This window comes from Pseudomonas sp. HMSC076A11 (genome assembly GCF_001810205.1).
Classification (GTDB): domain Bacteria; phylum Pseudomonadota; class Gammaproteobacteria; order Pseudomonadales; family Pseudomonadaceae; genus Pseudomonas; species Pseudomonas aeruginosa.
In genome coordinates, this window is record NZ_KV800314.1 from 58241 (window position 1) to 104457 (window position 46217).

31 protein-coding genes and 1 pseudogene are annotated in these 46217 nt (G+C 67.6%); 20 read left to right on the top strand and 12 right to left on the bottom strand.

Going from position 1 to position 46217, the window contains the following annotated elements:
• Positions 1–319: 319 nt before the first annotated feature.
• Both HMPREF2716_RS18650 and HMPREF2716_RS18655 read right to left on the bottom strand, forming a co-directional pair.
• Positions 320–1357, bottom strand: a complete 1038-nt coding sequence (locus HMPREF2716_RS18650) for an AraC family transcriptional regulator (protein WP_012613883.1) — start codon at positions 1355–1357, stop codon at positions 320–322.
• Positions 1354–2472, bottom strand: a complete 1119-nt coding sequence (locus HMPREF2716_RS18655; RefSeq protein ID WP_003113936.1) for a carbon-nitrogen hydrolase family protein — start codon at positions 2470–2472, stop codon at positions 1354–1356. Before HMPREF2716_RS18655 ends, HMPREF2716_RS18650 begins: the two co-directional genes overlap by 4 nt.
• A gap of 214 nt (positions 2473–2686) precedes the next feature.
• Between HMPREF2716_RS18655 and HMPREF2716_RS18660 the strand changes: the two genes are divergently transcribed.
• The 3 genes from HMPREF2716_RS18660 (at position 2687) to HMPREF2716_RS18670 (ending at position 7439) form a co-directional block, all read left to right on the top strand.
• Positions 2687–4726 (top strand): NADPH-dependent 2,4-dienoyl-CoA reductase, encoded by a 2040-nt coding sequence (locus HMPREF2716_RS18660; RefSeq protein ID WP_003103513.1) that lies wholly within the window; start codon positions 2687–2689, stop codon positions 4724–4726.
• 336 nt (positions 4727–5062) lie between these two features.
• Complete coding sequence (locus tag HMPREF2716_RS18665) at positions 5063–6502, top strand: hypothetical protein (RefSeq protein WP_016852652.1); 1440 nt, start codon at positions 5063–5065, stop codon at positions 6500–6502.
• Between the two features lie 37 nt (positions 6503–6539).
• Complete coding sequence (locus HMPREF2716_RS18670; RefSeq protein ID WP_012613884.1) at positions 6540–7439, top strand: 1-aminocyclopropane-1-carboxylate deaminase/D-cysteine desulfhydrase; 900 nt, start codon at positions 6540–6542, stop codon at positions 7437–7439.
• Here HMPREF2716_RS18670 and HMPREF2716_RS18675 read toward each other — a convergent pair whose 3' ends face one another.
• Positions 7440–8405, bottom strand: a complete 966-nt coding sequence (locus HMPREF2716_RS18675) for a DUF1853 family protein (RefSeq protein WP_003116454.1) — start codon at positions 8403–8405, stop codon at positions 7440–7442.
• A 124-nt stretch (positions 8406–8529) separates the two neighbouring features.
• On the opposite strand from HMPREF2716_RS18675, the gene HMPREF2716_RS18680 reads away from it, so the two are divergent.
• The 10 genes and pseudogenes from HMPREF2716_RS18680 to HMPREF2716_RS18725 all read left to right on the top strand — a co-directional run bounded on the left by HMPREF2716_RS18680 (position 8530) and on the right by HMPREF2716_RS18725 (position 22618).
• Positions 8530–9417 (top strand): NAD(+) kinase, encoded by an 888-nt coding sequence (locus tag HMPREF2716_RS18680; protein WP_003091343.1) that lies wholly within the window; start codon positions 8530–8532, stop codon positions 9415–9417.
• On the top strand, positions 9417–10397 hold the full coding sequence (locus HMPREF2716_RS18685; RefSeq protein ID WP_003091336.1) for a metallophosphoesterase: 981 nt from the start codon (positions 9417–9419) through the stop codon (positions 10395–10397). Before HMPREF2716_RS18680 ends, HMPREF2716_RS18685 begins: the two co-directional genes overlap by 1 nt.
• Entirely contained in the window at positions 10394–11254 is an 861-nt protein-coding gene (locus HMPREF2716_RS18690; RefSeq protein WP_003104987.1) for a rhomboid family intramembrane serine protease, read from the top strand. Before HMPREF2716_RS18685 ends, HMPREF2716_RS18690 begins: the two co-directional genes overlap by 4 nt.
• A gap of 83 nt (positions 11255–11337) precedes the next feature.
• Positions 11338–11601: a YeaC family protein gene (locus HMPREF2716_RS18695; RefSeq protein WP_003104989.1), complete on the top strand. Its 264-nt coding sequence runs from the start codon at positions 11338–11340 to the stop codon at positions 11599–11601.
• Positions 11601–12434, top strand: a complete 834-nt coding sequence (locus tag HMPREF2716_RS18700; protein WP_003091329.1) for a DUF2797 domain-containing protein — start codon at positions 11601–11603, stop codon at positions 12432–12434. The genes HMPREF2716_RS18695 and HMPREF2716_RS18700 overlap by 1 nt, the downstream gene beginning before the upstream one ends.
• A gap of 18 nt (positions 12435–12452) precedes the next feature.
• Positions 12453–15110 (top strand): aminopeptidase N, encoded by a 2658-nt coding sequence (pepN, locus tag HMPREF2716_RS18705; RefSeq protein ID WP_003116455.1) that lies wholly within the window; start codon positions 12453–12455, stop codon positions 15108–15110.
• Between the two features lie 446 nt (positions 15111–15556).
• Positions 15557–17521, top strand: a complete 1965-nt coding sequence (locus HMPREF2716_RS18710) for a DUF1302 domain-containing protein (protein WP_023096543.1) — start codon at positions 15557–15559, stop codon at positions 17519–17521.
• A 58-nt stretch (positions 17522–17579) separates the two neighbouring features.
• A complete protein-coding gene (locus HMPREF2716_RS18715; protein ID WP_003091320.1) occupies positions 17580–18947 on the top strand; it encodes a DUF1329 domain-containing protein in 1368 nt (455 codons plus the stop codon).
• Between the two features lie 179 nt (positions 18948–19126).
• Positions 19127–20224: pseudogene (locus HMPREF2716_RS18720) on the top strand (WD40/YVTN/BNR-like repeat-containing protein).
• A 12-nt stretch (positions 20225–20236) separates the two neighbouring features.
• A complete protein-coding gene (locus tag HMPREF2716_RS18725; RefSeq protein ID WP_003104998.1) occupies positions 20237–22618 on the top strand; it encodes an efflux RND transporter permease subunit in 2382 nt (793 codons plus the stop codon).
• Positions 22619–22688: 70 nt separating this feature from the next.
• Here HMPREF2716_RS18725 and cprS read toward each other — a convergent pair whose 3' ends face one another.
• Together cprS and cprR are read right to left on the bottom strand one after the other, a co-directional pair.
• Positions 22689–23984, bottom strand: a complete 1296-nt coding sequence (gene cprS / locus HMPREF2716_RS18730) for a cationic peptide sensor histidine kinase CprS (protein ID WP_003105000.1) — start codon at positions 23982–23984, stop codon at positions 22689–22691.
• The gene (gene cprR, locus HMPREF2716_RS18735; protein WP_070621979.1) at positions 23981–24652 is read right to left on the bottom strand and encodes a cationic peptide response regulator transcription factor CprR; all 672 of its coding nucleotides are present in this window, start codon (positions 24650–24652) and stop codon (positions 23981–23983) included. The genes cprS and cprR overlap by 4 nt, the downstream gene beginning before the upstream one ends.
• Positions 24653–25029: 377 nt before the next feature.
• Between cprR and HMPREF2716_RS18740 the strand changes: the two genes are divergently transcribed.
• On the top strand, positions 25030–27900 hold the full coding sequence (locus tag HMPREF2716_RS18740; RefSeq protein ID WP_223699681.1) for a S8 family serine peptidase: 2871 nt from the start codon (positions 25030–25032) through the stop codon (positions 27898–27900).
• A 6-nt stretch (positions 27901–27906) separates the two neighbouring features.
• Here HMPREF2716_RS18740 and HMPREF2716_RS18745 read toward each other — a convergent pair whose 3' ends face one another.
• From HMPREF2716_RS18745 to HMPREF2716_RS18775, 7 genes are read right to left on the bottom strand one after another with little or no spacing between them, the layout of a single operon-like run.
• A complete protein-coding gene (locus HMPREF2716_RS18745) occupies positions 27907–28986 on the bottom strand; it encodes an alpha/beta hydrolase fold domain-containing protein (RefSeq protein ID WP_003112115.1) in 1080 nt (359 codons plus the stop codon).
• Positions 28987–29039: 53 nt separating this feature from the next.
• A complete protein-coding gene (locus HMPREF2716_RS18750) occupies positions 29040–30671 on the bottom strand; it encodes a BatD family protein (protein WP_003113945.1) in 1632 nt (543 codons plus the stop codon).
• Positions 30668–32428 (bottom strand): VWA domain-containing protein, encoded by a 1761-nt coding sequence (locus HMPREF2716_RS18755; RefSeq protein WP_003119769.1) that lies wholly within the window; start codon positions 32426–32428, stop codon positions 30668–30670. The genes HMPREF2716_RS18750 and HMPREF2716_RS18755 overlap by 4 nt, the downstream gene beginning before the upstream one ends.
• Positions 32425–33447, bottom strand: coding sequence for a vWA domain-containing protein (locus HMPREF2716_RS18760; protein WP_003107433.1), 1023 nt, complete (start codon positions 33445–33447; stop codon positions 32425–32427). Before HMPREF2716_RS18760 ends, HMPREF2716_RS18755 begins: the two co-directional genes overlap by 4 nt.
• Complete coding sequence (locus HMPREF2716_RS18765; RefSeq protein ID WP_003113947.1) at positions 33440–33934, bottom strand: DUF4381 domain-containing protein; 495 nt, start codon at positions 33932–33934, stop codon at positions 33440–33442. The genes HMPREF2716_RS18760 and HMPREF2716_RS18765 overlap by 8 nt, the downstream gene beginning before the upstream one ends.
• A complete protein-coding gene (locus HMPREF2716_RS18770; protein WP_003091295.1) occupies positions 33931–34869 on the bottom strand; it encodes a DUF58 domain-containing protein in 939 nt (312 codons plus the stop codon). The genes HMPREF2716_RS18765 and HMPREF2716_RS18770 overlap by 4 nt, the downstream gene beginning before the upstream one ends.
• Before the next feature lie 10 nt (positions 34870–34879).
• Complete coding sequence (locus HMPREF2716_RS18775; protein ID WP_003091294.1) at positions 34880–35860, bottom strand: AAA family ATPase; 981 nt, start codon at positions 35858–35860, stop codon at positions 34880–34882.
• A 340-nt stretch (positions 35861–36200) separates the two neighbouring features.
• Here HMPREF2716_RS18775 and HMPREF2716_RS18780 point away from each other — a divergent pair, with 340 nt between their 5' ends.
• The 6 genes from HMPREF2716_RS18780 to HMPREF2716_RS18805 all read left to right on the top strand — a co-directional run.
• Entirely contained in the window at positions 36201–36971 is a 771-nt protein-coding gene (locus tag HMPREF2716_RS18780) for a hypothetical protein (RefSeq protein ID WP_003091293.1), read from the top strand.
• Positions 36972–37243: 272 nt separating this feature from the next.
• Positions 37244–42106, top strand: a complete 4863-nt coding sequence (gene gdhB, locus HMPREF2716_RS18785) for an NAD-glutamate dehydrogenase GdhB (RefSeq protein WP_023115168.1) — start codon at positions 37244–37246, stop codon at positions 42104–42106.
• A gap of 147 nt (positions 42107–42253) precedes the next feature.
• A complete protein-coding gene (locus HMPREF2716_RS18790) occupies positions 42254–42697 on the top strand; it encodes a MarR family winged helix-turn-helix transcriptional regulator (RefSeq protein WP_003109601.1) in 444 nt (147 codons plus the stop codon).
• A gap of 42 nt (positions 42698–42739) precedes the next feature.
• Positions 42740–43312: a cysteine hydrolase family protein gene (locus HMPREF2716_RS18795; protein WP_023087159.1), complete on the top strand. Its 573-nt coding sequence runs from the start codon at positions 42740–42742 to the stop codon at positions 43310–43312.
• A gap of 12 nt (positions 43313–43324) precedes the next feature.
• Entirely contained in the window at positions 43325–44311 is a 987-nt protein-coding gene (locus HMPREF2716_RS18800) for an FUSC family protein (RefSeq protein WP_003113949.1), read from the top strand.
• Positions 44312–44792: 481 nt separating this feature from the next.
• Positions 44793–46217, top strand: a 1425-nt coding sequence (locus tag HMPREF2716_RS18805; RefSeq protein ID WP_177343804.1) for an endo alpha-1,4 polygalactosaminidase, incomplete at its 3' end; no start/stop codon positions are given.

The window sequence follows — 46217 nt, forward strand, 5'->3', positions numbered from 1 at the left end:
GGGTCGCGGGTTCGAGTCCCGTCCGCTGCGCCATACATCTTCACCACGCCGAGGCGGGGTGAGCCACGAAGAAAGCGGCCAATGGCCGCTTTTTTCGTTTCCGTCGTCCCCTGCGTCTTCCGCTTTCTCCTTGTTTGCCGGATTTCCTGCTCCGTCGGTCCGCGCGCGGTAATCCCGCTGTCATCTTCCTCGTCTACAGCTGAAAGACACAGACGAACGAAGGTGATCCGCGATGGACGACTACCAGGAAGAACTGCTGGAGCAGCATGCCGCCGAATGCGATCTGCCAGAGCCGGCGGACGACGCCACCGAGATGTGATCAGGCGCTCTGTCGCTGGGCGCGGCGGAATTCGCCGGGCGTCTGCCCGCTCCAGCGCTTGAAGGCGCGCTGGAAGGCTTCCGCCGAGGCGAAGCCGAGCAGGTAGGCGATTTCGCCGAAAGCCAGGTCGGTCTCGCGGATGTAGACCATCGCCAGGTCGCGGCGGGTGTCGTTGAGGATGCTGCGGAACTGGGTGCCTTCCTCGGCCAGCTTGCGCCGCAGGGTCCAGGTCGGCAACTTGAGGCGCGCGGCGATTTCCTCGAGGTCCGGTTCGCGACCATTGAGCATCGGCCCCAGCAGGCGGCTGACGCGCTCGCGCCAACTGCGGGTGCGGGTCAACTGCTCCAGTTCGCGGTTGCAGAGTTCCAGCATCTGGTTCCAGGTGCTCGGACAGTGCTCGGCATTCGCCAGGGCCAGGCTGGCCTGGCTCAGGCGCAACTGGTTGGTCGGCGCGCCGAATTCCACCGGGCAGCCGAAGAATGCCTCGTAGCGCTCGGCCCAAGGCGGCGCTGGATATTCGATCTCCACCCGCTCCGCTTTCAACGGCTGCCTTGCCAGGGCGCCGAGATGGCTGATCCAGCCTGCCAGCACCGAATCGACGACGAAGCGGTTATAGGCGTTATAAGGGCTGATCGAATAGAAGCGCAGCCAGGCGCCGCCGGCGTCTTCCACCAGGCTCGACTGGCCCCGGTAGTTCTGCGCGTAAAGCGGTTCCAGGTGGATCATTGCCCGCGCGGCGGCGCGCAGGTTGGGCGCCTGGGCGACGCTGACGCCGGCCAGGCCCATCTGTCCGAGACGGCTCAGGCGGCCCATCTGCAGGCCAAGGGCGGGGTCGCCGCTGAGCTGTATGGCGGCATGGCCGAGGCGCATGTAGCGAGGGATCGACAGGCGCGCCCCGGGTTCGGCCAGGCGCCGCTGGTCGAGGCCGTACTGCTCGAGCAGTGGTGCGGGCTCGACGCCGGCGGCGAGCAGGGCGTCGGCCAGCGCCTGGACGAAGCCGACCGAGAGGTCGCCGAGGCGAACCCGGGGCGCGCTCATAGCCAGAGATTGACCAGTTGCGCACCGCCGCCGGGATTGGCCTGGCGCATGCCCTGCGACGAACCGAGCAGGCTCTGGCCGTCTTCGGTGACGTTCCACAGGCGGCTATGGGCGAAGGCCACGGCGGCGCCGCGCGCACCGCTGGCCAGCAGGCGCTCGCCGACCGCCAGGCGCTGCCAGGCCTCGGCGTTGCTCAGGCTGTTCGGCGCCAGGCGCACGTCGCCGGGAACCAGCTCCGCATCGAAGCCGGGCCAGGGCTGCTGCCAGCGACCGCTCTGGTTCAGGGCGGCGGGGATCGCCAGCAGTTCGACGCCCTGTTCGACCAGGGTGGCGTAGGTGTCCGGGTACCAGCTGTCGGTGCCGATCAGCACGCCCAGGCGTCCTGCCGGCGTATCCAGCACCTGCAGGCGCTCGCCGCGACCGTTGTTGAGGTAGCTCAGTTCGTGGCGGGTCGGGAACACCTTGCGTTGCGGCTGGCCGAGCGGCCGGCCATCGGGACCGAAGGTCAGGCTGACGTTGTACAGCTGGCCGGTGCCGGGACGCAGCTCGCCGTCCTCGACCTCGGGGTCGGGCAGGACGATGGAGCCGGCGACCACCGTCACCTTGAAATCATGGGCGAGCCCGCCGAACAGGGTCTGGTAGTCGTGGGCCATGTCCACCGCCTTCATCCGGAACAGGGTGTCGGTGAGACGCTGATCGCCGCGCGCGGTGATCCAGCCGCGCGCCACCTTCAGTGGGTTGCTCGCGGCCATCCAGTCCATCGCCGTGGGCCAGTCGGCAGCGGCGTAGACCTCGGGCTTCTCGCCGCTGGCCACCAGCCAGGTGCCGACATGCTCGGGGAACACCACCACCGTGCGCTCGTTGAGCAGGCCCTGGCGGCGGGCATTTTCCAGGTAGGCGTGGAATTTCAGTTGCAACCGTTCGGCGCTCTGGTAGTCCGGCGTGAACAGTTCCGGCTGGACCGCCAGCAGATTGCCGCGCTCGCCGGGCTGGCCCTGGACCACGCTGACCTGGCTGCGCAGGTCGGACAGGTAGTGGCCTACCGGGCGGCGTTCGGCCCAGCCGGCGTAGGCGGCGAAGAGGGTGATGAGGATCAGGAAGATCAGCTTGCGCATGCGGGTCTCCAAGGCAGCCCACAGGGTAGGGGAGTGGCGTCGGCTTGCCAAGCATCCCTGTGCATTCCGATCAGTAACTTGTCATTTAGGATCATTGAGCGCTCCGGTGGCGCTCCTTAGAGTCGTCGCCATACCGACCGCTGCCCGTCCCGCGCATTGCGCCCGAGGCCGCGGCATATCCGTGAACGCGTTTCGCCCGATGTGGAGACCCCCGATGACCGCCGCCGTTCCCTATCCGCACCTGCTCGCCCCGTTGGACCTCGGCTTCACCACCCTGCGCAACCGCACCCTGATGGGGTCCATGCACACTGGCCTGGAAGAGAAGCCGCAGGGCTTCGAGCGCATGGCGGCGTACTTCGCCGAACGCGCCCGCGGTGGCGTCGGCCTGATGGTCACCGGCGGCATCGGCCCGAACGAGGAGGGCGGCGTGTATTCCGGCGCGGCCAAGCTGAGCACGCCGGAAGAGGCGGAGAAGCACAGGATCGTGACCCAGGCGGTGCATGAGGCGGGTGGCAAGATCTGCATGCAGATCCTGCATGCCGGCCGCTACGCCTACAGTCCGAAGCAGGTGGCGCCGAGCGCGATCCAGGCGCCGATCAATCCGTTCAAGCCCAAGGAACTCGACGAGGAAGGCATCGAGAAGCAGATCGCCGACTTCGTCAACTGCGCCAGCCTGGCCCAGGTCGCCGGCTACGACGGCGTCGAGATCATGGGATCGGAAGGCTACTTCATCAACCAGTTCCTCGTGCAGCACACCAACCAGCGCACCGACCGCTGGGGCGGCAGCTACGAGAACCGCATGCGCCTGCCGGTGGAGATCGTCCGCCGGGTGCGCGAGGCGGTGGGGCCGAACTTCATCATCATCTATCGCCTGTCGATGCTCGACCTGGTCGAGGGCGGCAGCAGCTGGGACGAGATCGTGCTGCTGGCGAAGGCCGTCGAGAAGGCCGGCGCGACCCTGATCAATACCGGCATCGGCTGGCACGAGGCGCGCATCCCGACCATCGCCACCAAGGTACCGCGCGCGGCCTTCACCAAGGTCACCGCCAAGCTGCGCGGCGAGGTCGGCATCCCGCTGATCACCACCAACCGCATCAACACTCCCGAGGTGGCGGAGAAGGTCCTGGCCGAGGGCGATGCCGACATGGTCTCCATGGCCCGGCCGTTCCTCGCCGACCCGGATTTCGTCAACAAGGCCGCCGCCGGCCACGCCGAACGGATCAACACCTGTATCGGCTGCAACCAGGCCTGCCTCGACCACACCTTCGGCGGCAAGCTGACCAGTTGCCTGGTCAACCCGCGCGCCTGCCACGAAACCGAGCTGAACTACATCCCCACCACCAGGCCGAAGAAGATCGCCGTGGTCGGCGCCGGCCCGGCCGGCCTGGCCGCCGCCACCGTGGCCGCCGAGCGTGGGCACCGGGTCAGCCTGTTCGACGCCGCCGGCGAGATCGGCGGGCAGTTCAACGTGGCCAAGCGGGTTCCCGGCAAGGAAGAGTTCCACGAGACCCTGCGCTACTTCCGCAACAAGCTGGAGAGCACCGGTGTCGAACTGCACCTGAACCGCCGGGTCGACGTGGACGACCTGGTCGCGGGCGGCTACGACGAGATCGTCCTCGCCACCGGCATCGTTCCGCGCACACCGGCGATCCCCGGCATCGAGCATCCGAAGGTGATCAGCTACCTGGATGCGATCCTCGAGCGCAAGCCGGTGGGTGGCAAGGTGGCGGTGATCGGCGCCGGCGGCATCGGCTTCGACGTCTCCGAATTCATCACCCATGCCGGTCCGTCCACCAGCCTGGAGCGCGAGGCGTTCTGGAAGGAGTGGGGGATCGATACTCGCCTGGAAGCCCGCGGCGGCATCGCCGGGGTCAAGGCCGAGGTGCATCCGGCGGCGCGCCAGGTGTTCCTCCTGCAACGCAAGAAGAGCAAGGTCGGCGACGGCCTCGGCAAGACCACCGGCTGGATCCATCGCGCCGGCCTGAAGAACAAGCAGGTGCAGATGGTGAATGCCGTGGAGTATCTCGGGATCGACGACGCCGGCCTGCATATCCGCGTTGCCGAGGGCGAGCCGCAGGTGCTGCCGGTGGATACCGTGATCGTCTGCGCCGGCCAGGACCCGCTGCGCGAGTTGCAGGACGGCCTGCTGGCGGCCGGCCAGAGCGTGCACCTGATCGGTGGCGCCGACGTCGCCGCCGAGCTGGATGCCAAGCGCGCCATCAACCAGGGTTCGCGCCTGGCCGCCGAACTCTGAGAGCCTTTCCGCGATCTGTTGCGTAGCGGAGAAACTGCGTTGAAAACGGCTTTTCTCCAGCTCGCACAGGTTCTGCGTATCGCCCCTGTCCGCCCTCGTCGGCGCGGCGGGGCGCTGTGCACCGGTTCGGTGAACGGTGGCGCTCTGCCACGGTGATCTCCGTCCGCTCAAAACCCGACCGCTTCACAATTTCCCCTACCGCTCGGCGGGCCGTCCGGCATCGCCCGGGTGTCTGCCAACCCAGTCACATTGCCCGCGACATTTTTTCCCCTAGACTTGCCCGAACAACGAGATAGCGCCTGTTTTTCAGGTGACATGCCAGATGGGTACTGCCGGATGCGGGCCGCCTCGCCAGGCGTTCGAGGGTTAGCGATGAGCATGCAGAAAAAGCCACAGATGGCGGAGGCCGTGCTGTTCTTCAACGACAGCGGCGTCTGCAAGGAAATGCTGTATCCCGAATTCGAGGCGCTGCTCGATGGCCTGGTGCGCATGCCGGAATACGCCGACCGGCAGATGCACCTGGCCTATGTGTTGATCAATCCGCGCCTGCAGGCGCGGGCGGCGGTGTTCTTCTATCTCGATTTCGACGAGCAGGGCGGCGCCGACACCGGCTGGAACCTGCCTCTGCGCAACCTCGCCGAACGCGCCGGACGCGGCCCCGACATGGGCGGCGGGCCGATCCGCCTGGCCTGTCGCAGCCAGTGCCCGGTGTCCTGGCACCAGATGCACCTCTGGGACCCGGAGAGCAGCGCCGGACGCAACCATTTCGTGCTCATCCGCGACGCGCTCAGGCGCAACCAGCTGGGCCTGCTGGTGGACGAAGAGCCTGCCGCGGTGGAGCCGCAGCGGCTGCAGATGGCCGCCGAAGAGCAATGGTACGCCGCCGGTCCCGCCGCCCCGAAGGCACCGCCCGCGGAGCCTCCGCGCAAGCAGGAGGACGAGCAGACGGCGCGCCTGGCGCAACTGGTCAAGCAGCAGCGACAACAGCTCGCCGCCCTGGCCCGGCAGCAGGAGCAGCGCCTGGCCGGGCTCGCCCGGCAGCACGAAGAGGAACTGGCCAGGCGCGAACAGGACGCCCGCGGGCAACTGGACATCCTGCGCAGCGAAGTGCTCAGCCTGCAACAGGCCCTGGAACGGCAGGCGCGGGAGAACGCCGAATTGCAGCAGCGTCTGCTGGAGCAGGGCGAGCAGTTCCAGCGCAACCGCGAGGAACTGACCCGGCAACTGCGTTTCATCGAGAACCAGGGGCGCAACGAGACCGACCTGCTGCGCTCGGAGTTCGCCGACGAACTGGAGGCTCGGGTGGCGGCGGCGGTGGCCGGCTACAAGGAGCAGATCTCGATCCGCGACGTCGAACTGGCCTACCGCAACGAGCTGGACCAGCAACTGGAGCAGGAACTGGCCGAGCTGCGCGCCGAGCGCGACCGTCTGGCCGCCCAGGGGCCGGAGCAACTGCTGGAGCGTCTATCCGGCCAGGGCGTGGTATTCGTCGCCTACCATCCCGGCGCCGGGCACCTGACCATCCCCTTGCAGGACATCCCGCGTTACCAGGACAATCCGCTGGCCTACGCGGCGGCCAAGTGCTTCGTCTCCGAGAGCCAGTACCGCCAGTGGCTGGACCACTTCCAGCAGCCGCGCTGCGAGGCGCTGCTGCCCGGCGGCGAACGCTGCAACCTGCCGCTCGACCGGGTCGACAACCCGGCGCGCTTCGTCGCCGGCGACACCAACTGCTGCGCCCGGCACAAGACCACGGGGCGCCTGCGCACCGTGAGCTGACTCCTTGCCGTTTCCCCACTGGTCACCGCATACACCCTTGCAGCGTCTCGAACTCGACTGGCTGCAACGGGCCGGGGTCGAACTGGCGCTGCTGCGCCTGGACCAGGCCGATCCGCTGATCTCCGGCAACAAGGGGTTCAAGCTCGCGCCACACCTGGCGCTGGCCCACGAGCAGGGGCTGGACGGCCTGATCAGCCTCGGCGGCGCCCATTCCAACCACCTGCACGCGCTGGCCGGCGCTGGCGCGCGTTTCGGTTTCCGTTGCGTCGGCCTGTTGCGCGGACACGAAGTCGATACGCCGACGGTGCGCGACCTGCGCAGTCTCGGCATGGAACTGCACTGGCTCGGCTACGGCGGCTATCGCCAGCGGCATGCCGCCGGCTTCTGGCTTCCCTGGCGGGAACGTTACCCAGGCTTGCTGCCGGTCGCCGAGGGCGGTGGCGGGCTGCTGGGCGCGCGCGGTTGCATCGGGCTGGTGGAGCGCATAGCGACCCAGTTGCCGACGCTCGGCTGGGACGATTACGACGCGATCTGGGTGGCCGCCGGTACCGGTACGACACTGGCCGGCCTGGTGCTCGGCGAGGCCGGGCGGCATCCCGTGGTGGGCGCGCTGGCGGTGCCGGAGGACCACGGCGTCGCCGCCCAGGTCGCGGCGACCCTTGCCGAGGCGGGCTGGGGCGATACCGGCTATCGCCTGCTGGACGCCAGCCGTGGCGGTTTCGCCCGCCTCGATGGGCGATTGGCGCGGTTCATCGTCGAGTTCGAGACGGCCAGCGGCGTCGCCCTCGAACCGCTGTACACCGGCAAGCTACTGCTCGCCCTGCGCGAGGCCGTGGAGAGTGGCGCGGTGGCTCGCGGCAGCCGGCTGGTGGCGCTGCACAGCGGAGGCCTGCAGGGCCGCCGGGCATTGCAGGAGCGTTTGCTGGCGTTGCTCTGATCAGGCATCCGCGGCCTGGCGCGCGCTACCCCACAGGCTGAGCCCCGGTGGCCAGTCGTCGCTGGCCAGGAACAGGCGCTCGGCCTCTACCCAGTAGCCGTCGCGCGGCACCACCCTTACCAGCATTTGCGGACGTGCCTCGTCGGCGAAGGCGATGTTCCAGCAGGCGCCGTCGCGCGGTGGGTCGAGCGGGTCCTGCCGCCGCATGGCCGGCGCCAGCCAGTGCTCGCGCGACAGATGCAGCCAATGCTGCCCGGCCTGCGGTCCGGCCAGGCTGGCCAGGTACGCCGGCCAGTCGCGCTGGCGGAGCCAGCGGCCACGCAGATGCCGTGGCTCGATGTCGGCGGGCAGGCTGCCCGGCCCGGGCCAGGGATGGAACAGGTAGCCGCTCAGCCACAATGCGGAAACGGCCGATTCGGCGCCATGGGCGGCCAGCACCTGGCGACCCTCGCGGGTCGCCGCCAGCGGCAACTGGTGTCGGCAGAGGTGTTCCAGCTTGCGTGACAGGCGGTCCTGGCCGCCGGGCCCGAGCCAGTCGCCGGGGCCGGACTGGGGCCCCAGGTAAAGTTTGATCGCCAGTTCCAGGTGGTGGATGCCGTCGTCGTCCCGCAGCAGCAGGTCGAGTTCGCCAAGGGTATGCCCGCCGTCGCGCACCGGCAGGTTGGCGGCGATCAGGCGCACGTCCGGGGCCTGTTCCAGGGCGAATTGCCAGAGATGTTCGTAGTACAGGCCGAGACGCTGCCGTGGCCATTGCGCGAGCCAGGCGGCGAGGTGCTGCGGCTGTCGCTCCTGTTCGCGCAACCAGGCGGCCAGGCGCTCCGGTTCCTGGCGCCAGCGGCTGGCGGCGAGCGGATGGCGCTGCGGCTCCGGGGTCCGGCGCAGCAACGGCGGGGCGAGCAGGGTCCAGGCCAGGTCGCGGACGGCCGGGTGGTGCAATTCGTCGAGCAGTTCGGTCAGCAGCGTCATACCCTGAGGTTAGCCGGGTTGCGCCACTCGCGGCGATTTCCCTTACATGCGCGGGTTTGCCGCTGTCCGCGGCTTTCGCCCATAATCCGCTCTATCCCGCCCGCCAGCTTTTCGCAGGAACCGCATGGAACCCTTTCGCAATATCGGCATCATCGGCCGCCTCGGCAGCACCCAGGTGCTGGACACCATTCGCCGGCTGAAGAAATTCCTGATCGATCGCCACCTGCATGTGATCCTCGAGGACACCATCGCCGAAGTCCTGCCCGGACACGGCCTGCAGACCTGCTCGCGGAAGATCATGGGCGAGATCTGCGACCTGGTGGTGGTGGTCGGCGGCGATGGCAGCATGCTCGGCGCGGCCCGAGCGCTGGCCCGGCACAAGGTGCCGGTGCTGGGGATCAACCGCGGCAGCCTGGGCTTCCTCACCGACATCCGCCCGGATGAACTGGAGGCCAAGGTCGGCGAGGTGCTGGACGGCCAGTACATCGTCGAGAGCCGCTTCCTCCTCGATGCCCAGGTGCGTCGCGGTATCGACTCGATGGGGCAGGGCGATGCGCTCAACGACGTGGTCCTGCACCCGGGCAAGTCGACCCGGATGATCGAGTTCGAGCTGTATATCGACGGCCAGTTCGTCTGCAGCCAGAAGGCCGACGGCCTGATCGTCGCCACGCCCACCGGTTCCACCGCCTACGCGCTGTCCGCCGGCGGTCCGATCATGCATCCGAAGCTGGATGCCATCGTCATCGTGCCGATGTACCCGCACATGCTTTCCAGCCGCCCGATCGTGGTGGACGGCAACAGCGAGCTGAAGATCGTCGTGTCGCCGAACATGCAGATCTACCCGCAGGTCTCCTGCGACGGGCAGAACCATTTCACCTGCGCCCCCGGCGATACCGTGACGATCAGCAAGAAGCCGCAGAAGCTGCGCCTGATCCACCCCATCGACCACAACTACTACGAGATCTGCCGGACCAAGCTCGGCTGGGGCAGCCGCCTGGGCGGAGGCGACTGATGCAACTCGACCCCGGACGTGGCTACGACCTGATCGGCGATGTCCACGGCTGCGCGCATACCCTGGACCGCCTCCTCGACCTGCTCGGCTACCGCCTGCAGGGCGGCGTCTGGCGCCATCCGCGGCGCCAGGCGCTGTTCCTCGGCGACATCGTCGACCGCGGCCCGCGCATCCGCGAGGCCCTGCACCGGGTGCACGCGATGGTCGACGCCGGCGAGGCGCTGTGCATCATGGGCAACCACGAATTCAACGCGCTCGGCTGGAGCACCCCGGCGGCGCCCGGCAGCGGCCGCCAGTACGTCCGCGAGCATACGCCGCGGCATGCCCGGCTGATCAAGGAGACCCTCGAGCAGTTCGAGGGCCACGACGCCGACTGGCGCGACTTCCTCGGCTGGTTCCAGCAACTGCCGCTGTTCCTCGATGCCGGGCGCTTCCGCATGGTCCATGCCTGCTGGGACGGCGAGCTGATCGCGACCCTGCGCCGGCAGTTCCCCGACGGGCGGATCAGCGAAGCCTTCCTGCAGGAGTCGGCGGAGCCCGGCAGCTTCGCCGACCTGGCCTGCAACCGTCTGCTGCGCGGCACCGACATGCGCCTGCCGCACGGTGCCACCCTGACCAGCAGCGATGGCTATACGCGCGCCTTCTTCCGCACCAAGTTCTGGGTCGAGGACGAGGCGCCGCGCACCTACGGCGATATCGTCTTCCAGCCCGACGCGTTGCCCGAAGCGATCGCCCGCGAGCCGCTCAGCGAGGAGCAGAAGTCCAGCCTGCTGACCTACGGCGCCGACGAACCGCTGTTGTTCGTCGGCCACTACTGGCGACGCGGCACGCCGGCGCCGATCCGGCCGAACCTGGCCTGCCTGGACTACAGCGCGGTGATGTACGGCAAGCTGGCGGCCTACCGCCTGGATGAGGAAACCCGCCTGGACCGGCACAAGTTCGTCTGGGTCGAAGTGAAGCGGCCGGAGGCTGACGAGTGAGCGCGGTGCAGGTCCTGAAGTTTCCCCTCTCGGTCGACCTGGCCGGCTTCGTCGGCCTGCTGCGGCGTCTGAACGTGCCGCACCGGGTCAGCGAGGAATCCGGCCAGCAGGTCCTCTGGGTGCCCGACGAGCGGCTCGCCGAGCAGGTCCGCGAGTTGTACCGGCGTTATCCCGAAGGCGATCCGCAGGCGACCCTGGAGGCCGCGCCGCGACCGGCGGGGCAGGGTTTCGTCCGGCAACTGCGGATGAGCCCGATGACCGCCGCGGTGTTGCTGCTGACCTTCGTCGTCGCCGCTGTCACCTACCTTGGCGACAACTTCGCGACGATGCGCTGGCTGACCTTCCAGGACTTCCGTATCCAGGGCCAGTACGCGCTGTTCACGCCGTTGGCCGAGAGCCTGGCGGCGGGTCAATGGTGGCGGCTGTTCACGCCGATGCTGATCCACTTCGGCTGGCTGCACCTGGCGATGAACGCCATGTGGTTCTGGGAGCTGGGCCGGCGCATCGAATTCCGCCAGGGCCGTCCGATGCTGCTCGGCCTGACCCTGCTGTTCGGCCTGGTGTCCAACGTGGTGCAGTACGCGGTGAGCGGCGCCAGCCTGTTCGGCGGGTTGTCCGGGGTGCTCTATGGCCTGCTCGGGCACTGCTGGATCTTCCAGTACCTGGCGCCGAACCAGGCCTATCGCCTGCCCAGGGGCGTCGTGGCGATGATGCTGATCTGGCTGCTGGTGTGCCTGTCCGGGGTGATCGACCTGCTCGGCTTCGGCTCCATCGCCAACGGCGCGCACGTTGGCGGGCTGTTGGTCGGTTGCCTCAGCGGTTTGCTGGGCGGCCTGCTGGCGCGGCGTCGCCGTTGAGCGAGGGGCTGCGGCAGCTTCGATGTGCGCCGCCGGCCCCGGCCCGGTAGAATGGCCGGTACGCCTTTTCACCGGAGCCGGCCATGTCGTCCTTCAATCAAGCGATCGAGAACATCACTCCTGAGATCTACCAGAACCTCAAGCTGGCCATCGAGATCGGCAAGTGGCCGGACGGCCGCAAGCTGACCCAGGAGCAGAAGGAACTCTGCCTGCAGGCGGTGATCGCCTGGGAGCTGCAGAACCTCCCCGAGGAGGAGCGCACCGGCTACATGGGCCCGCAGCACTGCTCCTCGCATTCCGACGAGCCGATCCCGAACATCCTGTTCAAGTCGGACTCCGTGCACTGATGGAAGAAATCGCCCGCGGCGCGCTGAGCAAGATGACGGCGCGCCTGGAAAGCAATGCTCCCGTGCAATACGCCTTCCGCCTCGACGACCGCGAAGTCGCGGTGAACCCGCTGATCGGCCGGCCGCTGCGCCTGGAGTACCTCGGCAGCATCTTCTGCACCCATTGCGGCCGCAAGACGAAGAAGAGTTTCAGCCAGGGCTATTGCTATCCCTGCTTCACCCGGCTGGCGCAGTGCGACAGTTGCATCGTCAGCCCGGAGAAGTGCCACTACGAGCAGGGCACCTGCCGTGAACCGGAGTGGGGCGAGCGGTTCTGCATGACCGATCACGTGGTGTACCTGGCCAACTCCTCCGGGGTGAAGGTCGGCATCACCCGCGCCAGCCAGATTCCCACCCGCTGGATCGACCAGGGCGCGCGCCAGGCGCTGCCGATCCTGCGCGTGGCCACCCGCCAGCAGTCCGGCCTGGTGGAAGACCTGCTGCGCAGCCAGGTCGCCGACCGCACCAATTGGCGGGCCATGCTCAAGGGCGAAGCCGAGCCGGTCGATCTGGCGGCAGTCCGCGAGCAGTTGTTCGACCAGTGCGCCGACGGCCTGCGCGAATTGCAGCAACGTTTCGGCCTGCAGGCGATCCAACCGGTTATCGACCTCGATCCGCTCGAGATCGCCTACCCGGTCGAGGCCTACCCGAGCAAGGTCGCCAGCCTCGACCTGGAAAAAACGCCTATCGTCGAAGGCACGCTTCGCGGTATCAAGGGCCAGTACCTGATCCTCGACACCGGGGTGATCAACATTCGCAAATACACGGCCTACCAGATCGCCGTGCATCACTGAGCAGAAGGGCCACAAGCCATGCGCACCGAGCAACCGAAAGTCATCCACCTCAAGGACTATCAGGCGCCGGACTACCTGATCGACGAGACCCACCTGAAGTTCGAACTGTTCGAAGACCACAGCCTGGTACACGCCGAGTTGAAGCTGCGGCGCAACCCCGAGCGCGGCGCCGGCCTGCCGCCGCTGTTGCTGCATGGCCAGCAACTGGAGCTGCTGGCGCTCGAACTGGACGGCCAGGCGCTCGGCGCGGACGACTACCAACTGGACGACGAGCAGCTCGGGGTGCAACCGCGGCAGGCCGAATTCGTCCTCAGGAGCACGGTGCGTATCCATCCGGAGAGCAACACCGCGCTGGAAGGCCTGTACAAGTCCGGCAAGATGTTCTGCACCCAGTGCGAGGCCGAGGGTTTCCGCAAGATCACCTATTACCTCGACCGTCCCGACGTGATGAGTCGCTTCACCACCACCGTCAGCGCCGAACAGCAGCGCTACCCGGTGCTGCTCTCCAACGGCAACCCGGTGGCCAGCGGTTCCGAAGGCAACGGCCGGCACTGGGCGACCTGGGAAGACCCGTTCAAGAAGCCGGCCTACCTGTTCGCCCTGGTCGCCGGCGACCTCTGGTGCGTCGAGGACAGCTTCCGCACCATGAGCCAGCGCGACGTGGCGCTGCGCATCTACGTCGAGCCGGAGAACATCGACAAGGTCCAGCACGCCATGGACAGCCTGAAGAAGTCGATGCGCTGGGACGAGGAGGTCTACGGCCGCGAGTACGACCTGGACATCTTCATGATCGTCGCGGTCAACGACTTCAACATGGGCGCGATGGAGAACAAGGGCCTCAACATCTTCAACTCCAGTTGCGTCCTGGCCCGCGCCGAAACCGCCACCGACGCCGCCCACCAGCGGGTCGAGGGCGTGGTGGCGCATGAGTATTTCCACAACTGGTCGGGTAACCGGGTCACCTGCCGCGACTGGTTCCAGCTGTCGCTCAAGGAGGGCTTCACCGTATTCCGTGACTCGGAGTTCTCCGCCGACATGAACTCGCGCACGGTCAAGCGCGTCGAGGACGTCGCCTTCCTGCGCACCAACCAGTTCGCCGAGGACGCCGGGCCGATGGCGCATCCGGTGCGCCCCGACTCGTTCATCGAGATTTCCAACTTCTACACCCTGACCGTCTACGAGAAGGGCTCGGAAGTGGTGCGGATGATCCACACCCTGCTCGGCGCCGAAGGCTTCCGCAAGGGCTCGGACCTGTACTTCCAGCGCCACGACGGCCAGGCGGTGACCTGCGACGATTTCGTCAAGGCCATGGAAGACGCCAATGGCGTCGACCTGACCCAGTTCAAGCGCTGGTACAGCCAGTCCGGCACTCCGCGCCTGGCGGTGGAAGGCGAGTACGACGCCGCCGCCCGCCGCTACACCCTGACGGTGCGCCAGAGCTGCCCGCCGACTCCCGGCCAGCCGAGCAAGGAACCCTTCGTCATCCCGCTGGAGCTGGGTCTGCTCGACGGCCAGGGCCACGAACTTCCGCTGCGCCTGGAAGGCGAGGCCGTGGCCCAGGGCGGCAACCGCGTGCTGGCGGTGACCGAGGCCGAGCAGCGCTTCGTCTTCGTCGAGGTGCCGGAGCAGCCGCTGCCATCGCTGCTGCGCGGCTTCTCCGCGCCGGTGAAACTGAGCTTCCCCTACAGCCGCGACCAGTTGCTGTTCCTCATGCAGCACGACAGCGACGGCTTCAACCGCTGGGAGGCCGGCCAACAGCTTTCGGTGCAGGTCCTGCAGGAGCTGATCGGCCAGCACCAGCGCGGCGAGCAACTGGTACTCGACCCGCGCCTGATCGAGGCCTACCGCACCCTCCTGGCGGACGAGGCGCTGGACCAGGCGATGGTCGCCGAGATGCTCTCGCTGCCCAGCGAGGCCTATCTCACCGAGATCAGCGAAGTCGCCGATGTCGACGCGATCCATGCCGCCCGCGAATTCGCCCGCCAGCGTATCGGCGAAGCGCTGTTCGAGCCGCTGTGGCAGCGTTACCAGGCCAACCGCAAGATTTCCCGCGACACCGCCTACCTCGCCGAGGCCTCGCACATAGCCCGGCGCAGCCTGCAGAACATCGCGCTGTCCTACCTGTCGCTGTCGGGCCGGGAGGAAATCCTCGCCGCCTGCCTGGAGCAGTACGAAGGCTGCGACAACATGACCGAGCGCCTGACCGCCCTGGCGGTGCTGGTCAACTCCGGCTTCGAGGCGGAGAAGGGCAAGGCTCTGGCCATGTTCGCCGATTACTTCAAGGATGACCCGCTGGTGATGGACCAGTGGTTCAGCGTGCAGGCCGGCTCGCCGCTGCCGGGCGGGCTGGAGCGGGTCCAGGCGCTGATGCAGCACCCGGCCTTCACCCTGAAGAACCCGAACAAGGTGCGCGCGCTGATCGGCGCGTTCGCCAACCAGAACCTGGTCAACTTCCATCGTCCTGACGGCGCCGGCTATCGCTTCCTCGCCGACCAGGTGATCGTGCTCAACGCACTCAACCCGCAGATCGCCTCGCGCCTGCTGGTGCCGCTGACCCGCTGGCGCAAGTACGACGAGGCGCGGCAGGCGCTGATGCGCGGCGAGCTGGAACGCATCCTGGCCTCCGGCGAATTGTCCAGCGACGTCTACGAAGTGGTGAGCAAGAGCCTGGCCTGATCCGCCAGCTTCACCCGGAAGAGGGTGTTACTGGCCACTGGCTGGTAACGCCCTTTGTTACTTCTGGGAATCGCTTCACTGTTTTCCATTGATGGAGTCCGCTTAATCGTGTTTCGCGAACCTCCCTGCGCAGGCTCTGCGAAGGGACTTTTCGCGCCACCGGCGAAATTCGCCTGGCGCGTTTTGTCGGACACTTCCTGTTTTCTGGTCAGTGAATGAACAGTCATCCCGCAGGAAGTCCTGTTTTTTTCGCAATCCATTGAATTGCCTGGAGGATTCCGTTGAATTGGCATCCCGGTTGCACTGCCTCGTCGCGCGGTTCCCTTTCGTCGATGCGAGGCCGGTGACGCCGCGACCACCCATAACAAGGCCGCAGAGAAACGGCCGAACGGCGAACCGCCCGCAGTGGCGGCGCCCAACGCATGACCACATGGAGTGAGTTCCCGATGTACATCCCCAACCGCCAGCCCCGGCTGCGCTCCGCGCCGGCCCGGGCCGGCTTCGCCTTCGCCGGGCTGCTGCCGCTGCTGGGCGGCCAGGCCCAGGCCGTCGAATTCAGCTTCCTCGACAACGAGGTGTCCGGTTCGCTCGACACCACACTGTCCTACGGCACCCTGTGGCGGGTGCAGGGGCAGGACAAGAGCAACAATGACATCAACACCAACGACGGCAACCGCAACTTCGATACCGGCCTGGTTTCCGAGGTCTACAAGATCACCTCGGACCTGGAGGCGACCTGGCGCAACTATGGCGTGTTCATCCGCGGCACGGCGTTCTATGACACCCAGATCATGGACAAGCGCAACGACTACTACAGCCACAACGATCCATCGCAGCCGAGCCAGAGCTATCCCCACGACGACCGTTTCACCAGCCAGACCCGCGACATCGCCGGGCACAAGGCGGAAATCCTCGACGCCTACGTCTACGGCAGCTGGGACATCGGCAACATGCCGCTGAGCGCGCGCTTCGGCCGCCAGGTGTTCAACTGGGGCGAGGGCATCTTCTACCGTGGCGGGGTCAACACCACCAACCCGGTGGACGCCGCCAAGTACCGCCTGCCCGGTTCCGAGCTCAAGGAAGTGCTGATGCCGGTGGAAGCGCTAAGCTTCAACATCGGCCTGACCGACAACCTGTCGATGGAAACCTTCTACCAGTGGAACTGGAAGGAAACCCGCCTCGACCCGGTCGGTACCTTCTTCTCCGAGACCGATCTGTTCGCCGACGGCGGCAACACCGGCTACAGCGACTTCACCGGTACCGCGCTGGACACCCCGGTGCCCGGCTTCGGCAACGTCATCGGCCTGTACCAGGCGCTGGGCAACAATCCGCTGCTCAGCGGCGCGCTGAAGAACACCGGCCTCTATGCCAACGGCGTGACCCCGGCCTACGGCAACGTGATGAAGGTGTCGTCCATCGGCAAGGACATCAACGCGCGCAACGACGGCCAGTTCGGCGTGGCCTTCCGCTACATCGCCGAGGAACTGAACAGCACCGAGTTCGGCTTCTACTTCGTCAACTACCACTCCAAGGAGCCGACCCTGTACGCCGACATCGGCGACTATGCCGGGACCGACCTGGCGGCGCTGGCCAACACCCTGCGGCCGATCGCCGGCAACCTCGCCGAAGCCCTGGCCAACGGCCTGGTGACCGCCGACGTGATGGGCAACATCAATGCCCGCCGCGAGTTCGCCGAAGACATCCGCATGTACGGCTTCAGCTTCAACACCACGGTGGGCGACGCCTCGGTGTTCGGCGAGCTGGCCTATCGGCCGAACCTGCCGATCGGCATCGCCGCCACCAACGACCTGATCGGCGACCTCGCCCACGGTGCGGCGGAAGCCGCCAACGGCGGACAGATCAACGTCGGCGGGCAGATGGTCGGCCTCGGCGGGCAGATCCACAACTACGAGCGGGTCGAGGCGTTCAACACCTCCCTCGGGACCATCTACAACTTCGGCCCGTCGCTGAGCTTCGACTCGTTGACCGGCGTCGCCGAGCTGGCCTCGGAACACCTGCGTGGCAGCAGCCTGAAGTACACCGCCTACGACGGCAGCACCCGCTACTATGCCGGGCGCGGCAACAGCTCGTACGTTTCCGGCGGCGACCGTGGCGACCAGGTGAACCGCAACGCCTACGGCTACACCCTGCTGCTCAGCGGCACCTGGAACGACGTGTTCGCCGGGGTCAACGTGTCGCCCTACGTGGTCTACAAGGACGACTTCGAAGGCAACTCCTACCAGACCGGCAACTTCATCGAAGGTCGCAAGGCCTACACCCTGGGGATCAAGGCCACCTACCTGAACAGCCTGGAAGGCGAACTGCAGTACACCGAGTTCTACGGCGGCGGGCAGAACAACAACATCCGCGACCGCGACAACATCGGCCTGACCGTGAAGTACTCCTTCTGACCGAACCGATAACGACACGGGCGCCGCGAGCGCCCGGCACCTCACACGGAGAACCCTCATGTTGAACAAGCACCTGCTGATCGGCGCTTCCCTGGCGCTGGCACTGGGCAGCGGCGGCGCGCTGGCCGGCGTTTCCGCCGGCGAGGCGGCGCAACTGAAGTCGAGCCTCACCCCGCTGGGCGCGGAGAAGGCCGGCAACGCCGCCGGCAGCATTCCCGCCTGGACCGGCGGCATCACCCAGGCGCCGGCCGGCTACAAGCCGGGCCAGCACCACCCGGACCCGTTCGCCGCGGACAAGCCGCTGTTCACCATCGACAAGGCCAACCTGGAGCAGTACAGGGAACACCTGACCCCGGGCCAGCTGGCGCTGTTCAAGACCTACCCGGACAGCTTCCGGATGCCGGTCTACCCCAGTCGCCGTTCCGGCTCGGCGCCGCAGTGGCTGTACGACAACACCTTCGCCAATGCCACCAGCGCCAGGCTGCTGGACGGCGGCAACGGGTTCGCCGACGCCTATGGCGGGGTGCCGTTCCCGATTCCGAAGAGCGGCGTGGAGGCGCTGTGGAACCACGTCGCCCGCTACCGCGGCACCTATGTCGTGCGCCGCGCTTCGGAAGTCGCGGTACAGCGCAACGGTAGCTATTCGCTGGTGACCTCGCAGCAGGAAGCGCTGTTCAAGTACTACCTCAAGGGCGGCAGCTTCGCCGACCTGAACAACCTGATGTTCTACTACCTGTCGTTCACCAAGAGCCCGGCGCGCCTGGCCGGCGGCGCGGTGCTGGTGCACGAGACCCTCGACCAGGTCAAGGAGCCGCGCCAGGCCTGGGGCTACAACGCCGGCCAGCGCCGTGTGCGGCGTGCGCCGAACCTTGCCTACGACACGCCGATCGCCGCCGCCGACGGCCTGCGCACCGCCGACGACACCGACATGTTCAACGGCGCGCCGGACCGCTATGACTGGAAGCTGCTGGGCAAGAAGGAAATCTACATTCCCTACAACAACTACAAGGTCAGCAGCCCCGAGGTGAAGTACGAGGAACTGCTCAAGCCGGGCCACCTCGATCCGCAATACACCCGCTACGAGCTGCACCGCGTGTGGGTGGTGGAAGGTACCCTGAAGCCGGGCGCGCGGCATATCTACTCCAAGCGCACCCTGTACCTCGACGAGGACAGCTGGAGCGCGGCGGTGGTCGACCAGTACGACGGTCGCGGCGAACTGTGGCGGGTGTCGATGGCCTACCTGAAGAACTTCTACGACCTGCCGTACACCTGGAGCGCGCTGGACGTGTTCCACGACCTGCAGGCGCGTCGCTACCACGTGCAGAACCTGGACAACGAGGAGCCGGGTACCATCGACTTCACCCAGGCGATACCGGACGACTCCTACTTCAAGCCCTCGGCCCTGCGCCGCCGCGGCACCCGCTGATCGCTCCGCTCGCCGGCGCCGACCGCTTCCCTCCGGGGAGGAGGGCGGCGCCGATCCCCCGTTACAGACGGCTTACACGCTTAACAAAAGATAACGTGGCTTCAATTGTCTCCGTCGCCAAACGCTGGCTATATAACGCTCACCACGAACCACTAATAACAACAACGGGGACGGTATCCATGCGTGAGCCCATGACGTGGCGCACTTCGCCCGGCCAATCCGCGGACGCTTTGCGGCATCCGGCCATTCCTTCCAGATCGCCCCTGGCCAGCAGGGCCCTGTCGTTTCTCGGGGCGCTTTCTCTTCTGACCTTCGCCGCCACCCCGGTCCTGGCCGAGTCGACGCCAACCGCCGCGCCGCCGCAATTCGCCGTGGAGTCGCCGAAGGCCGCCAGCAGCCTGCTGCTCAGCGTCGCCCATGCCGGCAAGCGGCTGGTCGCGGTCGGCGACCGTGGGCATATCCTGCTCTCCGACGACGACGGCAAGACCTGAACCCAGGCCAAGGTGCCGACCCGCCAGTTGCTCACCTCGGTGTTCTTCGTCAACGAGCGCAAGGGCTGGGCGGTCGGGCACGATGCGCAGATCCTCGTCAGCGACGACGCCGGCAGCACCTGGACCAGGCAGTTCGAGGACCTCGGCCGCGAAGCGCCGTTGCTGGACATCTGGTTCGCCGACGAACAGCACGGCCTGGCCGTCGGTGCCTATGGCGCGCTGCTGGAGACCCGCGACGGCGGCCAGCACTGGGAAGACGTCAGCGAGCGCCTGGACAACGAGGACCAGTTCCACCTCAACGCCATCGCCGCGGTCAAGGACAACGGCCTGCTGGTGGTCGGCGAAGCCGGCAGCCTGTTCCGCTCGAAGGACTGGGGCGCCACCTGGGAAAAACTCGAAGGCCCCTACGAGGGCTCGCTGTTCGGCGCCATCGGTACCGCCGATGCGGGCGGCGTGCTGGTCTACGGCCTGCGCGGCCACCTGTTCCGCTCCGCCGATTTCGGCGACAGCTGGGAAGAGATACCGCTGAAGGCGGCGTCCGGCGACCTGGAATTCGGTCTCTCCGACGGCGCGCTGCTGGCGGACGGGCGTATCGTCGTGGTCGGCCACGGCGGCAGTGTCCTCGAAAGCACCGACGGCGGGCGCAGCTTCAGCGTGTTCAACCGTCCCGACCGGCTGTCCCTGGCCGGCGTCAGCGCCACCGGCGACGGCCACCTGATCCTGGTCGGCCAGGGCGGCGTGCACCTCGCTGCGGCGAACGGTGCCGCGCTCGAACAACAACAATAAGGCGGGGGTCGCATGAGTGCCATGAACCAGCATCAGCAAAACAAGGCGAGCCTGCTCGAACGCCTGATCTTCAACAACCGGCCGGTGGTGATCTTCCTCTGCCTGCTGGTCAGCGTCTTCCTGTTCTACCAGGCCACCCAGGTGCGGCCGTCCACCAGCTTCGAGAAGATGATCCCGCTGGAGCACCCGTTCATCCAGAAAATGCTCGAGCACCGCAACGACCTGGCCAACCTCGGCAACACCGTGCGCATCTCGGTGGAGGCGGTGAACGGCGACATCTTCACCAAGGAGTACATGGAGACGCTCCGGCAGATCCATGACGAGGTGTTCTACATCCCCGGCGTCGACCGTTCCGGCCTGAAGTCGTTGTGGAGCCCCAGCGTGCGCTGGACCGAAGTGACCGAGGAAGGCTTCGCCGGCGGCGAGGTGATCCCGCAGACCTACGACGGTTCGCCGCGGGCGCTGGAGGAACTGCGCAACAACGTGCTCAAGTCCGGGCAGATCGGCCGCCTGGTGGCGAACAACTTCAAGTCGAGCATCGTCGACGTACCGCTGCTGGAGATGTACCCGAATCCGAAGAACCAGAGCGAACTGATCAAGCTCGACTACCGCCAGTTCTCCCATGAGCTGGAAGAGAAGATCCGCGACAAGTACCAGTTGCAGAACCCCAACGTGAAGGTGCACATCGTCGGCTTCGCGAAGAAGGTCGGCGACCTGATCGACGGGCTGGTGATGGTGGTCGGCTTCTTCGGTATCTGCCTGCTGATCACCCTGGTCCTGCTGTACTGGTTCACCAAGTGCATCCGCAGCACCATCGCCGTGCTGATCACCACCCTGGTCGCGGTGCTCTGGCAGCTCGGCCTGCTCAACCTGGTCGGTTTCGGCCTCGATCCCTATTCGATGCTGGTGCCGTTCCTGATCTTCGCCATCGGCATTTCCCACGGCGTGCAGAAGATCAATGGCATCGCCTTGCAGTCCAGCGGCGCCGACAATGCGCTGATGGCGGCGCGGCTGACCTTCCGCCAACTGTTCCTGCCGGGGATGATCGCGATCCTCGCCGACGCCGTCGGCTTCATCACCCTGCTGGTGATCGACATCGGGGTGATCCGCGAGCTGGCCATCGGCGCCTCGATCGGCGTGGCGGTGATCGTCTTCACCAACCTGATCCTGCTGCCCGTGGCGATCTCCTACATCGGCATCAGCAAGAAGGCGGTGCAGCGCAGCAAGGATGACGCGGTGCGCGAGCACCCGTTCTGGCGCCTGCTGTCGAACTTCGCCAGCCCGAAGGTGGCCCCGGTGTCCATCGCCATCGCCCTGCTGATGCTCGGCGGCGGCCTCTGGTATGGCAAGCACCTGAAGATCGGCGACCTCGACCAGGGCGCGCCGGAACTGCGTCCCGACTCGCGCTACAACCTCGACAACGACTTCATCATCCGCAATTACTCGACCAGTTCGGACGTGCTGGTGGTGATGGTCAAGACCTCCCCGGAAGGCTGCTCCACCCACCAGGCCCTGGCGGCCATGGACGAGCTGGCCTGGAAGCTGGAGAACACCGAGGGCGTGCAGTCGGCGATCTCGATGGTCACCGTGTCCAAGCAGGTGATCAAGGGGATGAACGAAGGCAACCTGAAATGGGAGACCCTGTCGCGCAACCAGGACGTGCTGAACAACTCCATCGCCCGTGCCGACGGTCTCTACAACACCGACTGCTCGCTGGCGCCGCTGCTGGTCTTCCTCAACGACCACAAGGCCGAGACCCTCGACCGCGCGGTGGCGGCGGTGCAGGCCTTCGCCGCGGAGAACGACAAGGACGACCTGCAGTTCCAGCTGGCCGCCGGCAACGCCGGGATCGAGGCCGCCACCAACGAGGTGATCAAGCAGTCCGAACTGATCATCCTGGTGCTGGTGTACATCTGCGTGGCGGCCATGTGCATGATCACCTTCCGTTCCTTCGCCGCGACCCTCTGCATCGTCCTGCCGCTGATCCTCACCTCGGTTCTCGGCAACGCGCTGATGGCGGCGCTGGGCATCGGCGTGAAGGTCGCGACCCTGCCGGTGATCGCCCTCGGCGTCGGCATCGGGGTGGACTACGGGATCTACATCTACACCCGCCTGGAGTCTTTCCTGCGCATGGGCCTGCCGTTGCAGGAGGCCTACTACGAGACCCTCCGCTCCACCGGCAAGGCGGTGCTGTTCACCGGCCTGTGCCTGGCGATCGGCGTGGCCACCTGGATCTTCTCGGCGATCAAGTTCCAGGCCGACATGGGCCTGATGCTGACCTTCATGCTGCTCTGGAACATGTTCGGCGCCCTCTGGCTGCTGCCGGCCCTGGCGCGTTTCCTGATCAACCCGGCCAAGCTGCAGGCCAGGAAGGCCTCGGTGTTCGCTCACTGAGTCGCGCCGAGCCCCGCCAAGACCGCGGCCCAGGCCGCGGTTTTTTTGTGCGGAGGAAGGCCGTCGCGCTTCAGTCCGGCGTGGCGGGGAACAGCAGCTCGCAGCGGAAGCGCTGCTCGTCGCTGCTGTAATGCAGGCGCCAGCCGCTCTTCTGGCACAGGCGCTGGACCAGGTCGAGGCCCAGGCCATAACCGAACGCCATCGACTCCTCCGTGCCCTGGGCCGCGCCGATGGGGTTGCTGATCAGCAGGCTGCGGTCGCGCACGACGATTTCCACCACGCCCTCGTCGCTGTACTGCAGGGCGTTGCGCAGCAGGTTGCCGATGATGATCCGTGCGCGGGTCTGCGGCAGGCTGTGTGGCTCCACGTCGAGGTGGAAGGTCAGGCCGCGGCGCTGGCTCAGCGCCTGCTGTTCCTCGAGCAGTTCCTCCAGCAGGCGGCCGACCTCGATGTGTCCGTCGTCGCGCAGTTCGCCGCTCTCGCGGCTGAGCCAGAGCAAGGTCTCGGTCATCTGCTGCATGCCCAGCGCCGAGCGGCGGATGCGTTGCAAGGCATGCGGGGAGGGCGCGCGGCCGGGTTGGTCGAGCAACTCCAGGTTCATGCCGATCACCGCCAGCGGGGTGCGCAGCTCATGGCTGGCGTAGCGCAGGAAGCGCTCCTCGCGCTGGCTGAAGTCCTTGATCCGGGTCACGCTGTTCCACAGGGTATCCGCCAGCACGTTGAGTTCGCGGTAGTTGAAGCGCGGCCGCTGGCTGTCCGGGGCGAGGTCGTCGAGGGTCATCGACCAGCGCGTCAGCTTGCGCAACGGCGCGACGATGAACCAGACCAGCAGGCCGACGGCGGCCAGCGAAGGCAGGGTGACCGATAGGGTGACGATCCAGGTCTGCCTGACGCGGGCGTCGATGATGGCGTCGGACAGCGGCGTGTCGATGCTGCCGGCGGCGTCGTTGTCGTAGAGGTAGAGCGTCTTGCCGTCGGCCAGTGGCTGGCGGACCACCACGTAGGCATCGTCGCTGGGCGCGTCGTCATCCTCCTCTTCGTCATCGTCGTCCCAGTTGCCGAGCAGTTGCATGGCGCCGATGCTCTTGTAGGGCGGGGTGTCGAGCATCTCCCTGAGTTTCGGCGGCAGCCCCGCGGTGCCGACGCTGCCCTTGAAGTAGTAGCTGTCCGGCGCCGGCGTAGCCGGGTCTTCCTGGTAGCGCTGGGCGAAGTACAGCCCTTCCTCTTCCATCATCATGCTGAGCAGGTAGAGGGCGCCGGTCTCGCCGTAGTCGCCGAGCATGCGCGTGTAGACCAGCAACACCCCGGCGAGGATCAGGGTGACGCCGCCGCCGACGATGGGGATCAGGCTCAGGCCGCGTTTCATTTGCGCTCCAGCTGGAAGCCGACGCTGTGCAGGGTATGGATCAGAGGGGTGGCGAACCCCTTGTCGACGGTGCTGCGCAGGTGGTGCATGTGCACGTTGAGGGTGTTGCTTTCCGGCGGTTCGTCGCCCCAGACGCTGCGCCCCAGCTGCTCGCGGGTGACCAGCGCGGGGCTGGCGCGCATCAGGCACTCAAGGATCTTCCAGGCGGTGGGGGACAGCACCAGGGGCGTGCCGCCGCGGCTGGCCTGGCGGCTGTCGAGGTCCATCACCAGGTCGTCGACCTGCAGGCGCTGGGCCTGGCCGCTGCGGCGCCGGCTGAGGGCTTGCAGGCGGACCAGCAGCTCCGGCAGTTCGAAGGGCTTGAGCAGGTAGTCGTCGGCGCCGGCGTCGAAGCCGTCGAGCTTGTCCTGCAGGGTATCCAGGGCGGTGAGCATGAGTACCGGGGTCTGCAGGCCGGCTTCGCGTAGCTGGCGACAGACCTGCCGGCCGTTGATGCGCGGCAGCATGATGTCCAGCAGGATCACGTCGTAGCGGTTGGCGCGCGCCAGGTTGAGGCCGGCCTGGCCGTCGCGGGCGTGATCGCAGACCACCCCGGCGGCCTCGAGGTAGTCGATGACGGTGCCGGCGAGATCGAAGTTGTCTTCGACGACGAGTACGTGGATATGCATGGCCTGGGTCGCGTGACGAATGGGCTGGTCGACTGGCGGTGGATGGCCGTCGCGCCATGGGCGGTTCGGGAGAGGCGGGCGGTCGGCGGTTTTCGCGAGTCGGGCAGCGATGTTCGTCGATCGGGGCGCGGGCTGTCCAGTTGCCCACCCGGTTTGCGCCTCCGCTGTGACCTCGTGCCGCTCCCGTCGGCGTGTCCGCGTTAAGCCTTTTTTAACCCCCCGGGAGCTAGCGTGCGCCTGCTCGGAACGCTAGCCGCCAGGCTATTGCCGGGTGCCATCCGCGAAGAGTGCGGGTGCCTTTCGTTTTTGGGGGATTTTTTGCCATGTCGCGGACGACGCGTTGGAAGGATGTTCGAAAGTGCGGGATACGCACACTGGTGCCGCTGGGCGTTTCGCTATCGCTGTCGCCCTGTGCGTTGGCCGAAGCCCGGTCCAGCGGCTGGGAGCAGGACTTCATCGGCGTGCCGGTCGCGCGCGCGTTGGGCCTGACCGGCAAAGGCGTGGATGTCGGGGTGATCGATGGCGGTTTCCTTCCGCAGCATCCGGCGTTCGCCGGCCAGGCGATCACTCCGCTGGCCAACCGAGTGGCCATCGACGGCGAGGAAGCGATCGCCGATCCCTCCCGGCCGCTCTTCGATCGCGATGAGCAAAGCGGAGAAATCCAGGTCGCCAGCCATGGCGCGAATGTCAGCGGAATCATCGCGGCCAGGCCGGAGGTCATTGCCGATTTCACCTATCGTGGTGGCGTGGCGCCGAAGGTCGGGCTTTTCCAGACGCAAATCAGGCCCAGCGACGAAGCCGATGACGAGGATGCCGACATAGAGGAGGAACAAGACGAAGCGGCGAGCCAGGCCAGTCTGCTGCAACCGGGCAGCGAGGAACTCGTCCATGGCGCCCTGAGCACCCTCTACCGGGGCGCGCCGACGGTACGGATCATCAACAACAGCTACAACGACGATCCTATCGGCAATGACGCCGCCGCGGTGGATGCCGCTTATGCGGCGATCGATCCCGCAGCGCCGCATCCCTACCTGAATGCCCTGGCCGACGGCGTGCGCGACGGGCGCCTGCTGGTGTTCGCAGCCGGCAACGAAAGCCGCGCGCAGCCCGGCTTGCTCGCCACCTTGCCGCGCTTCATGCCCGGACTGGAAAGCGGTTTCCTCAGCGTGGTCGCGCTGGGTCCGGACCGCGACCTCACCGACTACTCCAACCAGTGCGGGGTGACGAAAGACTGGTGCCTGGCGGCGCCCGGCGACATGTACGTGGCCGCGGCGAACGGTGCCTCGGCCGAACGCTTGACCTACACCTATGCCGACCAGAGCGGTACCTCCTACGCCACGCCGCTAGTCAGCGCCAGCGCGGCATTGCTGGCCGAGCGTTTTCCCTACATGGACATGGCGCAGGTGCGGATGACCATGTTGAGCACCGCCGTCGATCTTGGCGAGCCTGGGGTCGACGCGCGTTTCGGCTGGGGGTTGCTGGACCTGGCCCGGGCGGTACGTGGACCAGGCCAGCTGTTCGGCGATCAGCGGGTGACGCTGGACGCGGCGCGCGGCGGCTGGAATGCCAGGGATGTCTGGAACAACGACATCCGCGCCGGTGGCATGCTTGGCAAGGCCGGCAGCGGCGCGCTGCGGCTGTCGGGCGATAACCGTTTCGCCGGGGTCGCGGTCGAGGCCGGCGAACTGGCGCTCGCCGGGCGCAACCGGTTCTCTGCCGCCAGCGAGGTTCGCGGCGGGCGCCTGGTGGTGGACGGCACGCTCGAAGGACCGGGGTTGAGGGTAGCCCGGGCCGGCGAGCTGGGCGGCGGCGGCACCATTGCCGCGCCGACCCGGATCGACGGCGTGCTCGCCGCCGACCGCCTCGCGGGCGCGCCGAGTTTCACCCGCTCGCTCGAACTGTCGCCGTCGAGCACGACCCGGGTGGCGCTGGGCGGGCAACCGCCGATCCGCCTCGACGGCGCGGCTGCTTTCGCCCGGTTGGGCGGGCGGCTGCAACTGACGGCGGCCGATGCGGCGGGGGCGGGGCAGAAGTTCCTGACGGTCGCGCGGGGCGCCACCTACCAGGGCGGTTTCGATGCCTTGCAACAGGCGCCGGGCCTGGCCGCGCGGGGCCTGCGCCACGACTTGCGCTTCGCTGCGGATGGCATCGCCCTGGCCCTGGCTCCGCTCGACCTGCCGGGGCAGGTCAACCTACAAGGCAACGCCGGGCGTTCCGCGGCGGCGTTGAACGCGCTCCGTGACCGGCCCATCGCCCTGCGCCCCGGCGCCTACAACGATTGGCTGCAGGCCAGCCTGGCGCGCGGCGATCTCGCTGGCCTGCCACGCAGCGCCGGCGGCCAGGTGTATGCCGACAGCCTGGCCTACCTGAGTCGGCAGCCGTCGCAAGTGGATCGCGCGATGTTCGGCGAGCTTTCCTGGGCGCAGCCCGGGCAGGCGCCGCGGTTGTGGTTCCAGGGGCTCGCTTCCGGCTTGCGCAACGAGGGGCGCTCAGGCGTCAGCGGCAGTCGCGAGCGTAGCGACGGCATTGCCCTGGGCCTGGTCCAGGCGCTCGACGAACGAACTCAGGGCGGCGCGACGCTGGCGCAGACCAAGGGACGGATCAACAGCGCCGGCGGCAAGGTCGAGCTGGACATCACCCAGCTCGCCGTGGGCTTGCTACACGCCTTCGACAGCCTGGAACAGGGCGGTTACGTCAGTGCCATGCTCGGTGCCGGCTACCTCGACGCCGCCAGCAAGCGGCGCCTGCCGGGCTTTGCCACGGCCAAGGGCGACAGCGAGGGCTGGCTCTACCACGCCAGCGTCAAGAGCGGCTACCGCTGGCGCAAGGACGATTGGCGGGTCGAGCCGCGGGTCGGCCTGCTGGCGACCCGCACGGAATGGAAAGGTTTCCGCGAAAAGCACAGCGAGCTGGCGCTGGACGTCGACCGCGCGGCCAGGGATGCGACCTTCGCCACCCTGGAACTGAGCGTCGCGCGCAGCCTGCGGGTGGCCGACTGGTCGCTGGAGCCGGAGCTGAACCTGGGCTACGAGCGTGCCCTGGGAGTGCCGGCGAGCCACACCGAGGCTAGCCTGCAGGGCGTCGACCTGAAGCAGGTTTCGGCCCATCGGGGGCGCGACCTGTTCAGTGCGGGGATGGCGCTGCACGCCCGCCGCGGTCCGTTGCAGGGCAGCCTGGAGCTGCAGGGGACGAAAGGCGAGCGGGTCGGCGGCAGCGCCGTCAACCTGCGCCTGAGCTACGACTTCTAGCGCTGGCTACTTGAGCACCTTGATTGGCTTCACCGGGGTGCCGTCGCTCCATTGGCCCATGCCGGTCTGCTCCGGCGTAGCGCCCAGGGCGTACTGGCGGTTGCGGTTGTAGAACGCCGCGTCGGTGAGGCCATCGAACAGCTTCCAGGTGCCGTACCAGTCGAGGGCGTCGATCACCAGCGGGTCGTGGCCGGTATAGCGGCCTTCGGCCTGCTGCACTTCGAGGCGCTTCTCGACGCGGTCGAGCAACCAGTCGCTGTCTTCTTCCTTCGGATACTGCGGGCCGAATACCGGCGCGGTGGGTGCCGCGTGGTTGGCCAGCAGCGGCGGAGCGCCGTGGCGATCGCTGCGCAGCAGCAGCAGGTTCTTGTCGCTGGGCGGAATGTGCCGGCTCTGGCGGTAGATGCGCTTGGCGTCGGTGCAGGCCACGTGGCTGTCCTCGTCGCCGCAGACCGCCAGCAGCAGGGTGCCCTTGGCCAGCCCCGACAGGCGTTCCTGGGCCACGCCGTCCCAGCGCTTGCCCTGGCTCTTGCCGGGCTCGACCACCATCAGCGCCTTCGCCGCCGGCAGCTTCAGGCGTTCGCTGGCGGCCGCCAGGTTGGCGGCGAGCAGTCCGCCGGCGGAGTGGCCGAGGTAGGCGACCTGGTTCAGACGCGGGCGCACCCCCAGCTCGCCGGCCTGCAGGCGCCTGAGGGCGTCGCCGAGGGCGCCGGCGGCATTGTCGAGGAAGTCTGCGTTGGGCGTCTTCAGGTCCGGCTGGTAGCGCGGGTAGACCACCACCATGCCGCGGCGGACGATATGGTCGATCCAGGCGCGGTAGAGGTCCGGCTGCATCACGCTCCAGCCGTGCAGGAAGATCACCAGCGGAGCGTTGCCGGGGACCGGTTGCTCGGGGGTGAACACCCAGTATTCGCGAGCGCCTTCGCCGAAGTGCCACTGATGCACGCTGGCATGGCGATAGGCCGCGCCGCCCGGCCCTTCGGCCGGCTGCGTCGGCGGCGTGGGCGCGGTCGGCGGTTCGGCGGCCGTCGCGGCGTGGCCCAGGAGCAGGCCGCACAGGACGAGGTACAGGGTACGGAAGCGCATGCGGGCCCTCTTGCGGAATCGGAATGTCGTGCCAGTCCTAACCATAGCGCCGTTCAGCGCGGATAGAGCGGTGGCAGGCCGCCATTGTCGACCGCTCCCGCCGGCGCTTGTTCCGTGGTGGGCAGGGCGCGGATCGCCCGCCACAGGTCCTCGCCCTGCCAGGAATGGCCGCTCTCGCTGTACAGCGCGCCGTTGAGGCCATCCAGGGCGTCGGACAGCGGTACGAAGCGGGCCGCCATGTCGGCCAGGGTATCGGGTTGCTGACGGGCCCAGGCGTCCAGGGCCTGGCGGGTCGCCTGGGGATCGTTGGCCAGGCAGGCGCGGCGCAGCTCGTCGAGCAGGCTGCGGCTGCTCGGGCCGTTGGCCGCGGCGCGGATCACCGCCGGCAGTTGGCGGGCGCGCCACCAGAGGCCGAAGCCGAGCAGGGTGGTCAGGGCCAGCACGGCGGTAGCCAGTTGCCAGGGCCAGAGCGTCGGCTCCAGGCGTTCGCCGAGCGGCAGCGCCGCCGCCGGCGGCTCCGCCTCGGCCTGCGGCGCGGCGGCCACTTCCAGGGTGCGCGGTGGCAGGCTGGTGCGCTCCAGGCGGTCTTCGCGGGTGTTCCACCAGACCACTTCGAGCGCCGGCAACTCGATGCGCCCGGCCTGCTCGGGCACCAGCGCCTCGCGCTCCTCGCGACTGCCGATGAGGCCCTGGTCGGTGCTCTGGTCGGCCAGCTGCGGTTGGTCCGGGTAGCGCCGCAGGCCTTGCACGTCGGGCAGCGGCAACGGCGGAAGCTGGGTGCCGGAAAGCCCCTCGACCTTCAGCAGCACGTTGCGCGTCAGCGATTCGCCGACCTGTGCCTGCTCCGGCTGCGGGCTCCAGCTTTCGCTGATGCTCAGCGCGCGGGCCGGCATCCAGGGCGCGTCGGCCGGATAGTCGGCGGGCTTGGGCCGGACCTGCAGCGGGATGCTCGGCGAAGTCACCCGCATCTGCCGGCCGGGGCGCGGGCCGAAGGGGTTGTAGTCGTCGCTGCCACGGTCGACCAGGGTCGCACTGAAGGCTTGCGCAGGAATCTCCAGGGTGCCGCTCTTCTGCGGGAAGATCGCGTAGCGCACCTCGATCACGCCGTGGCGGATGCCGTTGATCTCCTTCTCGTAGGTGCGCGCCTCGCCGAGCTGTTCGACCTTCGCGTCGTTCATCGCCAGCGGGGTCAGGCTGCTGTCGTCGTATAGCGACACCGAGTGGTAGATGCGCAGGGTGAGGATCGCCTGGGCCTGCACGTAGACTGTCTCCTGGTCGACGCTGGCATCGATGAAGACCGGCGCCAGCTTGCTGCTCTTGGCGCGGTCGCGCGCCTCCAGTACGTGCAGCCTGATCGGCTGGGTGCTGCTGGCGCCGAGGCTGATCGGCGGGATCGCCACGTAGCCGCTCTGCTTCGGCAGGAGGGTGACGATCCAGCGGGTGGTGGCCTGGGCCCGGCCGTTCTGCGTGGCGAGACGGTTGACCTGGCGCGTGCCGAGGACCTCGAAGAGGGCGTCCAGCGGGCTCAGGTCGGGTTTGCCGAAGAGGGTCGGGTCGTCCGATTCCAGCGTCAGTTCGACGCTTTCCCCTTCGGTCAGGCGGGCGCGGTCGACGCTGGCGCTGAAGCTGGCATGGGCGGAAACGCAGAGGAGCGCGAGAAGCAGGCTGCAGAACAGGCGGATCATGGCGTGGCTTCCTGGCGTTGCTGCTGTTGGTACCAGAACTTGCGCCGCAGCAATTCGGCGGGATCGTCGGGAATCTGTCGCAGCCATTGCTCGAGGGCCTGGCGACGTTCGTCGTCGAGTCCGTCGTCGGCTTCCTCGTCGCCCGTCCGCTCGTCCTCGGCGTTGGGCTGCGGCTGCGCTTGGCCGGGTGCTCCGGCGGTCTTCTCGCCTTCGTCTTCCGGCAGGCTGGTCGAGGGCGCCGCGGCCTGGGCCTTCTGCGCATCGACGGTCGCCGCGTCGCGCGGCGGCCGCTGGCTGCTTCCGGATGGCGGGCTCTGCTGGCTCGCTTCCTGGCGCTGTTCCTTGTTCTCGCCGGCCTGCTGCTGCGCCGCCTGTTCCTGGCGTTGGCGCAGCAGTTCCTCGACCAGGGCCTTGTTGCGTTGCGCGGCGACCAGTTGCGGCTGGCGCTCCAGGGCTTGTTCGTAGGCGTCGACGGCGGCTTCCAGTTCGCCCTGGCGGGCCAGGGCGTTGCCACGGTTGTAGTGATCGTCGGCCTGGTCGCCTTGGGCGAAGGCCTGGGCCGCGGCGGCGTAGTCGCGGGCCTGGTAGAGCGACAGGCCTTTCCAGCGGAAGTCCTCGAAGCGCTTCGCCGCCTCGTCCGCCTGGCCCCGTTGCAACAGGCGCTGGCCTTGCTGGTCCGGACGCAGCCAGAGGTCTTCGAACTGGAAGGCCATGGCCGGTTGCGGCAGGCTCAGCATCAACAGCGGCAGGCAGAACAGCCAGCCGCGCCGTCCGGCACAGGCGGCCAGCAGGAGCAGCGGCAGGAGCAGCCAGTAACCCTGGTCGGCCCAGCGCTGCAGGCGCAGCAGGGCGTTCTCGCGATCTTCCTCCAGCGTGCCGCCGCGGGCCAGCAGGCCGAGGCTGTCGAGGTCGCGGTCGTTCGGCCGCAGGCGCTGGTAGCCGGCGCCGATCTCCGCGGCGAAGCGGCGCAGCCCGCTTTCGTCGAGCCTGGGCAGGAGGATGCCGCCCTGGTCGTCCTTGAGGAAGCTGCCATCCTCCTGCTGCACCGGAGCGCCCTTCGGCGTGCCGACGCCGAGCACGGCGAGGCGCGCCGCCCGGTGCTCGAGGGCGCTGCGGATGCCCTGGCGCTCGGGTTCGCTCAGCTCGCTGGTCAGCAGCAGCAGGCGGCCGCGGCCCTGGGCGCCCTGTTCCAGCAGGTCGAGGGCCTGGCGCACGGCGAGGTCGGCGCGCTGGCCGGGCTCGGGCATGATCGAAGGTTTCAGGGCGTCGAGCAGGTTGCGCGCGGTGAGCTGGTCGTCCGACAGCGGCACCAGGGTATGCGCGCTGCCGGCGTAGACGACGATCGCGGTCTGCGCGTCGTTGCGCGTGCGAAGCAGGTCGAGCAGCTTGCGCCGGGCCTGCTCCAGGCGGGTCGGCGACAGGTCGCCGGCAAGCATCCCGGGAGTCAGCTGGAGGATCGCCACCAGCGGGTCGCTACGCTTCATCGAGGGCTGTTCCAGTTGCTGCCAACTGGGCCCGAGCAAGGCCAGCAGGGCCAGCAGCCAGGCGATGCCGAGGCAGATCCAGGGCATGCGGTTCTGCCGCCCGGCGCCGCCGACCAGCAGCCAGGGCTGGAAGGCCGTCGGCAACAGCAACTGCCAGCGTCCGGCACGACGCTGGCGATGCAGCAGCTTCCACAGCAACCAGCCAAGCAGCGGCGCCAGCAGCAGCCAGTAGGGGCGCAGCCAGTGCGGCCAGGCATCCAGCAACAGGTTCATGGTTGCCTCCCGGAACGGCGGCGCGGCCAGGTCCGGTTTTCCCGTGGCCAGAGTTCCAGCGCCACCAGCAGCACACTCAGGCCGAGGGCGGCGGCCAGCGGCCAACTGTACAGCGCCAGGGCCGGGCGCGCCCGGGTAGTCTGCTGGGCGACCGGTTCGAGGCGGTCGAGGGTCGCGGAAATGCTTTCCAGCTCGGCGCTGGATCGCGCGCGGAAGTATTCGCCGCCAGTGCTCTCGGCGATACCGCGCAGGGTCGGCTCGTCGAGATCGAGCCCCGGGTTGAAGCCGAACAGGCCGGGCACGCCGCCTTGCTGCGGGTCGGCGCCGATGCCGATGGTGTAGATCTTCACCTGTTGCTCGGCGGCCAGTTGCGCGGCGATCTGCGGGGCTATCTGTCCGCCGGTGTTGGCGCCGTCGGTGATCAGCACCAGCACCCGGCTTTCCGCAGGCCGCTGGCGCAGGCGCTTGACCGCCAGGCCGATGGCGTCGCCGATCGCGGTGTTCTTGCCGGCGATGCCGATCTGCGCCTCGTCCAGCCAGACCCGCACGGTGTGCCGGTCGAAGGTCAGCGGCGCCTGCAGGTAGGCCTGGCTGCCGAACAGGATCAGGCCGACGCGGTCGCCACGACGGTCTTCGATGAAGTCGCCGAAGAGTTTCTTGATCAGTTCCAGGCGGCTGATCTCGTCTTCCTGCCAGCGCATGTCGCGGTAGTCCATGGAGCCGGAGACATCCACCGCGAGCAGCAGGTCGCGGCCGCTGGCGGGTAGCGGCAGGGGGTCGCCGACCCACTGCGGGCGGGCCGCGGCGAGCAGCAGGAGGAACCAGAGCAGGGCGAAGCGCACCTGCTGCCGCCAGGCCGGCAGGCGTGCGCGGGCACGGCGTCCGGCGAGGCTTTCGAGTTCGTCGAGGAAGCTCACCTTGAGCGCCGCCTCGCCGCTGTCGGCGGCCGGCAGCACCAGGCGCAGCAGCCAGGGCAACGGGGCGAGGGCGAAGACCCAGGGCCAGGCGAACTCAAACATGCTTGCGAATCCAGGTGGCGACGGCGGCGTCGAGGCCGTCCACGGCCTTGTCGTCGAGGGTGCAGTCGGCGCGGTAGCCGCCTTCCACCAGGATCATCCAGCGGGTCAGGCCGGCGGCCGGGCAACGGTTGTCGAGGAACGCCAGCCAGGCGCGGCCGCTGAGGGCGTGGCTGCCGCTATCTGGCCAGCGCGCCCTGCAGACCCGCTTGAGCAGGCCGTTGATGGCTTGCAGCCAGGGTCCGGCGGAAGCCCTGCCGTAGGGCTTGGCAAGCGCCGCCAGTTCGGCCAGGGCCGCTTCGCGCAGCGGATCCAGCGGCGCTTCGCCGCGGGTGGCGATGGTGCGCCGCGGCAGGTGCCGGCGCAGTCGCCAGAGCCCCCAGCCGAGCAACGGCAGCAGGGCGGCCAGCAGCCACCAGCCGGGCGCTGGCGGCCACCAGCCGACGGGCAGGGGGGCGATCAGCGGTTCCAGCCGGTCGAGCGGATTCATGCGCGATACCCCGGCTGGTGTTGTTCCAGCAGGTCCCGCAACTGCTCCACCAGGTCTTCCTGGGTCGACAGCGGCAGCAGCGGCACGCCCAGTCGCTGGGCCAGCCGCTGCCAGCGCGCGCGGCGCGCCTCGGCCAGTTCGCGATAGGCCTGGCGCAGCTCGTCGGCGTGGGTGTCCAGCTCGAGGTCGGCGGCGCCTTCGCGGAAGCGCAGCAGTCCGGCGGCGGGGAGGGCATGGTCGAGCGGGTCGGACAGCGGCAGCAGCACCAGGTCGGTATGGCGTGCGATCAGGCTGAGTTGCTGCTCGGCGACGTCATTGAGTGTCCGCTCGTCGCACAGCACCAGGATCAGGCTGCCCGGGCGCAGCACTTCGCGGGCGCGGCGCAGGGCCAGGCCGAACAGTTCGCCAGGCCGCTCGGCCGGCGTCTCGCGCAGCTCGCGATTGGCCCGCAATAGCTGGTTGAACAGTTGCAGCAGGCTGTGCTTGCTGCGTCGCGGCTTGATTTCGTGGCAGTCGCGGTCGCTGAATACCAGGCCGCCGATACGGTCGTTGTGGGCCAGCGCCGACCAGCCGATGAAGGCCGCCGCGCGTGCCGCCAGCACCGCCTTGAAGCACAGGCCGGAGCCGAAGAACAGGCGCTGGCTCTGTTCGACCAGGACGAACACCGGTCGCTCGCGTTCCTCGTGGAACAGCTTGGTGTGCGGCTCGCGGGTGCGCGCGGTGACGCGCCAGTCGATGGTCCGTACGTCGTCGCCGGGCTGGTAGATGCGCACCTGGTCGAAGTCCACGCCGCGTCCGCGCAGGCGCGAGTGATGCAGGCCGACCAGCGGGCTGCGGCGGTTCTGCGAGGAGAACAGGCGCGCTTCGTGGAGCCGGTGGCGCATTTCCAGAAGCTCGTCGAGGCCCAGTTCGACGCCCGGGGCGGCGCTCAGCATGGCGGCGGCCTCAGGCCACGGCGACCACGTCGAGGATGCGCTGCACGACCCGGTCCTGGTCGATGCCGGCGGCTTCCGCCTCGAAGGTCAGGATCAGGCGATGGCGCAGCACGTCGAACAGCACCGCCTGGATGTCCTCGGGGCTGACGAAGTCGCGTCCGCCCAGCCAGGCGTGGGCGCGCGCGCAGCGGTCGAGGGCGATGGAGCCGCGCGGGCTGGCGCCGTAGGAGATCCATTCGGCGAGTTCCGCGTCGTGCTTGGCCGGGGTGCGGGTGGCCATGATCAGTTGCACCAGGTATTCCTCCACCGCGTCGGCCATGTACAGGCCGAGGATTTCCTGGCGCGCGGCGAAGATGGTTTCCTGGGTCACCCGGCGCTCCGGCCGGGCCTCGCCGTTCAGTGCCTCGCCACGCGCCTGCTGGAGTATGCGGCGTTCCACCGAGGCCTCCGGGTAGCCGATCTTGACGTGCATGAGGAAGCGGTCGAGCTGGGCTTCCGGCAACGGGTAGGTACCTTCCTGCTCGATCGGGTTCTGTGTCGCCATCACCAGGAACAGCTGTGGCAGGTCGTAGGTGCTGCGGCCGACCGAAACCTGGCGCTCGGCCATGGCTTCGAGCAGCGCCGATTGCACCTTGGCCGGGGCGCGGTTGATCTCGTCGGCCAGCACCAGGTGATGGAAGATCGGGCCTTGCTGGAACACGAAGGTGCCGGTCTCCGGACGGTAGATTTCGGTGCCGGTGATGTCGGCGGGGAGCAGGTCGGGAGTGAACTGGATACGGTGGAACTCGGCTTCGAGGCCTTCGGCGAGGTCCTTGATGGCCTTGGTCTTGGCCAGTCCCGGCGCGCCTTCCACCAGCAGGTGGCCGTCGGCTAGCAGCGCGATCAGCAGGCGGTCGACGAGTTTTTCCTGGCCGAGGATCTGGCTCGACAGGTAGCCCTTCAGTCCCTGCAGGGCGCTCTTGTGCTGCGTGCTTTCTGGCTCGTTGCTCATTGTCTGGACTACCGGTTCCAAGGCCTGCTGGGGTGTCGCTCGGTGGCGCACGGCGAGGCCGGCGCGGGCGGGCGGGGAGAAGGCTCCGCTCTGCGGCGGATGACGGCCCCCCGATCCCGCACATGTTAGCGCACGGCGACTGCCTAGCGTACTCTCCGACGCTCGTGCCGCGCCTATTCGTGAACCCGCGCGGGTATGCCGGTGAAAAGCCTCCGCCTCTCGCCGTGACCTGCCTCGCGAAGCGCGGCGGATCGACGCGCCCGGGGAACTTCGCCGGCGCACGCGGGTCGGTTTCCGCGATGCGAACAGCGAATGGACAGAGCGTTTGTCAGGAGCGACATTGCCGGGGCTTGCCCGGCGCAAGGGGGAGGGCCGCGCCCGGCGTGGGTGGCGGCGCTGGGTCGGCGGGCTGCTGTTGCTGCTCGGCGCGCTCGCCAGCGGATGTTCGAACGCGCCGCGCAACGCCGCCGGCGAGGACACCAGCCAGGGTTCGATGCGCGCCGGCGAATTCCTCCAGACCGATGCCGATCGCATGGCCACCCTGGCCATGCGCGACAACCTGCAAAGCCTCTACCAGTTGCTCTGGAAGCTGTACAAGCGCAATCCCGCCGAATGGAAGAAGACCGGCCTGCCGAGCCAGGCCGACGCCGAGCTGGCGATCCGCCGGGCCATCGAGCAGAACCGCGAACTCAGCGACCTGGGCGGCCGCCGCGACATCGCCGCACTGTCCTACTCCCTCGATCCGGCGTTCAAGGGCGACCGCGTCGGTGCCTTCATATACTCCCTGGCCAGCATGCTGATCACCGCCCATGGCGGGCGCACCGAGTTCTACGTCTACCAGGGGATCGACGCGCAGTACGTCTACAACGCCGCGCGCAACGTCGAGGTCGCCACCTGGATGCTGGCTACCCGCAAGGACGACAAGGGTGCCCCGTTGCTGCTTTCCAACGCCCTCACCGACGACGCCAGCAACCTCAGCTACGCCCGCGAGTTCGCCAAGATCGTCGCGCGCCTGGACCTGCTCGCCGAGGTGCTCGGCGAACGCTACCGGCGGATCAGCGTGAACTACGCCCAGGGACTGCTGTTCATGCATTTCCTGCCGGTGCAGTGAGCCGATGCTCCCGGGGTGAACGAATATGTCGCAGCACGGTAAGTGTTTTGCCTTGCCGGCTCGTTAAGCTCTGTCGGATATGACCGGCGGGTCGCTCGCCGAAAAGGGCGGTTCCCGGTCAGCCTTTGCTGTGCGCCTGCCTGCCTGGATTAATGCTCAGCTTCTGCTGAACTTCATGGACGCAGCGAGGGTCGGTCCGAAGGTGCGTTGCTCGCGACCTTTCCCGCGAACCGCTCGCCTCCATGAAATAACAAGCCAAGCGGAGTACAACCATGGCGTTCTTCACCGCGGCCAGCAAAGCCGATTTCCAGCATCAACTGCAGACGGCACTGGCGCAGCACCTCGGCGACAAGGCGTTACCACAAGTCACGCTGTTCGCCGAACAGTTCTTCAGCCTGATCTCCCTCGATGAACTGACCCAGCGTCGGCTTTCCGACCTGGTCGGTTGCACCCTTTCCGCCTGGCGCCTGCTGGAGCGCTTCGACCGCGACCAGCCCGAAGTCCGCGTATACAACCCCGACTACGAGAAGCACGGCTGGCAATCCACTCACACCGCGGTGGAAGTGCTGCACCCGGACCTGCCGTTCCTGGTCGACTCGGTACGCATGGAACTGAACCGCCGCGGCTACAGCATCCATACCCTGCAGACCAACGTCCTCAGCGTGCGCCGCTCGGCCAAGGGCGAGCTGAAGGAAATCCTGCCCAAGGGTAGCCAGGGCAAGGACGTCAGCCAGGAATCGCTGATGTACCTGGAGATCGACCGTTGCGCCCACGCCGGCGAACTGCGGGCGCTGGAGAAGGCCATCCTGGAAGTGCTCGGTGAAGTACGCGTGACCGTCGCCGACTTCGAACCGATGAAGGCCAAGGCCCGCGAACTGCTGACCTGGCTCGGCAAGGCCAAGCTGAAGGTGCCGGCGGAGGAACTGAAGGAAGTGCGCAGCTATCTCGAATGGCTGCTGGACAACCACTTCACCTTCCTCGGCTACGAGGAATTCACCGTCGCCGACGAGGCCGACGGCGGGCGCATGGTCTACGACGAGAAATCCTTCCTCGGCCTGACCCGTCTGCTGCGTGCCGGCCTGAGCAAGGATGACCTGCACATCGAGGACTATGCCGTCGCCTACCTGCGCGAACCGGTCCTGCTGTCCTTCGCCAAGGCCGCCCATCCGAGCCGTGTGCACCGCCCGGCCTACCCGGACTACGTGTCGATCCGCGAGCTGGACGGCAAGGGCCGGGTGATCCGCGAGTGCCGCTTCATGGGCCTGTTCACCTCCTCGGTGTACAACGAGAGCGTCAACGACATTCCCTTCATCCGCGGCAAGGTCGCCGAAGTGATGCGGCGCTCCGGTTTCGACACCAAGGCCCACCTCGGCAAGGAACTGGCCCAGGTGCTGGAAGTACTGCCGCGCGACGACCTGTTCCAGACTCCGGTGGACGAGCTGTTCAGCACCGCCCTGGCGATCGTCCGCATCCAGGAGCGCAACAAGATCCGCGTGTTCCTGCGCAAGGACCCCTACGGTCGCTTCTGCTACTGCCTGGCCTACGTGCCGCGCGACGTGTATTCCACCGAGACGCGCCTGAAGATCCAGCAGGTCCTGATGGAGCGCCTGCAGGCCAGCGACTGCGAGTTCTGGACCTTCTTCTCCGAGTCGGTGCTGGCCCGCGTGCAGTTCATCCTCCGCGTCGACCCGAAGTCGCGCATCGACATCGACCCGGCGCGCCTGGAGGAAGAAGTGATCCAGGCCTGCCGTTCCTGGCAGGACGACTACAGCAGCCTGGTGGTGGAAAACCTCGGCGAGGCCAAGGGCACCAACGTCCTGGCCGACTTCCCGAAAGGCTTCCCGGCCGGCTATCGCGAGCGCTTCGCCCCGCACTTCGCGGTGGTCGACCTGCAGCACCTGCTCAGCCTCTCCGAGCAGCGCCCGCTGGTGATGAGCTTCTACCAGCCGCTGGCGCAGGGCGAGCAGCAACTGCACTGCAAGCTGTACCACGCCGACACCCCGCTGGCCCTGTCCGACGTCCTGCCGATCCTGGAGAACCTCGGCCTGCGCGTGCTCGGCGAATTCCCCTACCGCCTGCGCCACCAGAACGGCCGTGAATACTGGATCCACGACTTCGCCTTCACCTACGCCGAAGGGCTGGACGTGGACATCCAGCAGCTCAACGAGATCCTCCAGGACGCCTTCGTCCACATCGTCAGCGGCGACGCCGAGAACGACGCCTTCAACCGCCTGGTGCTGACCGCCAACCTGCCGTGGCGCGACGTCGCCCTGCTGCGTGCCTACGCGCGTTACCTGAAGCAGATCCGCCTGGGCTTCGACCTTGGCTACATCGCCAGTGCGCTGAATGCCCACACCGACATCGCCCGCGAGCTGGTGCGGCTGTTCAAGACCCGCTTCTACCTGGCGCGCAAACTCACCGCGGAAGACCTGGAAGACAAGCAACAGAAGCTGGAGCAGGCGATCCTCGGTGCCCTCGACGAAGTCCAGGTGCTCAACGAGGACCGCATCCTGCGGCGCTACCTCGACCTGATCAAGGCGACCCTGCGGACCAACTTCTACCAGCCCGACGGCAACGGCCAGAACAAGAGCTACTTCAGCTTCAAGTTCAACCCGAAGGCCATCCCGGAGCTGCCCAGGCCGGTGCCCAAGTACGAGATCTTCGTCTACTCGCCGCGCGTCGAGGGCGTGCACCTGCGCGGCGGCAAGGTGGCTCGCGGCGGCTTGCGCTGGTCGGACCGCGAGGAAGACTTCCGCACCGAGGTGCTCGGCCTGGTCAAGGCCCAGCAGGTGAAGAACGCGGTGATCGTGCCGGTCGGCGCCAAGGGCGGCTTCGTCCCGCGCCGCCTGCCGCTTGGCGGTAGCCGCGACGAGATCCAGGCCGAGGCGATCGCCTGCTACCGGATCTTCATTTCCGGCCTGCTCGATATCACCGACAACCTCAAGGAAGGCGAAGTGGTGCCGCCGGCCAACGTGGTCCGCCACGACGAGGACGATCCTTACCTGGTGGTCGCCGCGGACAAGGGCACGGCGACCTTCTCCGACATCGCCAACGGCATCGCCGCCGAGTACGGCTTCTGGCTCGGCGACGCCTTCGCCTCGGGCGGCTCCGCCGGCTACGACCACAAGGGCATGGGGATTACCGCCAAGGGCGCCTGGGTCAGCGTGCAACGGCACTTCCGCGAGCGCGGCATCGACGTGCAGAAGGACAACATCAGCGTCATCGGCATCGGCGACATGGCCGGCGACGTGTTCGGCAACGGCCTGCTGATGTCGGACAAGCTGCAACTGGTGGCCGCCTTCAACCACATGCATATCTTCATCGACCCGAACCCGGACGCCGCCAGCAGCTTCGTCGAGCGCCAGCGCCTGTTCAACCTGCCGCGTTCGAGCTGGGCCGACTACGACGCCAAGCTGATCTCCGCCGGCGGCGGGATCTTCCTGCGCAGCGCCAAGAGCATCGCCATCACCCCGGAAATGAAGGCGCGCTTCGACATCCAGGCCGACAGGCTGGCGCCCACCGAGCTGATCCATGCGCTGCTCAAGGCGCCGGTCGACCTGCTCTGGAACGGCGGGATCGGCACCTACGTGAAGTCGAGCAAGGAAACCCACGCCGATGTCGGCGACAAGGCCAACGACGGTCTGCGCGTCGACGGCCGCGAGCTGCGCGCGAAGGTGGTGGGCGAGGGCGGCAACCTGGGCATGACCCAACTGGCGCGGGTCGAGTTCGGCCTGCACGGCGGTGCCAACAACACCGACTTCATCGACAACGCCGGTGGCGTGGACTGCTCCGACCATGAGGTCAACATCAAGATCCTGCTCAACGAAGTGGTGCAGGCCGGCGACATGACCGAGAAGCAGCGCAACGCGCTGCTGGTGAAGATGACCGACGCGGTCGGCGCCCTGGTGCTGGGCAACAACTACAAGCAGACCCAGGCGCTGTCCCTGGCGCAACGTCGCGCCCGCGAGCGGATCGCCGAGTACAAGCGGCTGATGGGCGACCTCGAGGCGCGTGGCAAGCTCGATCGCGCCCTGGAGTTCCTGCCTTCCGACGAGGAGCTGGCGGAACGCATCAGTGCCGGCCAGGGGCTGACCCGCGCCGAGCTGTCGGTGCTGATCTCCTACAGCAAGATCGACCTCAAGGAATCGCTGCTGAAATCGCTGGTGCCGGACGACGACTACCTGACCCGCGACATGGAGACCGCCTTCCCGGCATTGCTGGCGGAGAAGTTCGGCGACGCCATGCGCCGCCATCGCCTGAAGCGCGAGATCGTCAGCACGCAGATCGCCAACGACCTGGTCAACCACATGGGCATCACCTTCGTGCAGCGCCTGAAGGAGTCCACCGGCATGAGCGCGGCCAACGTCGCCGGGGCCTACGTGATCGTCCGCGACGTGTTCCACCTGCCGCACTGGTTCCGCCAGATCGAGAACCTCGACTACCAGGTGCCCGCTGATATCCAGCTGACCCTGATGGACGAACTGATGCGTCTCGGTCGCCGCGCCACCCGCTGGTTCCTCCGCAGCCGCCGCAACGAGCTGGACGCGGCGCGCGACGTGGCCCACTTCGGCCCGCGCGTCGCCGCCCTCGGCCTGAAGCTCAACGAGCTGCTCGAAGGGCCGACCCGCGAGCTGTGGCAGGCGCGCTACCAGACCTACGTCGACGCCGGCGTGCCGGAACTGCTGGCACGCATGGTGGCCGGTACCAGCCACTTGTACACGCTGCTGCCGATCATCGAGGCGTCCGACGTGACCGGCCAGGACACCGCGGAAGTGGCCAAGGCCTATTTCGCCGTGGGCAGCGCGCTGGACCTGACCTGGTACCTGCAACAGATCACCAACCTGCCGGTGGAGAACAACTGGCAGGCGCTGGCCCGCGAGGCGTTCCGCGACGACCTCGACTGGCAGCAGCGGGCGATCACCGTCTCGGTGTTGCAGATGCAGGACGGACCGAAGGAGGTCGAGGCTCGCGTCGGCCTGTGGCTGGAACAGCACCTGCCGCTGGTCGAGCGCTGGCGGGCGATGCTGGTCGAACTGCGTGCCGCGTCGGGTACCGACTACGCCATGTACGCCGTGGCCAACCGCGAGCTGATGGACCTGGCGCAGAGCAGCCAGCACGGTGTCTGCATCCCCTGATGCGACCGGACTGACGGCAAGCAAGAGCCCCGCCCTAGTGCGGGGCTCTTTCATTTCAGCTGTCGTGCCGTCGGTCGGGTCCCATGGCGGGCGGCGTTGGATGTGTTATTTTGCTATGAAAATATAGCTATGATTATGTAGATAAATATGCCCACCAACCAGGATCTCCAACTGGCAGCGCATCTGCGCAGCCAGGTCACCACCCTGACCCGCCGCCTGCGTCGCGAGGCGCAGGCCGATCCGGTGCAATTCTCGCAACTGGTCGTGCTTGGCGCGATCGACCGCCTTGGCGGCGACGTCACACCTTCCGAGCTGGCCGCCGCCGAGCGGATGCGCTCGTCGAATCTGGCCGCGCTGCTGCGCGAACTGGAACGCGGAGGGCTGATCGTCCGTCACGCCGATCCGCAAGATGGGCGCAGAACCCGCGTGTCGCTGAGCTCGGAGGGCCGGCGAAATCTCTACGGCAACCGCGCCAAGCGCGAAGAATGGCTGGTGCGTGCCATGCACGCCTGTCTCGACGAGAGCGAGCGCGCCCTGCTGGCGGCGGCCGGTCCGTTGCTGACACGCCTGGCGCAATTCGAGGAGCCCTGAATCCAGGGCTTTGGGTTCCGGCAGATGGAAGAGGAGTTCCCGATGAACACAGCACTGATCGGTCTCGACTACATCGTCGATATCATGCATCCCGACGGTAGGATTGCCCGCTGTGCAGAACAGGCCGCCTTGCGTGGCGTGGTCGCGCGTTTCAACCGCGCGCTCGCCGTCGCCGAGCAGCTTGGCTGGCTGCGGATCGCGGTGAGGGTGGGCTTCGAGCCCGGCTATCCGGACCTGCCGGAACATTCGCCGATCTTCGCTGCCGCGCAGGCACTCGGCGCTCTCGACCTCTGCGGGCGCGGTTGCGCATTTCATCCTGACCTGAAGCGGGATGCCGTGCAGATGGAAGTGCTCAAGCCGCGCATCAGCGCCTTCTATGCCACGCGCCTGGAGGCCGTGTTGCGGGCGAGGCGGATCGAGCGCCTGGTGCTCGCCGGTGTCAGTACGACCTGGGCTGTGCAGGCCGCCGCGCGCGATGCGCACGATCGCGACTACCAAGTGCTGGTGTTGGAGGAGGCCTGCGCGGCGGCCAGCGACGAGGAGCACCGGCGCTCCATCGAGGTCCTGGGCGGCATCGCGCGGATCGTCACGCTCGACCAGTTGGCAGCGCTCTAGGCGGCGCGTCGTGTGTGCGCCTCGCTGACACGCCTGTTCGACGGCCGCGCCATGGGGCGCGCGCTCGCCGTGTCGCTGCCGCTGTTCGTGCTCTACAGCGCCAGCGGCGATGCCAACTGGCTGCTGGCGAATATCGCGACGATCTCCGTGGCGGTCGTCGTCGAGCGGGTCGGTAGCGCACCGCTCGCGGCGCTCGGCCAGGGGGTGGCGATCATCCTCGGCTTTCTCGGCCTGTCGTTCGCGCTCGCCTGGGGAGCGGCGTTTGCCATCGCTTGCGCAGCGCTCGCCGCTGCTGCTGTCGCGCTATCCGGCCTGGATACGCGCTTGCGCACGCTGGGCAATTTCGTCTTTATTCCTGTGCTCTATCTGGCCTGCGAGGTTGCCGCGACGCACCGCGCTGCGCTGTCCCTGGTGCCGTATCTCGTCGTCGCGACGCTACCATCGGTGGCGCTCGCCGGTGTCGATACCTTGCGCCACGCAGCGCTCGCACGCCGTTACGGCACCCTGCTGCGCTGGCGTGGAGCGCACTTGACGGGCCACGCGGCCGCGCATGACGAGCTGCTCCAGGCTGTGTTGGCGGTCACACTCGCCGTAGCCTCCAGCGCGACCTTGGTGGCGTGGCGGCACATCGAATACGGCCAGTGGGCGATCTGGTCGTCCGCCAGCGTGGTTACCGGCAATGCCGCCAGCGCGCACCTGAAGCTGCGCGATCGCGGGCTTGGCGCGCTGCTCGGCGTACCGCTCGGCCTCGCGGTAGGGGCCGCTCTACCGCATGTTCTATTGGTCCACACCTTGGCGACTCTTGCCTCGGTCCTCACCCTCGTCGGATTCCGTCACTACGCGACAGGTTTTGCCGCGCGTTGCGCGTGCATCGCCTGCGCCTCCTGGGCGATTCAGCAGTCGCCCCTGGTCGCCTCGCTGCGGGTCGCCGAAGTACTGGCGGGTGGGGCGATAGGCGTCGCCTCGGTGTGGCTGGTGCGGTTCCTCGCACGCAACTGAAGGCGGTGCGACCGCACGCGCGTGCGCCAAATGCCCGGCGCCTTTCGTTGGCCGGAAAAGACAACCTGTTTCACGGATTTAATAAACATTTAGTTATTAGCGAGCGGCGTCTACCGAACCGATGGGTCTAGACGAAGTGACTTCCGGGGGCTTCCGGAGGGCCGTCGACTTTCCTGATGAAGTGCGTGAAACCTGGGCTTTCCACTTTGCCACAGCGGTGTCTCGGAAAGCGCGGAGTTGACCTGCAAAGCGTCACGGGCAGGCAAAAGGACACCATGGCGTCATGTATGTGCCTAAAAATTGACAGTTTCCGCTTAAAAATTTAGCAATTAGCATATTTAGTCATTAGATTGACGTTAATCGCCTGCGGCTGCTTTGGCTGTGCCCGCACTGTCAGGGATTCGACGTTGCCACCGGAAACCGCATCCATGCTTCCGACCTGCCGCTTCGGTCGGTATCGACCCTGCCGCGTAGGCTGGGCATGCGGTTCAGCAAGAAAGGAATCGCCGTGCTGCGTCTGCCGTCCCGCCGTAACACCCTTCGACCCATCGAGCGCCCGCTCGCCTGGCTTGCCGGCCTGGCGCTGGCGCTTTGTGCCGGCACTGCCGCAGGGGCTGCCGGCGGGCCGTCCAGCGTGGCGTTCTGGTACGCCGAGCGGCCGCCGCTGGCCGAGCTTTCCCAGTTCGACTGGGTGGTGCTCGAAGCGGCGCACCTCAAGCCGGCCGATGTCGGGTATCTGAAAGAGCAGGGCAGCACGCCCTTCGCCTATCTGTCGGTCGGCGAGTTCGACGGCGACGCCGCCGCCATCGCCGACAGCGGCCTGGCCCGGGGCAAGAGCGCGGTCCGCAACCAAGCCTGGAACAGCCAGGTAATGGACCTCGCCGCGCCGAGCTGGCGGGCGTACCTGCTCAAGCGCGCCGCGGAGCTGCGCAAACAGGGCTACGCCGGCCTGTTCCTCGATACCCTGGACAGCTTCCAGCTACAGGCCGAGGAGCGCCGCGAGGGCCAGCGCCGGGCGCTGGCCAGTTTCCTCGCCCAGCTGCATCGCCAGGAGCCGGGCCTCAAGCTGTTTTTCAATCGCGGTTTCGAAGTGCTGCCGGAGTTGCCCGGCGTCGCGTCGGCGGTGGCCGTGGAGTCGATCCATGCCGGTTGGGACGCCGCTGCCGGGCAATACCGCGAGGTGCCCCAGGACGATCGCGATTGGCTGAAGGGCCACCTGGATGCCCTGCGCGCCCAGGGAATGCCCATCGTCGCCATCGACTACCTGCCGCCGGAGCGGCGTGACGAGGCGCGCACGCTCGCTGCGCGCCTGCGTAGCGAAGGCTACGTGCCGTTCGTCAGCACCCCGGCGCTGGACTACCTGGGGGTGAGCGACGTCGAGGTGCAACCGCGGCGCATCGCGCTGCTCTACGATCCGCGCGAGGGCGACCTGACCCTGAGCCCCGGTCACGTCTACCTCGGCGGCCTGCTCGAATACCTCGGTTATCGGGTCGACTACCTGCCCACCGACCAGCCGCTGCCCGAACGTCCGCTGAGCGGTCTCTACGCCGGGGTGGTGACCTGGATGACCAGTGGACCGCCGCTGGCCAGCGACGCCTTCGACAACTGGATCGCTGCACGTCTCAACGAAAAGGTGCCGGTGGCGTTCCTCGCCGGCCTGCCCACAGAGAACGACGGCCTGTTGCAGCGCCTGGGTATTCGCCGGCTGTCGCAGAAGCTCAAGGTCAAGCCGAGCACCGAGACCCACGACCAGGCGCTGCTTGGTTCCTTCGAAGCGCCGCTGGTGATCCGGATCCGCGACCTGCCGGCGCTCACCGTACTCGATCCGGCGCGGGTGACCCCGGCGCTCAAGCTCAAGGGCGACGGCAAGGAGTACGTGCCGGTGGCGACCGCCGACTGGGGGGGG

What these genes read in the sequence shown, in the direction of transcription:
- HMPREF2716_RS18700 (WP_003091329.1), top strand. Translation starts at nt 11,601, where the DNA reads ATGGAAGAAATCGCCCGCGGCGCGCTGAGCAAGATGACGGCGCGCCTG.
- HMPREF2716_RS18695 (WP_003104989.1), top strand. Translation starts at nt 11,338, where the DNA reads ATGTCGTCCTTCAATCAAGCGATCGAGAACATCACTCCTGAGATCTAC.
- HMPREF2716_RS18775 (WP_003091294.1), bottom strand. Translation starts at nt 35,860, where the DNA reads ATGAGCAACGAGCCAGAAAGCACGCAGCACAAGAGCGCCCTGCAGGGA.
- HMPREF2716_RS18665 (WP_016852652.1), top strand. Translation starts at nt 5,063, where the DNA reads ATGCGGGCCGCCTCGCCAGGCGTTCGAGGGTTAGCGATGAGCATGCAG.
- pepN (WP_003116455.1), top strand. Translation starts at nt 12,453, where the DNA reads ATGCGCACCGAGCAACCGAAAGTCATCCACCTCAAGGACTATCAGGCG.
- HMPREF2716_RS18750 (WP_003113945.1), bottom strand. Translation starts at nt 30,671, where the DNA reads ATGATCCGCCTGTTCTGCAGCCTGCTTCTCGCGCTCCTCTGCGTTTCC.
- HMPREF2716_RS18660 (WP_003103513.1), top strand. Translation starts at nt 2,687, where the DNA reads ATGACCGCCGCCGTTCCCTATCCGCACCTGCTCGCCCCGTTGGACCTC.
- HMPREF2716_RS18760 (WP_003107433.1), bottom strand. Translation starts at nt 33,447, where the DNA reads ATGTTTGAGTTCGCCTGGCCCTGGGTCTTCGCCCTCGCCCCGTTGCCC.
- HMPREF2716_RS18725 (WP_003104998.1), top strand. Translation starts at nt 20,237, where the DNA reads ATGAGTGCCATGAACCAGCATCAGCAAAACAAGGCGAGCCTGCTCGAA.
- HMPREF2716_RS18755 (WP_003119769.1), bottom strand. Translation starts at nt 32,428, where the DNA reads ATGAACCTGTTGCTGGATGCCTGGCCGCACTGGCTGCGCCCCTACTGG.
- HMPREF2716_RS18710 (WP_023096543.1), top strand. Translation starts at nt 15,557, where the DNA reads ATGTACATCCCCAACCGCCAGCCCCGGCTGCGCTCCGCGCCGGCCCGG.
- HMPREF2716_RS18770 (WP_003091295.1), bottom strand. Translation starts at nt 34,869, where the DNA reads ATGCTGAGCGCCGCCCCGGGCGTCGAACTGGGCCTCGACGAGCTTCTG.
- HMPREF2716_RS18675 (WP_003116454.1), bottom strand. Translation starts at nt 8,405, where the DNA reads ATGACGCTGCTGACCGAACTGCTCGACGAATTGCACCACCCGGCCGTC.
- cprR (WP_070621979.1), bottom strand. Translation starts at nt 24,652, where the DNA reads ATGCATATCCACGTACTCGTCGTCGAAGACAACTTCGATCTCGCCGGC.
- HMPREF2716_RS18650 (WP_012613883.1), bottom strand. Translation starts at nt 1,357, where the DNA reads ATGAGCGCGCCCCGGGTTCGCCTCGGCGACCTCTCGGTCGGCTTCGTC.
- gdhB (WP_023115168.1), top strand. Translation starts at nt 37,244, where the DNA reads ATGGCGTTCTTCACCGCGGCCAGCAAAGCCGATTTCCAGCATCAACTG.
- HMPREF2716_RS18765 (WP_003113947.1), bottom strand. Translation starts at nt 33,934, where the DNA reads ATGAATCCGCTCGACCGGCTGGAACCGCTGATCGCCCCCCTGCCCGTC.
- HMPREF2716_RS18685 (WP_003091336.1), top strand. Translation starts at nt 9,417, where the DNA reads ATGCAACTCGACCCCGGACGTGGCTACGACCTGATCGGCGATGTCCAC.
- HMPREF2716_RS18715 (WP_003091320.1), top strand. Translation starts at nt 17,580, where the DNA reads ATGTTGAACAAGCACCTGCTGATCGGCGCTTCCCTGGCGCTGGCACTG.
- HMPREF2716_RS18790 (WP_003109601.1), top strand. Translation starts at nt 42,254, where the DNA reads ATGCCCACCAACCAGGATCTCCAACTGGCAGCGCATCTGCGCAGCCAG.
- HMPREF2716_RS18655 (WP_003113936.1), bottom strand. Translation starts at nt 2,472, where the DNA reads ATGCGCAAGCTGATCTTCCTGATCCTCATCACCCTCTTCGCCGCCTAC.
- HMPREF2716_RS18680 (WP_003091343.1), top strand. Translation starts at nt 8,530, where the DNA reads ATGGAACCCTTTCGCAATATCGGCATCATCGGCCGCCTCGGCAGCACC.
- HMPREF2716_RS18795 (WP_023087159.1), top strand. Translation starts at nt 42,740, where the DNA reads ATGAACACAGCACTGATCGGTCTCGACTACATCGTCGATATCATGCAT.
- cprS (WP_003105000.1), bottom strand. Translation starts at nt 23,984, where the DNA reads ATGAAACGCGGCCTGAGCCTGATCCCCATCGTCGGCGGCGGCGTCACC.
- HMPREF2716_RS18745 (WP_003112115.1), bottom strand. Translation starts at nt 28,986, where the DNA reads ATGCGCTTCCGTACCCTGTACCTCGTCCTGTGCGGCCTGCTCCTGGGC.